54 protein-coding genes are annotated in these 56626 nt (G+C 62.0%); 22 read left to right on the forward strand and 32 right to left on the reverse strand.

Translation table 11 applies throughout. The annotated features are described in order from the left end of the window. Positions 1-833: MFS transporter (locus QN222_RS13360; RefSeq protein WP_283961446.1), on the reverse strand; the 833-nt coding region annotated here is incomplete at its 3' end. Positions 834-956: 123 nt separating this feature from the next. Further along, complete coding sequence (locus tag QN222_RS13365) at positions 957-1400, reverse strand: MarR family transcriptional regulator (protein WP_283961434.1); 444 nt, start codon at positions 1398-1400, stop codon at positions 957-959. Between the two features lie 332 nt (positions 1401-1732). On the opposite strand from QN222_RS13365, the gene QN222_RS13370 reads away from it, so the two are divergent. Continuing rightward, positions 1733-3232: a replicative DNA helicase gene (locus QN222_RS13370; RefSeq protein WP_180940607.1), complete on the forward strand. Its 1500-nt coding sequence runs from the start codon at positions 1733-1735 to the stop codon at positions 3230-3232. A 9-nt stretch (positions 3233-3241) separates the two neighbouring features. On the opposite strand, the gene QN222_RS13375 is transcribed toward QN222_RS13370, so the two are convergent. The 3 genes from QN222_RS13375 to QN222_RS13385 all read right to left on the reverse strand — a co-directional run bounded on the left by QN222_RS13375 (position 3242) and on the right by QN222_RS13385 (position 5176). Next, positions 3242-3547, reverse strand: coding sequence for an AzlD family protein (locus QN222_RS13375; RefSeq protein ID WP_283961435.1), 306 nt, complete (start codon positions 3545-3547; stop codon positions 3242-3244). After that, complete coding sequence (locus tag QN222_RS13380; RefSeq protein WP_283961447.1) at positions 3544-4197, reverse strand: AzlC family ABC transporter permease; 654 nt, start codon at positions 4195-4197, stop codon at positions 3544-3546. The genes QN222_RS13375 and QN222_RS13380 overlap by 4 nt, the downstream gene beginning before the upstream one ends. Positions 4198-4318: 121 nt before the next feature. After that, on the reverse strand, positions 4319-5176 hold the full coding sequence (locus QN222_RS13385) for an AraC family transcriptional regulator (RefSeq protein WP_283961448.1): 858 nt from the start codon (positions 5174-5176) through the stop codon (positions 4319-4321). Positions 5177-5323: 147 nt separating this feature from the next. Between QN222_RS13385 and alr the strand changes: the two genes are divergently transcribed. The 5 genes from alr (at position 5324) to QN222_RS13410 (ending at position 11247) form a co-directional block, all read left to right on the forward strand. Then, positions 5324-6463, forward strand: a complete 1140-nt coding sequence (gene alr, locus QN222_RS13390) for an alanine racemase (protein WP_283961436.1) — start codon at positions 5324-5326, stop codon at positions 6461-6463. A gap of 246 nt (positions 6464-6709) precedes the next feature. Further along, positions 6710-8116: a DNA repair protein RadA gene (gene radA, locus QN222_RS13395; protein ID WP_284005468.1), complete on the forward strand. Its 1407-nt coding sequence runs from the start codon at positions 6710-6712 to the stop codon at positions 8114-8116. A gap of 144 nt (positions 8117-8260) precedes the next feature. Next, positions 8261-8857, forward strand: a complete 597-nt coding sequence (locus QN222_RS13400; RefSeq protein WP_283961438.1) for a CvpA family protein — start codon at positions 8261-8263, stop codon at positions 8855-8857. A gap of 147 nt (positions 8858-9004) precedes the next feature. Beyond that, positions 9005-10495: an amidophosphoribosyltransferase gene (purF, locus tag QN222_RS13405; RefSeq protein WP_283961439.1), complete on the forward strand. Its 1491-nt coding sequence runs from the start codon at positions 9005-9007 to the stop codon at positions 10493-10495. An 11-nt stretch (positions 10496-10506) separates the two neighbouring features. Beyond that, complete coding sequence (locus tag QN222_RS13410) at positions 10507-11247, forward strand: SDR family NAD(P)-dependent oxidoreductase (RefSeq protein ID WP_283961440.1); 741 nt, start codon at positions 10507-10509, stop codon at positions 11245-11247. A gap of 79 nt (positions 11248-11326) precedes the next feature. Here QN222_RS13410 and pssA read toward each other — a convergent pair whose 3' ends face one another. The 4 genes from pssA to QN222_RS13430 form a co-directional block, all read right to left on the reverse strand. After that, complete coding sequence (pssA, locus tag QN222_RS13415; protein WP_283961441.1) at positions 11327-12196, reverse strand: CDP-diacylglycerol--serine O-phosphatidyltransferase; 870 nt, start codon at positions 12194-12196, stop codon at positions 11327-11329. A gap of 9 nt (positions 12197-12205) precedes the next feature. Further along, positions 12206-12904 (reverse strand): phosphatidylserine decarboxylase, encoded by a 699-nt coding sequence (locus QN222_RS13420; RefSeq protein WP_283961442.1) that lies wholly within the window; start codon positions 12902-12904, stop codon positions 12206-12208. Positions 12905-13115: 211 nt separating this feature from the next. Further along, on the reverse strand, positions 13116-15008 hold the full coding sequence (locus QN222_RS13425; RefSeq protein ID WP_283961443.1) for an ABC transporter ATP-binding protein/permease: 1893 nt from the start codon (positions 15006-15008) through the stop codon (positions 13116-13118). 224 nt (positions 15009-15232) lie between these two features. Then, positions 15233-16966, reverse strand: coding sequence for a LysM peptidoglycan-binding domain-containing protein (locus QN222_RS13430; RefSeq protein ID WP_284005469.1), 1734 nt, complete (start codon positions 16964-16966; stop codon positions 15233-15235). A 252-nt stretch (positions 16967-17218) separates the two neighbouring features. Here QN222_RS13430 and QN222_RS13435 point away from each other — a divergent pair, with 252 nt between their 5' ends. Then, on the forward strand, positions 17219-17836 hold the full coding sequence (locus tag QN222_RS13435) for a TIGR00730 family Rossman fold protein (RefSeq protein ID WP_283961749.1): 618 nt from the start codon (positions 17219-17221) through the stop codon (positions 17834-17836). A 134-nt stretch (positions 17837-17970) separates the two neighbouring features. Here QN222_RS13435 and rarD read toward each other — a convergent pair whose 3' ends face one another. The 7 genes from rarD to cysS form a co-directional block, all read right to left on the reverse strand. Next, positions 17971-18909, reverse strand: coding sequence for an EamA family transporter RarD (rarD, locus tag QN222_RS13440; RefSeq protein ID WP_283961748.1), 939 nt, complete (start codon positions 18907-18909; stop codon positions 17971-17973). A 194-nt stretch (positions 18910-19103) separates the two neighbouring features. Next, entirely contained in the window at positions 19104-20720 is a 1617-nt protein-coding gene (gene cimA, locus QN222_RS13445) for a citramalate synthase (RefSeq protein WP_283961747.1), read from the reverse strand. A gap of 61 nt (positions 20721-20781) precedes the next feature. Then, a complete protein-coding gene (gene pip / locus QN222_RS13450) occupies positions 20782-21744 on the reverse strand; it encodes a prolyl aminopeptidase (RefSeq protein ID WP_283961746.1) in 963 nt (320 codons plus the stop codon). After that, on the reverse strand, positions 21741-22241 hold the full coding sequence (locus QN222_RS13455) for a GFA family protein (RefSeq protein ID WP_283961745.1): 501 nt from the start codon (positions 22239-22241) through the stop codon (positions 21741-21743). The genes pip and QN222_RS13455 overlap by 4 nt, the downstream gene beginning before the upstream one ends. Continuing rightward, a complete protein-coding gene (locus QN222_RS13460; protein ID WP_283961744.1) occupies positions 22241-22717 on the reverse strand; it encodes a GFA family protein in 477 nt (158 codons plus the stop codon). Before QN222_RS13460 ends, QN222_RS13455 begins: the two co-directional genes overlap by 1 nt. Further along, positions 22714-23196 (reverse strand): GFA family protein, encoded by a 483-nt coding sequence (locus QN222_RS13465; RefSeq protein ID WP_283961743.1) that lies wholly within the window; start codon positions 23194-23196, stop codon positions 22714-22716. Before QN222_RS13465 ends, QN222_RS13460 begins: the two co-directional genes overlap by 4 nt. A 50-nt stretch (positions 23197-23246) precedes the next feature. Then, positions 23247-24647 (reverse strand): cysteine--tRNA ligase, encoded by a 1401-nt coding sequence (cysS, locus tag QN222_RS13470; protein ID WP_283961742.1) that lies wholly within the window; start codon positions 24645-24647, stop codon positions 23247-23249. Between the two features lie 419 nt (positions 24648-25066). Here cysS and QN222_RS13475 point away from each other — a divergent pair, with 419 nt between their 5' ends. Then, complete coding sequence (locus QN222_RS13475; protein WP_283961741.1) at positions 25067-25213, forward strand: hypothetical protein; 147 nt, start codon at positions 25067-25069, stop codon at positions 25211-25213. 17 nt (positions 25214-25230) lie between these two features. Here QN222_RS13475 and QN222_RS13480 read toward each other — a convergent pair whose 3' ends face one another. Beyond that, positions 25231-26004: an SOS response-associated peptidase gene (locus QN222_RS13480; protein WP_284005470.1), complete on the reverse strand. Its 774-nt coding sequence runs from the start codon at positions 26002-26004 to the stop codon at positions 25231-25233. A 61-nt stretch (positions 26005-26065) separates the two neighbouring features. Between QN222_RS13480 and QN222_RS13485 the strand changes: the two genes are divergently transcribed. The 8 genes from QN222_RS13485 (at position 26066) to QN222_RS13520 (ending at position 31245) form a co-directional block, all read left to right on the forward strand. Then, the gene (locus QN222_RS13485; RefSeq protein ID WP_283961739.1) at positions 26066-26536 is read left to right on the forward strand and encodes an NUDIX hydrolase; all 471 of its coding nucleotides are present in this window, start codon (positions 26066-26068) and stop codon (positions 26534-26536) included. Next, positions 26533-26970: a TIGR02301 family protein gene (locus QN222_RS13490; RefSeq protein WP_283961738.1), complete on the forward strand. Its 438-nt coding sequence runs from the start codon at positions 26533-26535 to the stop codon at positions 26968-26970. The genes QN222_RS13485 and QN222_RS13490 overlap by 4 nt, the downstream gene beginning before the upstream one ends. A gap of 160 nt (positions 26971-27130) precedes the next feature. After that, positions 27131-27400: a hypothetical protein gene (locus QN222_RS13495; RefSeq protein WP_085939040.1), complete on the forward strand. Its 270-nt coding sequence runs from the start codon at positions 27131-27133 to the stop codon at positions 27398-27400. 16 nt (positions 27401-27416) lie between these two features. Next, positions 27417-28169 carry a hypothetical protein gene (locus QN222_RS13500; protein ID WP_283961737.1) on the forward strand — a complete coding sequence of 251 codons (753 nt, stop codon included), beginning with the start codon at positions 27417-27419 and terminating at the stop codon, positions 28167-28169. 109 nt (positions 28170-28278) lie between these two features. Next, positions 28279-29130, forward strand: a complete 852-nt coding sequence (locus QN222_RS13505) for a folate-binding protein YgfZ (protein ID WP_283961736.1) — start codon at positions 28279-28281, stop codon at positions 29128-29130. Further along, positions 29127-29735: an HD family hydrolase gene (locus QN222_RS13510; protein ID WP_283961735.1), complete on the forward strand. Its 609-nt coding sequence runs from the start codon at positions 29127-29129 to the stop codon at positions 29733-29735. Before QN222_RS13505 ends, QN222_RS13510 begins: the two co-directional genes overlap by 4 nt. Next, complete coding sequence (locus QN222_RS13515; RefSeq protein ID WP_284005472.1) at positions 29736-30275, forward strand: tyrosine phosphatase family protein; 540 nt, start codon at positions 29736-29738, stop codon at positions 30273-30275. After that, on the forward strand, positions 30265-31245 hold the full coding sequence (locus QN222_RS13520) for an NAD regulator (RefSeq protein WP_283961733.1): 981 nt from the start codon (positions 30265-30267) through the stop codon (positions 31243-31245). The genes QN222_RS13515 and QN222_RS13520 overlap by 11 nt, the downstream gene beginning before the upstream one ends. A 1-nt stretch (position 31246) precedes the next feature. Here the strand turns inward: QN222_RS13520 and QN222_RS13525 are convergent, their stop codons facing one another. The 8 genes from QN222_RS13525 to QN222_RS13560 all read right to left on the reverse strand — a co-directional run bounded on the left by QN222_RS13525 (position 31247) and on the right by QN222_RS13560 (position 41552). Then, positions 31247-31765 (reverse strand): superoxide dismutase family protein, encoded by a 519-nt coding sequence (locus tag QN222_RS13525; protein ID WP_283961752.1) that lies wholly within the window; start codon positions 31763-31765, stop codon positions 31247-31249. A 117-nt stretch (positions 31766-31882) separates the two neighbouring features. After that, a complete protein-coding gene (gene nadC, locus QN222_RS13530; protein ID WP_283961732.1) occupies positions 31883-32785 on the reverse strand; it encodes a carboxylating nicotinate-nucleotide diphosphorylase in 903 nt (300 codons plus the stop codon). Positions 32786-32839: 54 nt separating this feature from the next. Further along, a complete protein-coding gene (locus QN222_RS13535; protein ID WP_283961731.1) occupies positions 32840-34438 on the reverse strand; it encodes an L-aspartate oxidase in 1599 nt (532 codons plus the stop codon). Between the two features lie 57 nt (positions 34439-34495). After that, positions 34496-35575, reverse strand: a complete 1080-nt coding sequence (gene nadA / locus QN222_RS13540) for a quinolinate synthase NadA (protein ID WP_283961730.1) — start codon at positions 35573-35575, stop codon at positions 34496-34498. A 166-nt stretch (positions 35576-35741) separates the two neighbouring features. Beyond that, positions 35742-36980 (reverse strand): MFS transporter, encoded by a 1239-nt coding sequence (locus QN222_RS13545; RefSeq protein ID WP_283961729.1) that lies wholly within the window; start codon positions 36978-36980, stop codon positions 35742-35744. A 165-nt stretch (positions 36981-37145) separates the two neighbouring features. Continuing rightward, positions 37146-37997, reverse strand: coding sequence for an MOSC domain-containing protein (locus QN222_RS13550; RefSeq protein ID WP_283961728.1), 852 nt, complete (start codon positions 37995-37997; stop codon positions 37146-37148). 79 nt (positions 37998-38076) lie between these two features. After that, complete coding sequence (locus tag QN222_RS13555) at positions 38077-38733, reverse strand: HD domain-containing protein (RefSeq protein ID WP_283961727.1); 657 nt, start codon at positions 38731-38733, stop codon at positions 38077-38079. Next, a complete protein-coding gene (locus QN222_RS13560; protein WP_283961726.1) occupies positions 38730-41552 on the reverse strand; it encodes a DUF2339 domain-containing protein in 2823 nt (940 codons plus the stop codon). The genes QN222_RS13555 and QN222_RS13560 overlap by 4 nt, the downstream gene beginning before the upstream one ends. Positions 41553-41750: 198 nt before the next feature. Here QN222_RS13560 and QN222_RS13565 point away from each other — a divergent pair, with 198 nt between their 5' ends. Further along, positions 41751-43763: a PhoX family phosphatase gene (locus QN222_RS13565; protein ID WP_283961725.1), complete on the forward strand. Its 2013-nt coding sequence runs from the start codon at positions 41751-41753 to the stop codon at positions 43761-43763. A gap of 60 nt (positions 43764-43823) precedes the next feature. On the opposite strand, the gene recO is transcribed toward QN222_RS13565, so the two are convergent. Further along, on the reverse strand, positions 43824-44573 hold the full coding sequence (gene recO, locus QN222_RS13570) for a DNA repair protein RecO (protein WP_283961751.1): 750 nt from the start codon (positions 44571-44573) through the stop codon (positions 43824-43826). 227 nt (positions 44574-44800) lie between these two features. Here recO and QN222_RS13575 point away from each other — a divergent pair, with 227 nt between their 5' ends. Further along, positions 44801-45541 (forward strand): L,D-transpeptidase, encoded by a 741-nt coding sequence (locus QN222_RS13575; protein ID WP_283961724.1) that lies wholly within the window; start codon positions 44801-44803, stop codon positions 45539-45541. A gap of 46 nt (positions 45542-45587) precedes the next feature. On the opposite strand, the gene QN222_RS13580 is transcribed toward QN222_RS13575, so the two are convergent. Together QN222_RS13580 and QN222_RS13585 are read right to left on the reverse strand one after the other, a co-directional pair. Then, entirely contained in the window at positions 45588-45950 is a 363-nt protein-coding gene (locus tag QN222_RS13580; RefSeq protein ID WP_283961723.1) for a hypothetical protein, read from the reverse strand. Between the two features lie 11 nt (positions 45951-45961). Next, positions 45962-46444, reverse strand: a complete 483-nt coding sequence (locus tag QN222_RS13585) for an SRPBCC domain-containing protein (protein WP_283961722.1) — start codon at positions 46442-46444, stop codon at positions 45962-45964. Between the two features lie 51 nt (positions 46445-46495). Here QN222_RS13585 and QN222_RS13590 point away from each other — a divergent pair, with 51 nt between their 5' ends. From QN222_RS13590 to rkpK, 3 genes are all read left to right on the forward strand, one after another. Beyond that, a complete protein-coding gene (locus QN222_RS13590) occupies positions 46496-46828 on the forward strand; it encodes a helix-turn-helix transcriptional regulator (RefSeq protein ID WP_283961721.1) in 333 nt (110 codons plus the stop codon). Between the two features lie 70 nt (positions 46829-46898). Next, positions 46899-47924, forward strand: coding sequence for an NAD-dependent epimerase (locus QN222_RS13595; protein WP_283961720.1), 1026 nt, complete (start codon positions 46899-46901; stop codon positions 47922-47924). Positions 47925-48060: 136 nt separating this feature from the next. Further along, a complete protein-coding gene (gene rkpK, locus QN222_RS13600) occupies positions 48061-49374 on the forward strand; it encodes a UDP-glucose 6-dehydrogenase (protein ID WP_283961719.1) in 1314 nt (437 codons plus the stop codon). A gap of 196 nt (positions 49375-49570) precedes the next feature. Here the strand turns inward: rkpK and QN222_RS13605 are convergent, their stop codons facing one another. The 4 genes from QN222_RS13605 to QN222_RS13620 form a co-directional block, all read right to left on the reverse strand. Further along, complete coding sequence (locus tag QN222_RS13605) at positions 49571-49885, reverse strand: hypothetical protein (RefSeq protein ID WP_283961718.1); 315 nt, start codon at positions 49883-49885, stop codon at positions 49571-49573. A 245-nt stretch (positions 49886-50130) separates the two neighbouring features. Continuing rightward, positions 50131-52434, reverse strand: coding sequence for a Tex family protein (locus QN222_RS13610; RefSeq protein ID WP_283961717.1), 2304 nt, complete (start codon positions 52432-52434; stop codon positions 50131-50133). Positions 52435-52635: 201 nt separating this feature from the next. Next, complete coding sequence (locus QN222_RS13615; protein ID WP_283961716.1) at positions 52636-53892, reverse strand: cyclopropane-fatty-acyl-phospholipid synthase family protein; 1257 nt, start codon at positions 53890-53892, stop codon at positions 52636-52638. A 405-nt stretch (positions 53893-54297) separates the two neighbouring features. Then, the gene (locus QN222_RS13620; RefSeq protein WP_283961715.1) at positions 54298-55296 is read right to left on the reverse strand and encodes a glutathione S-transferase family protein; all 999 of its coding nucleotides are present in this window, start codon (positions 55294-55296) and stop codon (positions 54298-54300) included. A gap of 277 nt (positions 55297-55573) precedes the next feature. Here QN222_RS13620 and QN222_RS13625 point away from each other — a divergent pair, with 277 nt between their 5' ends. Continuing rightward, positions 55574-56572 (forward strand): glycerophosphodiester phosphodiesterase family protein, encoded by a 999-nt coding sequence (locus QN222_RS13625; RefSeq protein WP_283961714.1) that lies wholly within the window; start codon positions 55574-55576, stop codon positions 56570-56572. The last annotated feature ends 54 nt before the right edge of the window (positions 56573-56626 follow it).

Raw genomic sequence — 56626 nt, forward strand, 5'->3', positions numbered from 1 at the left:
AGACGGAAGATCAGCAGCACGATGGCAAAATGCACGATCTCGCGCGATACGAGCCAGCGCACGTCTATCAACGGCAACTCCCTGTTGAGTTCTATCAGCACAAAAGCGGTCAAGACCACGATCGAAACCGCCAGCAAGACCCCAAGCCAGGGAGCTTCGAGCCACCAGTAAAGCCTTCCCATTGTGAGGACGACAGCGATGCAACCGAATCCGGTGGCCAGCAGCAGATAGCTCACGATATCGGTGCGCTGGATGACCTTGGCATGAGGAACCGGTGTCAGCGGCAAAAGATAGATGATCGGCAGCGCAATCAGGGCCAGCGCCATTTCCAGGGTATAGAGAGCATGCCACTGGCCGTATTCGATGAGTTCCGGCGAGATCAGCCGGGTAATCGGCGCGGCGAGTGTCGTGCATGTGAGCGCCAGCGCTAGCCCGACGGTGAGCTTGCGAGCCGGAGGAAAGGCTTCCAGCATGTAGAGGAAGCCGAGCGTCGACAACGGCGCGGCGGCAATGCCGCTGATAAAGCGGACGACAATCGCCGAATGCAGGTCGGAAACGAAGACGTTCAGCAGCGAGACCAAGACGAAACCGACGATGCCGATCTCCGCAAAGCGGCGCAGCCCGTATTGAGCGCGGATCTTCACGAGGGCGGCCGAAAGGCTGACATTGGGCGCCATGTAGGCGGCGGACAGCCACGCGGCCTCTACCGATGTTGCGGATAGCGAACCTTGCAGTTGCGTGAGATTGGCGAGCGCCAGGTTCATGCCGAGCCCCTGCGTCAGGAACAGGAGTACGGAGCAAGTAATATAGACGGGCGATTTGCCCAGCCCCATCGACGGAGGCGCGGATGGAGACGCAGCCGGCTGAGGCGGTGCCTCGGCCGGTGTGCCTCTCGTCTCCGGTGCGGCGCCATGATTCTCATTTGTAGCGGGATTGGCGAGCGCCTGCATCGATCATCATTCCCTTGCGATCGACTGCACGTTTCTTGCGATCGTCGAGACGACCTTCAGCGCAACGGCGATCTCCTGCGGCTTAAGACCGTCGAGGACGTCTTCTCGTATTTCGCTCGCGAGATTCTGGATATCGCGGGCCACGGAGCGACCGAAATCCGTCATGTGGATCTGCTTGGCGCGACGATCGGAAGGCTCCACCCGGCGCTCGATGAAGCCTTGTTTTTCCATGCCGTCCAGCAGACGCACGATGGTCGGCGTCTCGATCTCGAGTTCCTCCGCCAATTCGCGCTGGTTGATCCCGTCCTTCTTCGCGAGCATGAACAGCGCACGCGCACGCGGCAGCGTCAGTCCCCGCTCCTTCACCCGCGCGTCAAAGACCGCCCGCAGCTTGCGATTGACCATCGCCAGCGCGTCAAACAATTCGCGGTTTGCGTCTGGATCGGGCATTGGTCCCTGCTCCATATTACTAGTATGCTAATTATTTTATCCCTACTTAATCTAACTGCGGACGGGTTTCAAGCCGGCAATTAATGGTGGCGAGCGACGAGAGGGTGCGAATCAGGTACCTTCGCCTTCGCTCGCGGCGTCAAACAAAAAATGGCAGGGATGGGGGCGCTTTTTGACGCTTCGCTCCCGCCCCTGTGGATCAGTCGAACAACGGGCAAAGGCGATCGGCGCATTCGGATGCCGCGGCAGTGTTGCATGCCTACACTAGACTTGCCGCGTGACAGACAGCAAACCCGGTAACTCACGGGATCACAGGCGGAAACGGAAAGACCATGAACGACGCAGCGCGCAAGCTCGCCCCCTTGGCCAAGGAACAGGCGGACCAGCACTATCGCGAAGCGCCGAACAATCTTGAAGCCGAGCAGGCGCTGCTCGGCGCAATCCTGGTCAATAATGATGCGTTCTACCGGGTGTCCGATTTCCTGAAGCCGGTACATCTGTTCGAGCCATTGCACCGCCGCATCTTCGAGGTCGCCGGCGAGATCATCCGCATGGGCAAGACCGCCAACCCGGTCACGATCAAGACCTTCCTCAAGGCGGATGAAAAAGTCGGCGACCTGACCGTTGCGCAGTATCTCGCACGCCTCGCCGCCGAGGCGGTCTCGATCATCAACGCGGAAGATTACGGCCGCGCCATCTATGACCTGGCGTTGCGCCGCTCGCTGATCACGATCGGCGAGGACATGGTCAACATCGCCTACGACGCGCCGCTTGACATGCCGCCGCAGGGCCAGATCGAGGATGCGGAACGGCGCCTTTTCGAACTTGCCGAAACCGGACGCTACGACGGCGGCTTCCAGTCGTTCAACGACGCCGTGGCGCTGGCGATCGACATGGCCGGGGCGGCGTTCGAGCGAGACGGCAGTCTCTCCGGCATCTCCACCGGCATTCACTCGCTCGATGCCCGCATGGGCGGTCTGCAGCGTTCGGACTTGATCGTTCTGGCTGGGCGTCCCGGCATGGGCAAGACGTCGCTTGCCACCAACATCGCCTATAACATTGCCGCAGCTTACGAAGGCGAGGTGCAGCCCGACGGATCGATGAAGGCGAAGAACGGCGGCGTCGTCGGTTTCTACTCGCTCGAAATGTCGTCCGAACAGCTCGCTACCCGTATCATCTCCGAGCAAACGGAAGTCTCCTCCTCGAAGATCCGGCGCGGCGACATTTCCGAAGCCGACTTCGAAAAGCTCGTCGCCTGCTCGCAGATGATGCAGAAAGTACCCCTCTACATTGACCAAACGGGTGGTATCTCCATCGCCCAGCTCTCCGCCCGAGCACGGCGTCTAAAGCGGCAGCGGGGCCTCGACTGCCTGGTGGTGGACTATATCCAGCTCATGACCGGTTCGGGCAAATCGAGCGACAACCGCGTGCAGGAAATCACGCAGATCACCACCGGGCTGAAGGCACTCGGCAAGGAGTTGAACGTGCCGATCATCGCGCTCTCACAGCTCTCGCGCCAGGTGGAAAGCCGTGAAGACAAGCGACCGCAACTCTCCGACCTTCGTGAATCGGGTTCAATTGAGCAGGACGCCGACGTGGTGCTTTTCGTGTTCCGCGAGGAATACTATGTGAAAAACCTGGAGCCGCGTGACGAGTTCGACCCGAAATACGAAGAGTGGAAGATGAAGATGGAACAGGTGAAGGGCACGGCTGACGTGATCATCGCCAAGCAGCGTCACGGACCAACTGGTACGGTAAAACTGGCATTCCAGTCGGAATATACCCGCTTCACCGACCTTGCAGACCCCTCGTTCACGCAATACGAACACTGAAAACGGGGCTCACGCCCCGATCAGTGCTCTCGCGATGGCCACGACAATAACACCGGTTGCCACCGCCGCCAGAAGCGGCAGCCTCGTCGCTGCGAGCGCGGTTGCGAGCACCGCAAGCGTTTCCGCCGGTCCAGTGACGAGTGCCGTCGGGGAGATGACGGCCATCAGGACCGCGGGCGGTATGGCCTCAAGCGCCCGCTTCTGTTGCGGTCCGATCGTCACGAAGCGGATGAGCAGCAAGCCACTGATGCGTGTCAGCACCGTCGCCGCGGCCATCGCCACGATCGCGAGGAAAACATTCGGATCGACTGTCATGCACAAGCCTCCCGGCGCTGATCGATGACAAGCGTCGCAATGACGCCGGCGGCAGCACCCGCGGCGATATACCAGACGCCGGGCAGCAACTGGTGGGTCAGCACCGCCGCCGCGGCACTTGCCGCAAGCACGGCGCCGGTCTCGCGCCCTTTCCAAAATCCCATCAGCAGAACGACAAAGACCGCGGGAAAGGCAAAGTCGAGACCGATTACCTTCGGGTCGCCGAGGAAAGCGCCGGCGAGCGAGCCGGCAAGGCTTGTCAAAACCCAGACGAAGTAGAAAGGCACCGCAAGACCGGCATACCAGGCGGCGGACAGGCGCGCCTGTGTCGCCCGGGTCTCGGCCATTGCCCAGATTTCATCTGCAAGCAGCAGCATCGCGGCGTATTTCGCCGGACCGGAGAAGGCGGGCATCTTGGTGCCGATCGAGGCGCTCATCAGCACGTGCCGGATGTTGACGAGCAGCGCCGAAAAGCCGAGCGCTCCCCAGGACGCCGGATGGCTCCAGATGTCCATCGCGACGAACTGCGAGCCACCGGCAAAGACGAAGGCACTCATCAGCGTCACTTCGAGGCTGGACAGGCCCTTGCTTGCCGCAACCGCACCAAAGACAAGGCCGATCGGCATAACAGCGACTATAAGCGGCGCCATCGTCCTGAGCCCGCCGGAAAATTCTCGAATAACATCGTTCTTGTTCACGCCCGTCACTCCGCATTTCAATCGCACCAATGCAATAGATGCGGAGAAGGTGGCGCGTCTTGAACGAAATTGATCAGCCGGCCCGGAAGGCGCCAGGGGTGACGCCGGTTCTTGCCTTGAAATGCCGGCTGAAGTGCGCCTGATCGGCAAAGCCGCAATGATAGGCAGTATCGACCGCAGACCGGCCCTGCCGCAGTAACGCCTTTGCCTCGCGCACCCGCTTGTCGGTCAAAAAGGCGTGCGGCGTGATATGGAATTCCCTACGGAATGCGCGGATCAGGTGCGCACGGCTGAGCCCCGCCACCTGGGCAAGCTCGTCGAGCCCAAGGTCGCGGGAATAATTGGCGATCAGATAGTCTCTGGCGCGATGTACGGCCGAAGGCTCACGCGTCTCCACGGGAAGAATGATGGCGCTGCCGTGACGCTGGAACAGCTTGGCCAGGAAGCTGAACATTCCCTCATCCGCCTCCAGGGCGCCCGCCTTTCCCTCGAGAGCCCCGTGGGCTCGATGAAAGGCAACGGCAAGCTCGGGATCACGAAGCAGCAGTCGTGAGAAGCAGGGTGTTCCTCTGAAGGCGCGACCGGTGACGTCCTCGAGGACGTCGACGAGCAGATCCACGGACGGATAAATCATCCGGTAGCGGTAGCCGTCGAGTCCCGGATGCCCGTCGTGAATCTCGTCGGGATTGATGAGATAGAGATCACCCGGCCCCGTCTGCGATCGTTCGCCCTTGATCGTGCTGATCTGCGAACCCGCCTCGATGGCACCGATGCTGAACGTGTCGTGGGCATGGGGCGCAAACTCGTGGGTGATGAAGGTGGCGCTCAGGCATTCCATGCCCTTGAACCGCGCATCACGCCAGAAGCGTGTCTGCTCGGCGCCCTTGAGTGGCATTGCCTCGATGGCCTTTTCCTGCGAAATCGTCTGCATCGCGCCAAGATTACCGGCATCGTCATTGCGCGTCTTGCACAAAAGTGCTCGTTATGTTCACCGACCGCCGGTGAGCGACGGCGGACCGTTTGCGGCCTTCGCCGCCAGGATGTATTGCTGCAATATCGTCCACTCAGAGCTTCCGGTATGCACGAACCAGAATTCCTCTCCGCCTCCAACAGGCTCACCATCGACCTCGCGGCGCTGGCCGACAATTGGCGCGCCATGAACGAACGCTCCGGCAGGGCACGCGCGGCCGCCGTTCTCAAGGCGGATGCCTATGGGCTCGGCATCGCCCAGGCGGCCCCTGCCCTTTACGCAGCCGGTGCACGCGACTTCTTCGTCGCCAACGCGGAAGAAGGCGCGGAACTCCGCCCGTTGGTTCCGGATGGGCGCATCTACATTCTGGCCGGCATGTGGCCGGGCAATGAGGAACTTTTCTTCGACAACGATCTCGTGCCGATCATCAACTCAGAGGAGCAACTCGCCGTTTTCATGGCGGCGCTTTCAGAACGCGGCGACCATCCTTGCGTGCTTCACGTCGACACCGGCATGAACCGGCTCGGACTGTCGGTTGAGGAAGCCGTCGCGCTCGCCAACGACCCCGCGCGTCCGGCAAGCTTCTCGCCTGTGCTGGTCATGAGTCATCTCGCCTGCGGCGACGAGCCGAAGCACCCGATGAACGTCTATCAGCTCGAGCGCTTCCGCGCGGCGGCCGCCGCCTTCGAGGGCGTCCCGGCGAGCCTTGCGAATTCCGGCGGCGTCTTCCTCGGCAAGGACTACCATTTCGACCTCACACGTCCCGGAATCGCGGTTTATGGCGGCGAGGCGGTGAACGGTGCAGTCAATCCGATGAAGCCAGTGGTGACCGCTGAAGCACGCATCATTCAGGTCCGCACGGTCCCCTCCGGCGCCACGGCGAGCTACGGCGCTTCGGCACGCTTCAGCCGCGACACCCGCATCGCGACCGTCGCGATCGGCTACGCCGACGGATATCACCGTTCGGTTTCCGGCGGCGGGGTGACGCTCCGACAGGCGATGCCCTCGGGCGCTTATGGTTTCCTGCATGGCCGGAAGGTGCCGCATGTCGGCCGGGTCACCATGGACCTCAGCCTGTTCGACGTCACCGACCTGCCGGAAAAGGCCGTCCGCGCCGGCGATTATATCGAGCTCTTCGGCCGCAATGTCGCGATAGACGACGTCGCGCGCGCCGGTGGAACGATCGGTTACGAGTTGCTGACGAGCCTCGGGCATCGCTACTATCGCAGCTATATCGCAGGCGCTTGAACCTACAGCGCCGCGCGTCTTATCAGGCGCGCTAAGGACGCTGTAGCACTTTGAATTGCTGCATGTTTTTGTCCTTAAATCGGCTACGATTTAGGGACACATGCAGTAGGCCTCGCTAGTTCAGCGGACGCTGCCGAAAAACACCCTTTCGGGCCGCATTTCGCGGCATTATGTGAACAGCGGCGGTGATTCTCGGAATCACGGCCGTATTCACGAAGCCTCCCGCATATCCGAAAGCTAGTCTCGATGGCGAAAGCCCGCACCCAGTTCATCTGCCAAAATTGCGGCACCGTGCATTCCCGCTGGGCGGGCAAATGCGATGGCTGCGGCGAATGGAACACAATCATCGAGGAGGATCCGACCGCGGGCATCGGCGGTGGTCCGACGCGCGCGCCGAAGAAGGGACGGCCGGTCGCACTCACCACGCTTTCCGGCGAGATCGAGGACGCCCCGCGTATCCAGACGGGGATATCCGAACTCGACCGCGTCACCGGCGGCGGCTTCGTGCGCGGCTCGGCTTTGCTCGTCGGTGGCGATCCCGGCATCGGCAAGTCGACCGTGCTGATGCAGGCGGCGGCGGCGCTTTCCCGCCGCAAGCATCGCGTCATCTACGTCTCGGGCGAGGAGGCCGTCGCCCAGGTACGTTTGCGCGCCCAGCGGCTCGGGGCCGCCGACAGCGACGTCCTTCTTGCCGCCGAAACCAATGTCGAAGACATCCTGGCGACGCTTGCAGACGGCAAGCGCCCCGACCTCGTCATTATCGATTCGATCCAGACGCTGTGGAGCGACATCGTCGATTCTGCCCCCGGGACCGTGACCCAGGTACGAACCGGCGTCCAGGCGATGATCCGCTTCGCCAAGCAGACCGGCACGGCCGTCGTGCTCGTCGGCCATGTGACGAAGGAGGGCCAGATCGCTGGCCCGCGTGTCGTCGAGCACATGGTCGATGCCGTCCTCTATTTCGAGGGCGATCGCGGGCATCACTACCGCATCCTCAGGACCGTCAAGAACCGCTTCGGTCCGACCGACGAGATCGGCGTATTCGAGATGTCGGACAGGGGCCTGCGCGAAGTCGCCAATCCATCGGAGCTATTTCTCGGGGAACGCAACGAGAAGTCACCGGGAGCCGCCGTCTTCGCCGGCATGGAGGGAACCCGGCCGGTGCTGGTGGAAGTGCAGGCGCTCGTCGCGCCGACCTCGCTCGGAACACCGCGCCGTGCAGTCGTCGGCTGGGATTCCGCGCGGCTTTCGATGATCCTTGCCGTGCTTGAAGCCCATTGCGGCGTTCGCCTCGGCCAGCACGACGTTTATCTCAATATTGCCGGTGGTTATCGCATATCCGAGCCCGCCGCCGACCTTGCGGTCGCTTCCGCGCTGGTTTCATCGCTTGCCGGGCTTGCCCTTCCGGCCGATTGCGTCTATTTCGGCGAAGTCAGCTTGTCGGGGGCTATCCGGCCGGTTGCGCATACCGCCCAACGTCTCAAGGAAGCCGAGAAGCTCGGTTTCTCCCAGGCCGTATTACCGTCTGCGTCGACCGAGCTGCCGAAGAACGGCAACGGCCGATGGAGCGAAATGGAAAGCCTGCCGGATCTCGTGGCGCGTATCGCCGGATCGCGAAGCGCCCTGCGGCAGACGGAAGGCGAAGACGAATGACCTCGGCCGGGATCGGCAAAAGCATCCGCAGACGTGCGCCTTGACAATTGGTCGTGGAAAGACGTTCTGAATGCGTGCAGACAGAACCGACGGCGGATAAGCTTGGTGTGGCCCGGATCAAGACGGGGTCGGAGTAAGGACAACATGCCCATTACAATTCTCGATGCTATCGTTCTCGGCGTCGCGCTGTTTTCGGCCATCCTCGCCATGGTCCGCGGGTTCTCGCGCGAGGTCCTGTCGGTCGCGAGCTGGGTCGGCGCGGCGGCGGCCGCCTATTTCCTCTATCGCTACCTGGTGCCCTACGCCTCGCAATACACCAGCAGCGACACGGTCGCGATGATCGGCTCGGCCGCCGTGGTCTTCCTGGTGGCGTTGATCGTCATTTCCATCATCACGATGCGGATCGCCGATTTCATCATCGACAGCCGCATCGGCGCGCTCGACCGGACCCTTGGCTTCCTGTTCGGCGCCGCCCGCGGCATCCTGCTTGTCGTCGTCGCCATGCTGTTCTTCAACTGGCTGGTCGCGCCGCAACAGCAGCCGATCTGGGTTACCCAGGCGAAATCGAAACCGCTGCTCGACAATCTCGGCAACAAGCTGATTGCACTTTTGCCGGAAGAGGCCGACGCCACCATCCTCGACCGCCTGCGCGGCAAGGACAACACCGGCGAAGGCGAACCTGAAACCCCTCCCGGTGGGAACGAACAGGCCCCCGTGCAGGACGCGCCGACGAACGGCTGAGACAGAACATCACTTTGCGACAAGGCCCGCTGCGCGGGCTTTGTCCATTTGGAATAACGCTTGCTGCTGTTTTCGGCTAAGATCGCTTGAAGACGGGCAGCCTGATCACGATATGCGCACCGGCATGGAGCAAAAGGCGAACTTGTGATGACCGATCTCAGATCCAGTGAAATCCACGACGAACTCGATGGCGACACCCTGCACGAGGAATGCGGAGTCTTCGGCATTCTGGGACATCCGGATGCAGCCACCCTGACGGCACTTGGATTGCACGCGCTCCAGCATCGCGGCCAGGAAGCGGCCGGTATCGTCACCTTCGACGGCAAGCAGTTCTATACCGAAAAGCGCATGGGTCTCGTCGGAGACCACTATACCGACCCCGCAACGCTGGCCAAGCTGCCGGGCTATATCTCGATCGGGCATACGCGCTACTCGACGACCGGCGAAGTAGCGCTGCGCAACGTCCAGCCACTCTTTGCCGAGCTCGAAGTCGGCGGCATCGCCATCGCCCATAACGGCAACTTCACCAACGGACTGACGCTGCGCCGCCAGTTGATTGCCGACGGCGCGATATGTCAGTCGACCTCAGACACCGAAGTCGTCCTTCATCTCATCGCCCGCTCCAAGCAGACCTCCTCCTCCGACCGCTTCATCGACGCCATCCGCCAGATGGAAGGCGGCTATTCGATGCTGGCGATGACGCGCACCAAGCTGATTGCCGCACGCGACCCGATCGGTATCCGCCCCCTCGTCATGGGCGAGCTCGACGGCAAGCCGATCTTCTGCTCGGAAACCTGCGCGCTCGACATCATTGGCGCCAAGTACATCCGCGATGTCGAGAACGGCGAAGTGGTCATTTGCGAAATCCAGCCCGACGGCTCGATCTCGATCGACGCGCGCAAGCCGGAAGCACCGCAGCCGGAACGGCTCTGCCTCTTCGAATATGTCTATTTCGCTCGCCCGGATTCGGTCGTCGGCGGTCGCAGCGTCTATGTGGCCCGCAAGAATATGGGCGTCAATCTAGCCAAGGAATCGCCCGTCGAGGCGGATGTGGTCGTTCCTGTCCCCGACGGCGGCACTCCGGCCGCGCTCGGCTATGCACAGCAGAGCGGCATTCCCTTCGAATACGGCATCATCCGCAACCACTATGTCGGACGGACCTTCATCGAGCCGACGCAGCAGATCCGTGCGTTCGGCGTCAAGCTGAAGCATTCGGCCAACCGCGCGATGATCAAGGACAAGCGCGTGGTACTCGTCGACGATTCCATCGTTCGCGGGACGACGTCGGTCAAGATCGTGCAGATGATCCGCGATGCCGGTGCACGCGAAGTGCATATCCGCGTGGCAAGCCCGATGATCTTCCATCCGGACTTCTACGGGATCGATACGCCGGACCGCGACAAGCTGCTCGCCAACCAGCATCCAGATCTCGAGTCCATGTGCCGCTTCATCGGTGCCGACTCGCTCCAGTTCCTGTCGATCGACGGCCTCTACCAGGCTGTCGGGGGTACATCGCGCGACCCGCAAGCTCCGCAATTCACTGATCACTATTTCACCGGTGACTACCCGACGCGCTTGCTCGACCAGGAAGGCGCAAGCAACGTCCGCAAACTCTCGGTTCTCGCCAGCAACGGATAAAAGACAATCAAATGACGCCCAATCTGAAAGACCGGGTCGCCGTCGTCACCGGCGCATCGCGCGGTATCGGCTATTTCACTGCCCTCGAACTTGCCAAGGCTGGCGCGCATGTCATCGCCTGCGCGCGCACGGTCGGCGGTCTCGAAGAGCTGGACGATGCCATCAAGGCGGTCGGCGGATCCGCCACGCTCGTCCCCTTCGACCTCGCGGACATGGCTGCGATCGACAAGCTCGGAGGAGCAATCCACGAGCGTTGGGGCAAGCTCGATATTCTCGTTGCCAATGCCGGCGTGCTCGGCACGATTTCGCCGATCGGCCATGTCGAGGCGAAGGTTTTCGAGAAGGTGATGACCATCAACGTCACCGCGACCTGGCGGCTGATCCGATCCGTCGAGCCGCTGCTCGTCAAATCCGACGCGGGCCGCGCGCTTATCCTCTCATCGGGCGCTGCGCACAAGTGCAAACCCTTCTGGGGCCCCTACTCCGCGTCCAAGGCGGCTGTCGAGGCACTGGCACGCACCTGGGCGAACGAAACCCAGCGGCTGCCGCTCCGCATCCTCAGCGTCGATCCGGGGCCGACCCGCACAGCAATGCGGGCCCAGGCGATGCCCGGCGAAGATCCGGCGACCGTGCCGCATCCATCCGTGGTCGCAGCGGCGCTGATGCCACTCCTCGGGTCTGAGCAGACCGAGACCGGCAAGCTGTTCGTTGTTCGCGAAAACAAGATCGTCGACTATCGGATGCCCGAATAATTCGGCAACCGAACTCAAAAAAGAAAGCCACCGCGGTTAACCCGTGGTGGCTTTTTTATTTCGTCACGAGACTTGCCCGTTAATCGTTGTCGCCGGGCAGCCCATCGCCTCCTTGCGCCGGGTGTGCCGGCCAGTCGCCATATTTGCGCTGCCAGGAACGGGCGCCGAACGGCAGGCTGATCAGATAGGCGAGCGCCGTCACCACCATCGTTTCCCATGTATAGGTCATCAACGTCGCGACATAGAAGACCACGACGAGAATGGCCGGCAGAACGAGATCGCGACGCACGCGGTTCTCCGACTTGCCGGACCAGACCGGCAGGCGGCTGACCAGAAGGAAGGCAATCAGCACCGTATAAGCCGAAGCAATGAGCGCAAACCACCGCTCCGGTGCAAGGCCGAGCAGACCGAGATAGACCGGCAGCAGCACCAGCATGGCGCCGGCAGGTGCCGGAACGCCGACGAAATATTCCGACTGCCAGGATGCCTTGACCTGGCGCTCGGCCATGACGTTGAAACGCGCCAGCCGCAATCCGGTGGCAATCGCGTAGATCAGTGCTGCGATCCAGCCGATCGACCGCGCCTGGTCAAGCACGAAAACATAAAGAACCAGTGCGGGAGCGACGCCGAAATTGATGATGTCAGCGAGTGAATCCATCTGGCCGCCGAAGCTCGACGTCGCCTTGAGCAGGCGGGCGACCCGTCCGTCGATACCGTCGAGGAACGCCGCGAAAAGCACCATGGCGACGGCGAGCTCGACGCGGTTCTCGAAGGCGAGCCGGATGCCGGACAGGCCGGCGCAGATCGCCAGCACGGTGATCATGTTGGGGATCATCAAGCGCAGCGGAATTTCGCGCAGGCGAGGCCCCCTCGCCTTGTCGTTCGATCCGTCCACCGCCGCGGACGGTTGCACAGCTTCCGTCGGCTTTTCCTGTTGGGGCTCTTCCATGACGGCTCCTTATGCGCGGCGGCTGATCACCGGCCCCTTCGCGGAGCCGAATTCAGCAAGCACCGTTTCGCCGGCGACGGCGGTCTGGCCGACGCTGACGCGCGGCTCGGCACCTTCCGGCAGAAACACATCAAGCCGGGAGCCGAACCGGATGAGGCCGAAGCGTTCGCCCGCTTCGAGCGACGCGTTTTGCGCGGTCCAGCAGAGGATACGCCGCGCGACCAGGCCGGCAATCTGGACCACGCCGATTTCGCCGTGCTTCGTCTCGATGACCAGGCCATTGCGTTCGTTCTCGTGGCTGGCCTTGTCGAGCTCGGCATTTACGAACCGACCGGCCCGATAGGCGATGCGGCGCACGGTCCCGCTCATCGGCGCGCGGTTCACATGGCAATTGAAGACATTCATGAAAACCGAGATGCGCAGCATGGGCGTCGACCCCAGGCCCAATTCGTCCGGCGGGGTCACCACCGCAATCGAGGAGACGCGGCCGTCGGCCGGGCTGATCACGAGGTCGTCGTCGATCGGCGTCATGCGCTCCGGGTCGCGGAAAAAGTAGGCGCACCAGGCGGTCAACAGGAAGCCGATCCACATCAGCGGTTCCCACAGTAAGCCAAGCACCAGCGACACAACGAAGAAAATCGCGATGAATCGATAGCCTTCCTTGTGCACCGGAACGAGCGTGTTTCGCACCGTGTTAACCAAGCTCATGAACTCTACTCCAGATTTGACGTGGAAGGTGACTACAGCACCGCGCGTCTTTTCAGACGCGTAAAGGTCGCTGTAGCACTTTGAATTGCTGCACGTTTTATCCTTAAATCGGCCCCGGTTTAAGGAAACATGCAGTAGCGCGAAATCCAGACTCCGGCAACGTCGAAGCGGCAACAATCGGTGCCAAGCGCCAAGCATTCGCCGGTCATGGTCAGGCGGCTGGCTGGCCGCGGTCGACGATGCCCAGATCGTCGCTCTCGCGCACCCGCTTCAACTGCTCTTCCGCCTGTGTTGCCTCGCGCTGGCGGCTCCACATGGAAGCGTAAAGGCCATCGCGATCGATCAGTTCCCCGTGCGTACCGCGCTCGGCGATTACGCCGTCCTTGAGGACGATAATCTCGTCCGCGTGGATGACCGTCGACAGGCGGTGGGCGATGACGAGCGTCGTGCGGTTGCGAGACACGACATCTAGTGCCGCCTGAATTTCCTGTTCCGTCCTGGTGTCGAGCGCGGATGTCGCCTCATCGAGGATCAGGATCGGTGGCGCCTTCAGGATCGTGCGCGCGATCGCCACACGCTGCTTCTCGCCTCCCGAAAGTTTCAGCCCGCGTTCGCCGACCATGGCCCGAAAACCTTCCGGAAGGCCGCGGATGAAACCGGCGATCTGTGCCGCCTCGGCAGCTGCCTCGACTTCGGAGTCGGATGCCTCGATACGACCGTAGCGGATGTTGTAGGCGATCGTATCATTGAAGAGCACCGTATCCTGCGGAACCATGCCGATGACCGCGCGGAGGCTTTTCTGCGTCACGTCGCGAACATCCTGTCCGTCGACAGTGATCGATCCTCCCTGGACATCGTAGAACCGGTAAAGCAGCCGCGACAATGTCGACTTGCCCGCTCCGGACGGTCCCACCACAGCCACCGTCTTGCCGGCGGGAACGTCAAAGGAAATCCCTTTGAGGATCGGGCGGGCGGCATCGTAGGCGAAATGCACGTCCCTGAAGGAGATCGCGCCCTTATCGATTACCAGCTCTCTCGCGTCGGACTGATCAACCACCTCCGCCTGAACATCGAGCAGATCGAACATGTGCTCGATGTCGGTCAGGCCCTGGCGGATTTCGCGGTAGACAAAGCCGATGAAATTCAGCGGGATGGCAAGCTGGATCAGCATGGCGTTGACGAAGACGAAATCACCGATCGTCTGGTCGCCGCGCTGCACGGCGAGCGCCGAGATCGTCATCATCACCGCGGTGCCCGCGCCGAAGATCAGCGCCTGGCCGAAGTTCAGCCAGCCGAGCGAGGTCCAGACTTGAGTCGCGGCGCGCTCATAGCGCTCCATCGACTTGTCGAAGCGCTTCGCCTCCATCTCTTCGTTGCCGAAATATTTGACCGTCTCGAAGTTAAGGAGCGAGTCGATCGCCTTGGTGTTCGCATCGGTGTCGCTGTCATTCATCGAGCGGCGGATGGCGATGCGCCAGTCGCTGGCGCGCACCGTGAACCAGATGTAAAGCCAAACCGTCACGGCGGTCACGAAGAGGTAGCTGAAGCCGTAGCCCCACCAGAAGATTACCGCCGTCAACAGAAACTCGATGAGCGTCGGCACACTGTTCAGGATGGTAAACCGGACGATGGTCTCGATGCCCTTGGTTCCGCGCTCGATAATGCGCGAGAGCCCGCCCGTGCGCCGCTCGAGATGAAAGCGGAGCGAAAGCTGATGCATGTGGACGAACGTCCTGTAGGCAAGCTGCCGAACGGCATGCTGGCCTACGCTCGCAAAGAGCGCGTCACGCAGCTGGTTCAGGCCCGCCTGCAGCAGACGTGCCAGGTTGTAAGCGAGCACCAGCATGACCGCGCCGGTCAGGAATTGCGGCAGCGAGGCCAGCGCGTCCGACCCGCTGTTGAGGGCGTCGGTGGCCCACTTGAAGAAATAGGGGACGAGAATAAGGACGACCTTCGCGACCACGAGGATCACCGTCGCCCAGACGACCCGCATTTTCAGATCCGCGCGATCTGCCGGCCACATATAGGGCCAGAGGTTTGCGATCGTCTCCAACGGATTGCTCGTGTTGGCGGAAACCGTCTTTTTCTGGTTTGGGGATGCCACGTCTCAGTCCGCTTCCAGTTCTGCTGCATTTATCCTTAAATCGGACCCGATTTAAGGATAAAACGTGCAGCAATCCAAAGTGCTACAGCGTCCTTTGTGCGTCGGATAAGACGCAGGGAGCTGTGGATCGTCAATGAAAAGCGGCGCCCTTTGGAGACGCCGCGTTTTCTGACAGATAGGTCCGCATGCTTCCTGCCGCAATGGAATTGCCGGCAAAAGGCGGACTATTCTTCGTGCTTCACGTGCTTGCGATGCATTTCCCGTGATTCGTCGTCGGACATCGCCTCGTCCGGCACTCCGAAAACCTGGCCCGGACGGATCAGGTCGGGATTTTCGATCTGCTGCCGGTTGGCAAGGTAAATCGTCGTGTAGCGAACCCCTGCCCCGTAGACCCGACGCGAAATCTGCCAGAGCGTGTCGCCGCGGCGGATGATGACCGAAGTCTTGCTCTGCTTGAGCGGAGCCTGCTCGATCGTCGCGGGCTGCCCGGGTGTCCCGACCGGTGCCGCTGCCGCTGCCTGCTCGGAAGCGGGCGCTGCGGCAGCGCTGCCAGTGCCTTCGACCACCGGCGCCGCCTTAGGGGCGTCCACGGCCGTCGCGGATCCAGGCTCAACAACAGCCTCGGCGACAGCACTCGGTCTTGTCAGCGCAGAGCCGACCGTTGCCTCGACCTTTGCGAGCGCTGCGGCGACGCTTGCCGAGTCCTGCTGTGACGATTTGAGCACCGCCAGAGCATCGGCCGCGGCTCTTGATGCTGCGGCCGCGGCGGTCGCCAGCGCCTGGTCTGCATTGTCCGCCGGCTTGAAGTCGGCGAGCGACTGCAGCGCGATTTCCGTAGCCGAACGGGCTGCAGCAAGCTGTTCGGCGGAGGGCCGCTTGCCATCGGTGAAAAGTCCCTTCAGCAAGGCGATTGCCTTGCTCGCCTCGCCCCGCAAGCGGTCAAGCCCGTTGCTCGCCGCCTCCGACTGCGAGCCAGCGACGGCTGCCACCTGATTGCCTGCCGGTCGGTCGAAGGGCACCGATGCGCGCATCGCCACCTTGCCGCCGTCCCCGTTCAGCATGTCGGCCCGGATGATGTGGCTGCCGACCGCCAGATCGATCGAGCCGTCAACGACGAATTTGCCCTTGTCGTCGGCCTTCATCTCGCCGACGAACTTATCGTCGGCATAGATACGTACCAACGCGCCGGGCTTGGCGTTACCGGCAACGTACATCGTCCCGCCCTCGATCTCGACGGCGGTAACCTGAAGGCCCGGAACGCCAGCGGGTTTGGCCGGCGTATCGAGCGGGCCCGCGGGCTCACCGCCTTGCGGATCTGGCTGAACAGCAACGTCCGCCGGCTTTGCATCGACCTGAGGCGTGGTGATCAGGCGGCTCGCTTCGCCGGGCTTGGACACCATCGCCAGCAACTGCCCCGTCGAGTCCTGCGGCACGGAGATTGTCGCCACTTCTTCGGAAGTTTTCGTTGCGCCGCCTGCACCGACACTGCGCAGGGTCAGCTGGTGGTCCCCGGCGACAAGCGGCTTGTCAAAGACGGCGGCGAAATCGCCGGCTGCGCCGACGTCAGCGGTGCCGATAACGGTATTGCCACTAAGGATTTCGAGTTTGGTACCGGGCTGGGCACGTCCCGCAACGACGGTCGATCCATCGGGCTCGACGCGAAGGATGTCGAAGCCCGGAACCGTCCAGGTCGCAGGATCGGACGCGTTGGGGGCGGCCTTGCTCGCGGCATCTGTCGCCGGCGCCTGATCCGGTTTGGCCGCCTGTTCCGGCGAGGCGGGGGCGGTTTCGACCTTGGCTGCCGACTTCGTCTCGGCCGGCTGGCCGCCACTCGCGGTCGTCTGTGCGGCCTGTTCCTTTTCGTCGTCACGCAGATTTGGCTGGACCACGAAAATCATCAAGGCGGTCGCGGCTGCCAAGACGCTCAGCGCCACCCAACCGGCTTTGTTTTTCATCATGCTACTCTCCACACGGGGCGGAGCAATACAACGCTCCGCGCATGTCCCCTTTTTTCGGCCCCGCGGCGCCGACCTTTTTTGCCATTATAGCGCAATAGCGGCCGACCCGTCCGAATTCTTCAACGTATTACTAAAATTGCTAACGTTTCCTATAGTTTCATACAAGCTCCCACGCGTCATACGGGGCTCATTACCGCTGCTTTTTCCCTCATTTTTCTTGACCGATGCTGCGCTGCAATGTCTTTTGACCCCATGACCAAGCAAAACACCCCGATTCGATCGATCTGCGTCTATTGCGGCTCTCAGCCCGGACGAGATGCGGCCCACATACAGGCAGGTCGCACGCTGGGAAAATCTATCGCCGATCATGGCCTGCGCCTCGTCTATGGCGGCGGCACGCGCGGCATCATGGGTGCGGTGGCAAGCGGCGTGCTTTCGGCGGGCGGCGAGGTTACCGGCATCATTCCGGAATTCCTCATGGATAAGGAAGCAACCCGCCACTCACTGGGACAGCTCAACGAACTCGTTGTCACCGCCGACATGCATGAGCGCAAGCACAAGATGTTCGAGCGTAGCGATGCATTCGTGGCGCTCCCGGGCGGCATCGGCACGCTTGAGGAAATCGTGGAAATCATGACCTGGGCACAGCTCGGTCGCCACCGGAAGCCGATGGTCTTCGGCAACATCAACGGCTTCTGGAACCCGATGCTGGAATTGTTGGAGCATATGCGCGATCAGGGATTCGTGCACACGGCCCATCTCGTGCAGCCATTGGTGATCGACAGGGCAGAGGACATCGTCCCTCAAATTCTCGCCTCGGCAGCCGCCAAGGGCCGCGAGGGCGAGACAGAGATCATTTCCAAGCTCTAAGCGCGTCGCGTTTAAACAGCCTCATGCGACGCGCCTGAGGCCTTTGCTTCATGCACGTCGCTGTCCCAAAACCGCTGCATACCTTTGGGCGACATGTATCGTCGCGGGTAGCGCGTTTGACGCGCGGCGCTCTTCTACTCTGCCGGAGCCGGCTGCGTCGCGCGACGAGCTCTGCTTTCGGCGAGCATCGCGCCCGAATAGACAAAAAGCGCGGCCCAGATCAGCGCGAAGGCGATAAGTTTCGCCGTCCCGAAAGGTTCGTGAAAGACGAAGACGGCGATGACGAAGATCATCGTTGGGGCGATATACTGCATGATGCCAATGGTAGAGAGCCGCAAGAGCTTCGCGCCATTGGCATAGATCATCAGCGGTACGGCCGTGACGATGCCGCAGGAAAGCAGCCACAGGACATCGGCAACCCCGGTATCGCCAAAGTGGCCCTGTCCGGTGGCTTCCAGCCAGATGATGTAGCCGACAGCCGGAATGCTGAGCAGCAGCACCTCGAGGAAGAAACCCTGATTCGGTCCGATCGGCAGCGTTTTGCGGAAGAACGCATAGAAGCCCCAGGAAATGCAAAGTCCGATCGAGACCCATGGCAGGCCGCCGGCATCGAAGGCGAGTACGGCGACGGCGATAGCGGCCAGCGCGATCGCCACCATTTGTGCCGCGTTCGGCCTCTCCTTCAAGAGAACGGCGCCGAGGAAGATCGAAAACAGCGGATTGATATAATAGCCGAGCGCCGTCTCGATGGCGCGGCCGGCACCGATCGCCCAAACATAAATGCCCCAGTTGATCGTGACGAGCACAGCGGTAAGTGCCGCCATTCTCAGCATCCTCGGGGACTTGAGCGCCAGCTTCACCTCATGCGTGCGACCGAGCCACAGCAGCACGAGCCCCGCAAGCGGCACTGACCAGACGATACGATGGGCGACGACTTCCGGCGCCGGAATATGTGCCACCGCCTTCATGAAGAATGGCAGGAATCCCCACAGCAGGTAGGCGGCAAGCGCAAAGGCGAAACCCTTGGCGGAATCGGTGTTCTCGGCGGGGGACTTCGCGTTGGGCTCGGTCATGCTTTGGTTCCTGATACCTCGGACACGGTCAGCTTGGCACAGCGGCCGCTCCGGTCCTTTTCGACGGCATTGTCAGCGGACCAATGCCTCCTCGTCGGGTCGTACCCCAACGAACGGTAATGCACCAATTCATTTCCGTGAACGAAGAGTGAAACTCTCTGATCGAACCGTGCAAAGCCAGCACGCCTCGAACGTCATTCGGCCGCGATCAATCCGATCTGATCGCGATTCTTGAGCAGCTTGTAGACGATACTGTCCATCAGCGCCTGGAAGGACGCGTCGATGATGTTGTCGGAAACGCCAACCGTCCACCAGCGCGCGCCGGTGCGGTCGGTCGATTCGATCAGGACGCGCGTGATCGCCTCAGTGCCGCCGTTGAGGATGCGCACTTTGTAGTCCGCAAGCTCGAGATCGGCAATCTCCGACTGGTACTTGCCGAGGTCCTTGCGCAACGCGAGGTCCAGCGCATTGACCGGACCGTGGCCTTCGGCAACGGACATCATGACTTCCCCGTCGACGATCACCTTGACCACCGCTTCCGAGACGGTCTTCAAGTTGCCGTTCGCGTCGAAACGCCGTTCGACCATCACACGGAAGCTCTCGACGTGGAAGAAATCGGGAACGGTGCCGAGGATGCGGCTTGCGAGCAGCGCAAAACTCGCATCCGCGCCCTCATAGGCATAGCCTGTAGCCTCGCGCTCCTTGACGATGGCGATCAGCTTGTCGAGCCTCGGATCATCCTTGGCGACACTGATGCCGCGCCGCTTGAGCGCGTTGATGAAATTGGCCTTGCCGCCCTGGTCCGAGACCATGACCTTGCGCAGATTGCCGACGCTTTCGGGTGCGACGTGCTCGTAGGTTCTGGGGTCCTTCAACAGGGCTGACGCGTGGATCCCCGCCTTGGTCGCAAAGGCGGATGCGCCGACATAGGGGGCCTGCGGATCCGGCGAGCGGTTCAAAAGCTCGTCGAACGCATGGGCGAGCGTCGTCAATTCCTGCAGTTTTTCCGAATCGACTCCGGTTTCGAAGCGGCTCGAATAGGTTTCCTTCAGCGCCAGCGTCGCGATCAGTGTCACCAGATTGGCATTGCCGCAGCGTTCGCCGATGCCGTTCAGCGTTCCCTGGATCTGGCGGGCACCTGCCTCCACGGCGGCAAGCGAATTCGCCACCGCCTGGCCGGTGTCGTTATGGGCATGGATACCGAGATTGGCGCCGGGCACGCCGCCGGCGATCACGGCGCCAACGATTTCGCGCACCTCCGGCGGCTGCGTGCCGCCATTGGTGTCGCACAGCACAACCCAACGTGCTCCCGCCTCAAGCGCCGTCCTGGCGCAGGCAAGTGCATAGGCCGGGTTTGCCTTGTAGCCGTCAAAGAAGTGCTCGCAATCGACCATGGCCTCGCGCCCGGAGCCCACGACGGCCTCGACCGAGGCGCGGATATTGTCGAGGTTCTCCTCGTTCGAGCAGCCGAGCGCCACCTCGACATGATAGTCCCAGCTCTTGGCAACGAGACAGATCGCATCGCTTTTGGCATCTAGCAATGCGCGCAGCCCCGGGTCGTTGGAGGCGGACACGCCGGCGCGCTTGGTCATGCCAAACGCCACGAATGAAGCCTTCTGCGTGCGCGTCCGCTTGAAGAATTCCGTGTCCGTCGGGTTGGCACCCGGATAGCCGCCTTCGACGTAGTCCATGCCGAATTCGTCGAGCAGGGCCGCAATCGCAATCTTGTCCTCGACGGAAAAATCGATGCCGGGCGTTTGCTGCCCGTCCCGAAGCGTGGTGTCGAAAAGATAGATGCGTTCCCTGGTCATGGCTCAATTCCAACGTGCTCTTGTGTCAAATGCCTGCGAAAAGCCGCAGACACTTTCCGTGTTATTCCGTCTTGCCTGCAAATTTGTCCGTCGCTCGGATCAGGCGGTCGAGAATTCCCGGCTCCGAATAGGCATGTCCCGCGCCCTCGATCAGATGGAATTCCGCCTGCGGCCATGCCTTGTGCAGCTGCCAGGCATATTTGGCCGGGCACGGCATGTCGTACCGGCCATGCACGATCAAGCCCGGAATGCCGTGGAGCTTGTGCGCGTCGCGCAGCAACTGTCCCTCCTCCAGCCAACCGGCATTGACGAAGAAATGGTTCTCGATCCGGGCAAAGGCGTGCGCATAGTCCTCCTCCTCGAAGGGTGTGCTCGTCGCCGGTTCCGGCATGAGAGTAATCGTCTCGCCTTCCCAGATGCTCCAGGCCTTTGCGGCGGCAAGCCGCGTCGCGCGGTCCTCGCTCGTGAGCCGCCGATGATAGGCCAGCATCATCTCATGGCGTTCTTCCGGCGGGATCGGAGCGATGAAGCGTTCCCATTTGTCGGGAAACATTTCCGAGACGCCGAACTGATAGTACCAGTCGAGTTCGGCCCTAGTCAGCGTATAGATGCCCCGGACGACAAGTTCGGAAACACGTTGCGGATGGGTCTCGGCATAGGCAAGCGCCAGCGTCGAGCCCCAGGAGCCGCCAAAGACCAGCCATTTTTCAACGCCGGCCAATTCGCGCAAGCGTTCGATATCGGCGACGAGATGCCACGTGGTATTCGCCTCGATCTCCGCATGCGGCGTGGATTTGCCGCAGCCGCGCTGATCGAACAGCGTCACATCGTAAAGTGCCGGGTCGAAGAGCCGACGGTGCTTCGCCGAGATCGTGCCGCCAGGTCCGCCATGCAGGAAAACCGCCGGCTTTGCCCCCGGCGTGCCCACGCGTTCCCAATAGATCACATGGCCGTCGCCCACATCGAGGCGGCCGGAGGCATAGGGTTCGATTTCCGGATAAAGGGTACGCAATGTAACGCTCACAATAGGTCTTCCTTGGGTGGCCAATGCACGGTGTCGTAGTCGGGATGCTGGCGGTTCGATGCCAGCACAAGCAAATGACGCGCGGCCGATTCTTCGGTCCGGTTGTCCGTTTCCTTTTCCGGAAGGCGCGGCAGATGGGAAAACCACAGCATGCGCGACTCGATTCCGGACTGGTAGATCGGCTGCACGTCGTCCGGATCGTCGAGTGAGCCGAGTGTGATGTTCAGGAAATCCTCGCCCGGCATGTCGTAGAAGAGCGGCGTGCCGCAATCGCGACAGAAGCCGCGCCTGACGAGATGCGACGACTCGAACCAGGACGGCTCTCCGCGGGTAATCAGAAAATCGTCCCGCTTGACGTTGGCAAGCGGCAGGAAGTAGTTGCCCGCTGCCTTCTGGCACATGCGGCAATGGCAAAGATGCGGATCGTCGAGCGTGCCCTCGGCGCGGTAGCGCACCGCGCCGCACTGGCAGCCGCCGGTAAAGATTCGCCGGATCATCACTTCCAGTCCCCCGCCACCGGCCACTGATCCGTTTCGTGGTCGGGGTGCTGGAAGGAAATGATCTGTTCCTGCCGGGCATAATAGTCCGCGTCGTCATGAACCGGCTGCTCGAAAATCGTTTCGACCCAAGGCAGGCGCGAGGCGTAATTGACCTGGATTTTCGGCGCGAGGTCGGAGCGGTCATCGAAGCTGCCGATTGCGATTTCGAGGCCGCCCGGATGCCGATAGGTCAGCGGCGTTCCGCATTTCGGGCAGAAACCGCGATCGATATTGACGGAGGACTGGAAGTAGCTCGGTTCGTGGCGGGTCCACTCCACCCCATCCTTCGGGGCCGTGACCAGCGCCGAAAAGAACGACCCGAACTGTTTTTGGCACATGCGGCAGTGGCAGATGGACGGGCGGCCGAGCTTTCCATGGATGCGGAAGCGCACGGCTCCACATTGGCATCCTCCTGTTCGTACAGCATCGGTCATCGTTTTGCCTCCGGTGGCCAGGTTTCGGTATCGTGATCGGGGTGCTGATAGGAAACGAGGTCGGCGAGGAAGGAGCCCGCCGCCACATCCTGCATGGTGTCTTCGCCCGGGAGTTCGTGCACCCGGTCGACATAGGGAAGCTTCGCCTCGATCCCCCACTGGATCGTCGGCGCGATGCCCTGGGGCCTATCGAAGGCAGCGATCGCCAGTGCCATGCCGTCCGGCGCTTCATAGGTCAGCGGCGTGCCGCAATCACCGCAGAAGCCGCGCCAGACGGCGTTCGATGACTGAAAGCGCCTGCGCTCGCCGCGCGTCCAGGTGACCTTCGCTCCGCGCACGGAGACCAGCGGCAGATAGAAGTTTCCGCTCGCCTTCTGGCACATGCGGCAATGGCAAACCGAGGCGTCGCCGAGCTCTCCCTCGACGCGAAAGCGGATCGCGCCACATTGGCACCCGCCAGTATGGATCTCGTCCGTCATGTCACGCTCCTCTTCGGTTCGCCGGGATCGTCGCCCTACTGCCGCCCACGTCACGCCTGCGACCGCTTGACCTCCCAGGTCGTCACCCGCTCGCCGGTTTCCGGGTCCTTGCCGTCCTTGAGTTGAATGCCTCGTGCCTGAAGATCGTCGCGAATACTGTCCGCTTCAGCGAAGTTCTTCGCCTTGATCAGTTCGAGACGGGCACGGACGCGCTCGTCGATCTCATGCACGACCGCCTCGTCGAGCTCGATTTCCTTTGGCATAACGCCAAGCAGAGCTGCACTTGCGGCGAAAACGCCCGCCTGACGCGAATCGACGGATGCCTTCTGGGCAAGCGCATGCAATGCCTGGACCGCGGCGACGGTGTTGAGGTCATCCGCAAGCGCCGCGACGATCGCAGGATCCGGTTCGCCGACTGCCTCTGCGGGGACGGGCCATTTGGACAACAGGTGTTCGGCCTCCTCCAGGCGCTTGATCGAGAAGTCGATCGGCTCGCGATAGTGCGTCATCAGCATCGCGAGCCGCAGCACCTCGCCCGGCCATTTGCGGCCACCGAACTTCTCGGTATGGAGGAGTTCGTAGATCGTGACGAAATTGCCCTCGGACTTCGACATCTTGCGGCCCTCGACCTGCAGGAAGCCATTGTGCATCCACACGTTCGCCATCACCTCGGTACCATGGGCGCAACGCGACTGGGCGATTTCGTTTTCATGATGCGGGAAGATCAAATCAAGCCCGCCTCCGTGAATGTCGAACACCTCGCCGAGATAACGTCCGCTCATCGCCGAGCATTCGATGTGCCAGCCGGGGCGACCGCGTCCCCAGGGGCTGTCCCAGCCAGGCTCGTCGTCCTCGGAAAGTTTCCAGAGCACGAAATCGCCGGGATTTTTCTTGTGAGCATCGACCGCGATGCGGGCCCCGGCCTGCTGCTCGTCGAGGTTGCGCTTTGAAAGCTGGCCGTAGTCGGCCATCGATTTCGTATCGAACAGCACCTCCCCGGCGGCTTGATAGGCGTGTCCCTTCGCGATCAGTTTCTCGATGATCGAGACCATCTGGGGGATATTTTCCGTGGCGCGCGGCTGGACGTCCGGATCAAGGCAGCCAAGCGTCGCGACATCCAGCAGAAACTGCGTCTCGGTTTTCTCGGTCACACGCCGGATCGCCTCGTTCAGCGGCAGCCCTGGAAAATCGCGCAGCGCCCGCGCGTTGATCTTGTCGTCGACGTCGGTGATGTTGCGAGCATAGGTGACATGATTGGCGCCGTAGACGTGGCGCAGCAGCCGAAAAAGAACGTCGAAGACGATGTTCGGACGCGCGTTGCCGATATGGGCATAGTCGTAAACCGTGGGGCCGCAGACATACAAACGGACGTTCTCCGGATCGATGGGCCGGAAATCGGCCTTCTCCCGCGTCAGTGTGTTGTACAGCTTCAAAGTCGGCATTGCGCCCATCCCAAATCTCCAAGCCTGCATGCAACCGTCGGAACATATAGCGTCCGGGCGGCCCGCACGTTTGTCATCTTGGATTTCGGGAGACGAAAACGGCCAGGCCAGCGGATCGCTAGCGAATAATCTTCCGGCAAATAATGCAGATAACCGTTTTCATGGCGACACTTATCGCGCTTCGCATCACGCCGGTCAAGAGGTCAACCACAGGCATGCGACGGCCGGCATCATCCAATGATGGCGGCCATGGTTTTGTCATCATTTGGCTTATCTGGATCACCGCAACGGGAAGGAGATTCGCGATTGCAGATTGGCCCCTGCATCCGACGCCTGTTTCCGGAGGAACAAGGGGTAGCTTCGTTTACGCGCATAACGGGAAAACGAAGTATTTCCGGTAAGGGAATGCATTAAGGAGAGAATGCAAAGTGAAGGCCGCCAAGACAACCGAAACGAAACCGCCCGTCGCCGATCTGGTAACGCTGTATCGGCCGCTTGGCCTGAAGGCCGTGCTTGCCGCCGCGCTACAGATCAAGGTCAAGCCGGCAGGCAAGCTCGTCAAGCGCACCGCCTAGATCCTGCCGACGCGGGGCTAAAACAGGGACATCTGCCCGTCGTCTTCGTTCCGGTGGCGGTTCGGGCTTGCCGGTTGCGGCGACTTGACAGGAACGGCTTCGTCCTGGAGCTCGGGCCCGGTATTGGCGACCTTGTTGACCTTGTCCGATACGGCGATCGCCTCGAAATAGTCGTCAGGAGCCGGCGTCAGGAGATCGGCGACTTCGCGCGGTTCCTGGGTCCGACAATCCAGCCAGCGGGCAAATTCTTCCGGTTGGATCACGACCGGCATGCGATCATGGATATGCCGAATCACCTTGTTTGAACCGGTGGTGAGGATCGCAGCCGTATCGACCTCCGAGCCGTCTGCCGAAGACCACGTCTCCATGAGGCCGGCAAAGGCGACGATGCCGCCCCCCTTCGGGCGGACCCAGTAGGCCTGGGAGGATTCGCCGCCGCCTTTTGCCGGGCGGCGCCACTCGTAGAAGCCGGAAGCCGGCACCAGAATGCGGCGATGCCGCATCGCCGCGCGGAAGGCGGCTTTTCCCACCGCCGATTCCGAACGGGCGTTGATGAGCAGCGGGAACTTGCGTGGATCCTTCACCCAGCCGGGCATGAAGCCCCAGCGGACAAGCAGGGCCTTGCGCTCCGGCAGGTTGCTGCCCGGCTTCGCCCGATCCGAGGCGACGACCACGATGATCGGCTGCGTTGGCGCGATGTTGTAGCGCGCCGGGAAATCTTCCGCCTCCAGCAGCCCAAACAGTTCCATCAGTTCTTCCGGCGTCGCCGTCAGCGCAAAACGTCCGCACATGACATCGATGTGGCACTTCACGTAGGATGGGTCAACGATCCAACGCCATTTTGATTCTGCGATGCAAAAGCGGCCCGAACTCGCCTCCTCCGCCATCCTCGAACGGGATGGGCGCTATCTCCTCGTCCGGCGCGCCAACGCACCGTCGGCCGACATGTACGCCTTCCCCGGCGGCCGGGCTGAGCCGGGCGAAACGCCGGCAGAGACTGCGCTGCGCGAACTTGCCGAGGAAACCGGCATCAGCGGCCGCGACCCGGTACTCTTCGAAACCTACGATCTGCCGGGAAGGGAATCGGAGGGGCGGCATTTCCTGCTTTCCGTTTTCACCGTTCAGGCGGACGACGACGCCGTTGCGATCGCCAATGATGACGCCGCAGGGGTTGGCTGGTTTACGCCTGAGGAAATCTTCGAATTACCGATTCCCGAGAGCGTTCGCCAATGCGTGGAAAGGCTGTCCGGACTCCGGCCAAGGCTCCCTGCAAGCAAAGTCTGCCATAAAACCGACGCCGATTCGGATTTGATGGGATCATGACCAGCGCCCCGCTCATTCTTCGACTTGCCCTGACCGGCGCCCTTCTCGTTTTCGCCATGGGCGCCGCCGCTCAGCAGGAAGAAACACCCCAGCCGGACAAGGCGACGCCCCCGGTGACCGGGGAAAACGCGACGCCCTATGACCAGCGACTGGTTCGCCTGGCCGAAATTCTCGGATCGGTCCACTATCTGCGCAATCTCTGCCTCAAGGCCGAGGAAGACACGTGGCGGCGTTCGACACAGGAATTGATCGACAAGGAGGCGGCCGACGAACCGAAGCGGCGCGAGCGTCTGACCGCCGCCTTCAACCGTGGGTACCGAACCTTCGCGTCCGTCTATACGACTTGCACGGAGCCCGCCACGCTCGCCGAGCAGCGGTACCGTGCCGAAGGTGCAACACTTGCGTCAGAAATCGTCGCCCGCTTTGGAAATTAGCAAGAAATTAACCTCTTTTTTCGGGACCCCGTGTCGTTTCGGGAAAAGGCTGCTAAGTTTGTTAAGAGAGTGGTAAGAAGTCACCGGCCTATCCGCCCCGTTCAGTTGCGGTTCAGCGGAAGGTCGTTAGATTGAGCCAAGTGCACGTATTGGAAGTCGCATGGAACGAATGATGGAACCAAGCCTGACCGACATCGACGACATGATCGTCCACGAGAAAATGCAGGCGGCCCTCGAACATCAGAACGAAGCCTGGGCGGACGGCATGGCGGACGGGATCGAGCCGGAGATCATCGCCGATGCCGCGATCGCACTGGCCATGCGGGAAACCATCCGTCTCCATGGCGAAGAAGGTGCCGAAGCGATGCTGAATTCGCTTCGCGAGCGGATGCTGGCCGGAGAATTCTCGCCGCAGCGGACAATCCAATAATATCGGGACTGCCTCAATGAGACGGAACCTTGCAAACCGGGTTGCCTCGGTTCGCCTTGTTACGCTGCTGTTGGCCGGCGTAGCCGCGTGCACGCCGATCATGGCTGCTCCCACGTTTGCGCTCAGCGAACTTCAAGGCGTTCCTGGCCCCATTGCCGGTGATCAGAACAGGGCGCCCTCCGACCAGCCTGAACAGGTCGAGCCAGAGGAGCAGGCGCCCCTCGAAATTCCGATGCCTGACCCGTTGGTCGACAATGCCGCGGCCAAGGATGACGAAATCGAGACCCCGCAAGTCGTCGAACCGGTCGATGTGCTGACGGATGTCTCCAAGATTCCGGCTCCCGTTGCGCGCATGCGTGAACTGATCGTCGAAGCCGCCGCCTCGGGCGATATCGAAAGATTGCGACCGCTGCTCGGCAAGGGACCGACCCAAACACAGGTGACAGGGGTCAACAGCGACGAGGACCCCGTCACAACGCTCAAGGGCCTTTCCGGTGACCAGGACGGCGTCGAAATCCTGGCGATCCTTCTCGACGTTCTGTCGACCGGCTTCGTTCTCGCTGACAAGGGCACGCCTGAGGAGGCCTATGTCTGGCCCTACTTTGCCGAGAAACCATTGTCTTCGCTGACGGCGCCCGAAAAGGTGGATCTATTCCGGCTCGTCACCGCCGGCGACTTCGCCGAAATGGAAGAGTTCGGCAGCTATAACTTCTACCGCGTCGGCATCACACCCGACGGCCGGTGGAAGTTTTTCATCGCCGGCGATTGAGTGGACCCAACCCGGACCGAAGCACTTTTCCTCGCTCCGCTCCGACGGCACGCTTGCCGATGGCAGGCGAACATCCTACCTCTTCGACAAAGAGAACGGGATTCGAACGATGCCAAAGGTTTGCCTCGATGATCGCGCGATCGTCAGCGTTTCCGGCAAGGACGCCGAGGATCTTCTGCAAAGCCTGATTACCACGGACATTGGTGTGCTGGGCTCCGATGAAGTTCGGCCCGGTGCCTTGCTGACGCCTCAGGGCAAGATCCTGTTCGATTTCCTGATCTCCCGCGACGGCGAGGCGCTGAGGCTGGAGACGACGAGCGACCAAGCCGAGCCGCTGCTGAAACGCCTGACCATGTATAAATTGCGCTCTGCGGTCGATCTCTCGCTGCGGTCGCCCGCGCCGGTTACGGTCGTGTTCGGAGAAGAAGAGCCGCCGGCGGGGAGTTACCGCGACCATAGATTTGAAAAGGCCGGTCTTTCCGTTTTCCGTCTCTATCGCGAAGTGGAACGCGCGGACGCGACCGCCGGGGACCTCGAGGGGCTGAGAATCGCCGGCGGCATCGCCGTTTCGGGCATCGACTTCGCCCTGCAGGATGCCTTTCCGCACGATGTTCTGATGGACCTCAACGGCGGCCTCTCCTTCCGGAAGGGCTGCTATGTCGGTCAGGAGGTCGTTTCCCGCATGCAGCATCGCGCGGCGGCACGCCGCCGTGTCGTGATCGTGGCCGGCGAAGCACCGCTGCCGCCGACGGGTGCCAGCATTACCGTCGACGGCCGATCGATCGGCTCCCTCGGCACCGTACAGCACAAGACCGGCCTTGCCATCGTTCGCATCGACAAGGCCGGCGAAGCGATTACGAATGGAGATGCCATTCTTGCAGGCGACGTGCCCGTGACATTGACCTTGCCCGGCTGGACCGGCCTTTCGTTCCCGACCGAGGCCGATGAGGCAAGCGCATGATCAATGCGCGAGCCTGGCAGCGTATGCTTTCCGGCCGGCGGCTCGATCTGCTCGACCCCTCGCCGCTCGACGTCGAGCTTTCCGACATCGCCCACGGTCTTGCCCGCGTGGCGCGCTGGAACGGCCAGACTTCGGGAGATCATGCTTTTTCCGTCGCCCAGCATAGCCTGATCGTCGAGGATATCTTCCGTCGGACCAACCGCTGCAATGCGGAAGAATGCCTGATGGCGCTCCTTCACGATGCCCCCGAGTATGTCATCGGCGACATGATCTCGCCGTTCAAGGCCGTCGTCGGCGGTGGTTACAAGACTGTGGAAAAGCGGCTCGAAGGCGCCGTGCACCTGCGCTTCGGCTTGCCACCTCATACGCCCAAGGAACTCAAGGAGCGGATCAAGAAGGCTGATCGCATCGCTGCCTATTTCGAGGCGACCGAGCTTGCCGGTTTTTCGGCGGAAGAGGCTCGCAGGTTTTTCGGCCAACCGCGCGGCATTACGCGGAAGACCCTGCTCATTGATCCGCTGCCGGCGGTCGAGGCGCAGCGGCTGTTCGCCGAACGGTTCAATACGCTCGAAGGGGAGCGGACCATGGCAAAGGCGGAAGCCTGAATGACCGGCATCGTCGTCTCGCCGCTTGCGCGCATCGCGGAAATGGCCGTTCGCCACGGTTGCCGCGAAATGGTGAGCCTGCTTGCCAAGGGACAGGATTTTCACCGACCCGCTGTCATCGACCGAGCGAAACACCTGACGATCGGTGTCAACGACATCAACTTCGCGGGAACGGGCGACCTGATCGCGCCGCAAGAGGAACATGTCCGGCAAATTATTGATTTTGCCTGCAACTGGGACCGTACCCGCCCGCTCCTCATCCATTGCTGGATGGGCGTTTCCCGTTCGCCGGCAGCGGCGTTGATTGCGGCGCTGGCGGTGGAGCCCGACCAGGACGACGCCGCGCTCGTCGCACGCCTGCGCCGCGTCTCGCCATACGCTACGCCAAACCCACGACTGGTGGAGATCGGCGACGAGACGCTGTCGCGAAAGGGCAGGCTCGTTGATGCCGTGCGGTCCATCGGCCGCGGCGCCGACGCCGACGGCAATGCGCCCTTTATGCTCACCACCCGAGCGGAGAGCGCGTGGCATGCCGACTGACATGCCTGCAGTCACGGTCGAGATCGGCCTCAATGCGGCAATCGTCGCTGTCGTCAACCGCAGCCCGCATATTCTCGCTGTCAGCGAAGCGGATGGCGACGCGCGCGACAGCCTGCCCTTCGGTCCATTTGATCCGGCGCGTCACCGCACTTTCGAGACGGGGCTGCGCGACCGCGTCGAAAAGCGCATCGCTCTCAGGCTTGGATATATCGAACAGCTCTACACCTTCGGCGACCGTGGCCGCCAGCGGCTGCCCGGAGAGGAAGGCAAGCACATGGTCTCCGTCGGTTATCTAGCGCTGACGCGGACAGACGCGGAGAACAATGAGCGGCTGGCCGGGGCCGGCGCCCATTGGCGAGACTGGTACGCTTATCTGCCGTGGGAGGATTGGCGGCGTGGGCGTCCCGCCCTCCTCGATCATGTCATCCTGCCGGCGCTCACCCGCTGGGAAAACAGTCCGCCATATGACGAACGATCGGCTTCCGCCGCGCAACGTCGCTCCCGCATTCGGCTCGCCTTCGGCCTTGACGATTTTCCCTGGGACGAGGAGCGCGTGCTCGAACGCTACGAGTTGCTTTACGAAGCCGGCCTTGTGCGCGAGGCGGTGATCGACGGGCACTGCCGCAATCTCGACAATCCGGCGATCGGCTTGGCGATGCGCCATGACCACCGTCGTATCGTCGCAACGGCCGTCGCCAGGTTGCGCGGCAAGATCAAATACCGGCCGGTGGTGTTCGAACTGATGCCGCCCGAGTTCACGCTAACCGATCTGCAGGCAACCGTCGAAGCGATCTCCGGCCGTCACTTGCACAAGCAGAACTTCCGGCGTCTGGTCGAGGGGGCAGCACTGGTAGAGCCGACCGGCGGAACGCTTGCCTCCACCGGCGGGCGGCCGGCCGCGCTTTTTCGCTTCCGCCGCCAGATTCTCGACGAGCGGCCTGCCCCGGGCCTGAAGGTCGGCGGACGATAGGTTACTTAATGATGGCGCAGGCCAGTCGGTCACCCGCGTCACCCGCCGGCTGGCTGCGGTTGTCATCGGAACGCGCATGGATCATCAAGGCGCGACCACGAATGGCGGTGCCCTTGTCGTCGAGAGTGACGAAGCTGTTGAACACCTGCGCGCGGAGCGTCCCGTCGGCGCCGACATATTGGTTCGGCATATCGCCCGCATGCGGACCCTTTTGCGCCAGGAATCCGTGTTCGGCATTCGCATCTTCGCCCGCAAAATGCTTGCCCGCCGACTCGTAGCCGCCCGCCGGATCGCAGCTTCCGACTTCGTGAACGTGGAAAGCAACCCAGGTGTTCTTTGGCAGGTCGGTGATTTCCATCTCGATCAGCACTCCCTTGCCGGCCGCCGTCAACGTGGCCCGCCCCGTCTCCTTGCCGTCCTTGCCGACGAAGTTTGCGACGGCGGTCTGCGATGACTCTTGCGCAGACGCGGTGGCTGCCGCGCTAATAGCCAGCGCAACTACGGCTAATATTCTGATCATCGCCAAATCCTTCCTCGCTCGCGGGAAAGAAGAACCAACGCGCAAATGGTGATGTCGTTCCACGCGAGCGCGGAAGAGTTGTGTTCGGCGATTTCGAGAACACTGCTCGCAGCGAACCTAGATCGTCACATCAAGCCCGATATCGAGCGTCGGCGCCGCCATGGTGATCTTCGATGTAGAGACGTAGTCGACGCCCGTCTCGGCGATCGCCCGGATGGTGTCGATCTTGACGTTGCCCGACGCTTCGAGCCGCGTGCGGCGCGGATCGGCGGCATAGTCAGCCGGGCTCAGGCGCCAATGTTCGGCATTGACCGTAACGGCCTCGCGCAGCAACTCCGGTCCCATATTGTCGAGCAGGATCACGTCCGGAGCAGCAGTCAGCGCCTCGCGCATCTGCGCAAGCCCGTCGACCTCGACCTCCACCTTGACGAGATGGCCGCAATAGGCGCGTGCGGCAAGAATGGCGTCGGCAACACCGCCGGATACGGCGATATGGTTGTCCTTGATCAACACCGCGTCATCAAGGCCATAGCGATGGTTCGAGCCCCCGCCGAGACGGACGGCGTATTTCTCCAGCGCGCGCAGGCCGGGGATGGTCTTGCGCGTGCAGCAGACCTTGGCGGTCGTGGGGGCGATCTCATCGGCGAATTTCGCCGTGTAGGTGGCGATCCCGGAGAGATGCATGAGGAAATTGAGAGCGACGCGCTCGGCGGACAGCAGACCCCTTGCGCGGCCCGAAATCCTGGCAATGTCGCTACCGGGCGCGACGCGATCACCGTCTGCCGCGAGCGCGTCGAAGCGGATCGACGGATCGACCAGCCGAAACGCCGTTCTTGCCAATTCAAGCCCGGCGATGACGCCCGCATCGCGGACACGCATGGTCGCCGATGCCGTCATATCCGGACCGATCGTCGACAGTGTCGTGATATCGCCGGCACGACCAAGATCCTCCAGGATGGCGGCCCTCACCTGGTCTTCGACCATGAGGGCGGGCAGTTCCGGGCGTAGCGCGGCGGTCATGGGCTTGGCTCCTGCAGGGATATCATCATAACGATCGCAGACACCGGGCCGGCATCACGCCGGCTCGGTTTCGGCCACTTCTGCGGCCAGGCGTTCGGCCTGCGCCAGCGTCAGGTACGTGCGCCGCTGCCATTCGGGGCGCTCGGACGGGCAGTCGGCGCGGAAATGACCACCGCGGCTTTCCGTTCGCTGAAGGGCCGCGACGGCGATGAGCTTGGCGGTGGTGATGATGTTGGCGAAGCGCAGGCGGTTGTTGGCGCGCTCCAGCGCCGCAATCTCGCGGATCGCCCGCGTCAGGCTCTCGTGCGTGCGAATTACGCCGACGCACTCGCTCATCAGGCTGCGCAGGATCTTGAACGGCGGGCTGTCCTCGACCGTCACCGGATCGTCGTTTTCGCCGGCGTTGTCGCCCCACTCGGTGAGCTTCGGCGTCGGCAAGGTTCCCTTGATGCTTTCCGCGATACGCGCGGCAAAGACAACGGCCTCCAGCAGCGAGTTCGAAGCAAGACGATTGGCGCCGTGAACACCGGTCGATGTCACTTCGCCCGCTGCCCAGAGACCATCGATCGAGGTGCGGCCCTGCCCATCGGTCAGCACGCCCCCCATGTGATAGTGAACGGCTGGGACGACCGGGATCGGTTGCGTCACCGGATCGATGCCAGCCGCAAGACAGGAGACATAAACGGTCGGGAACATCTCCGGGAAATGTTTGCCGACGGCCCTGGTGCAATCGAGGAAGGCGCCACGCCCGGCCTGCACTTCGGCAAAAACACCGCGCGAGACGATATCCCGCGGCGCGAGTTCGCCGTCGGGATGAATATCGAGCATGAAACGATGACCTGCGGAATTGACAAGCACGGCGCCGTCACCGCGCAGCGCCTCGGTGGCCAAAGGCGCTGGGTCCTTGCCGATATTGATCGCGGTTGGATGGAATTGGACGAATTCCGGATCGGCGATGATGGCGCCTGCCCGTGCAGCCATGCCGACACCCTGGCCGCAGGCCTCCCAAGGATTGGTGGTGACGGCGTAGAGATGCCCGATGCCGCCGGAGCAGAGAACGACGGCGCGCGCCGGGAACGAAACGCGGACCTTCGATTGACCGGCGTCCGGCCTTGCGATGACGCCGGAGATGAAGCGCCCTTCGCGCACCAGTTCCTCGACCACGTAGCCTTCGATGACGCGGATAGACGGAGTCCTGCGCACGGCGGCGATCAGCGCTTCCATGATCGCCTTGCCGGCCATGTCGCCCCTGACGCGCACGATGCGCCGTTCGGAATGCGCCGCCTCGCGCGAAAGCAGGAGCTTGCCTTCAAGATCGCGGTCGAAGGGCACGCCGTAGTCGAGCAGGTCGTGAATGCGCGCCGGTCCCTCGGCGACCATCATCCGTGTCATTTTCTCGTCGACTATGCCGGCGCCGGCGGTGACGGTATCGGCGACATGCTTTTCGAACGTGTCGCCCGGGCTCATCGCGGCCGCGATCCCGCCCTGCGCCCAGGCAGACGAGGCGCCGTGCCCGATCGGGGCGGCGGCAAGGATGGTCACAGGACGCGGCGCCAGCTTCAGCGCGCAGAAGAGCCCGGCAAGGCCGCCGCCGACGATGACGATGTCATCGATCCCGTTGAAGGATTGCGGACGAAAATGGTCTTTCAGCATGGCTCGGTACTCCTCCAGCCGCATGCATGGGTGCCGGGCCACAGGCCCGGACATCGACTATTGCTTGAGGTTCACCATGCGCTCGACCGCAAGGCGGGCGCGGCCGGCGATCGCCGGGTCGACAAGAACCTCCTCCGTCATGTTGAGCAGGCTGTCGAGGATCTTCGGCAGCGTTATGCGCTTCATGTGCGGACAGAGATTGCACGGTTTGACGAAATCGACGCCCTCGACTTCCGCCTGGATATTGGAAGCCATGGAGCATTCGGTGACAAGAAGCACCTTTTGCGGCCGCTTGTCCTTGACGTAGTTGATCATGCCCGACGTGGAGCCGGCGAAATCGCAGACGGCGATGACATCGGGGTGGCATTCCGGGTGGCCGATGATCTCGATACCCGGATTGGCCTCCTTGTAGGCGAGGAGCTCCGCCGCGGTGAAGCGCTCATGGACCTCGCAATGTCCCTTCCAGGTGAGGATCTTCTTGTTCGTCTGGCGCGCGACGTTCATCGCGAGATATTCGTCGGGAATGCAGAGCACGGTGTCGGATTCCAGGCTCTCAACGACCGCCAGCACGTTGGACGAAGTGCAGCAGATGTCGGTCTCCGCCTTCACATCGGCCGAGGTGTTGACGTAGGTAACGACCGGCACGCCGGGATAACGCTCCTTGAGCAGGCGCACATCCGCGCCGGTGATCGATTCGGACAACGAGCAGCCCGCCTTCGCATCGGGGATCAGCACCGTCTTTTCCGGATTGAGGAGCTTCGAGGTCTCGGCCATGAAGTGTACGCCGCACTGGACGATGATTTCGGCATCGACCTTGGTGGCGTCGCGGGCGAGTTGCAGCGAATCCCCGACGATGTCGGCGACGCAATGGAAAATATCGGGCGTCTGGTAATTGTGCGCCAGAATGACGGCGTTGCGCTCTTTCTTCAGCCGATTGATCGCGTGAACATAGGGCGCGTAGGCGGCCCACTCGATGGCCGGGATGAAATCCTTGACCTTCTCGTAGAGATGCGCGGTTTCGCGGGCGATCGCCGGCGTGTAGGCGAGGTCCGGCTTCTCGATGACGCCGAAGCGCGCGGCCGCGCTGACGAATGCCGGGGCTGGCGCCGCATCCGCGCGAAGGTCAAGTCTGGTCATCGGGCTCTCCTCTCCCGCCGTCCCTGGCGGTTTCCATTTATGCTCACACTGAGCATAATTGGGTCAAAACAAAAGCGGCGAAGCCGCGGCGACTGATTTAGAAAGTTTTGTGACAGATTTCAAGAAGGATGCGCCCATTTCGGGGGCGCATCGGTATTGCCGCCGGTCAGGCCATCGCCGGTCTTGCGACGCCCCTCTCCTCGATCGGCCAGTGGACGATGGCCGCAAAGACGCCGAGCGCCACACCCAGCCACCAGACCGGATCATAGGAACCGAAGCGGTCGTAGAGATAGCCGCCCATCCAGACGCCGAGGAAGGAACCGATCTGGTGGGAAAGGAAGACGATGCCGCCGAGCAGGCCGAGATGTCTCGTTCCGAACATGATCGCGACCAAGCCGTTGGTCGGCGGCACGGTCGACAGCCACAAGAGGCCCATGACGACGGCGAAGATGATGACCGAGGTCGGCGACTGCGGCAGCAGCAGGAAGGCCGCGACAGCGACCGAGCGGGCAACGTAGATCAGTGCCAGGAAATAGGGCTTCGAATAGCGCTGCCCGATGATGCCCGCCGAGAACGACCCGATGATGTTGAAGAAGCCGATCAGCGCAAGCGCAATCACCGCGTAACGGGCATCGATGCCGATGTCGCCGATATAGGCGGGGAAATGGGCGGTGATGAAGGCCACCTGATAGCCGCAGACGAAGAAACCTGAAACCAGCAGCAGATAGCTTCTGTGCCCCATTGCTTCCCTCAGAGCCTCGCCGACCGTCTGCTTGTACAGCGTTTCCGACTGGCGGCCCGAGGAAGCATTGCCGCGCAGGGGGATTGCGACGAGCGGGACAAGCAGCATCAGCACGCCGAGATAGACAAGGCTGTCGGACCAGCCAAAGGCGGAAATCAGTCCTTGGCTCAGCGGCGCGAACAGGAACATGCCGGCGGAGCCGGCAGCCGTGCCGATGCCGAAAGCGAGAGAGCGCTGCTCCGGTGCGACATGGCGGGCAAAAGCGGAAAGCACGATGCCGAAGGAGCCGGACGCGACGCCGAGACCGACAAGCACGCCGCCCCCGACATGCAACCAGATCGGAGCATTGGCAAAGGCCATGATGACGAGACCCGCCGCGTAGAGAAGACCGGACAGCGCCAGCACGCGCCAGGTGCCGAATTTATCGGCTATGGCGCCGAAGAACGGCTGCCCAAGACCCCAGCAGAGGTTCTGGAGCGCCATCGCGAGGCCAAACGTCGTTCGATCCCACCCCATGTCGGCAAGCATCGGCAACTGGAAGAAACCCATGGCAGAGCGCGGACCAAAGGTGAGCATTGCGATCACCGAACCGGCTGCGATGATCAGCCACGGTAGGCTGCTGCGCTCGGAAACGCGGGTTGCGGTGGCAGAAACAGCGGACATCGTGGGAGCTCCGATCGATGAGGGGCCATGGCTATGGCAGCCCAAATTGATGAGGGCGCATGCTATGGCGATGCTCAAATTGAGGAAAGCCAATTAATTTGACGATGTGATCACAGGAATTGATGGCGCATCTTGGCAAAGTCGCCATTCGGGGCATGACGCCGTTCAATTGGCATTGCGCACCTTCATCGGCCAGCGCTCGGCGCGCCGGCGAATGACCCTGGCCTCGTCGCCGAGCTTAACGATGCCCTCGCCCCGCGGCACCGCATTCCAACCGAAGAGAACACCCGCCACGCGCCGCTCGGCGGACATGCGCTTGTCCGCAAGACCCTGAATCGGATTGCCGCCGATTCGCTCGCCCGTCTGCTGGTCCTGGGTGGTCATGATGCAGCGGGCGCAGGGTTTGACGAGATCAAAGGGGATGCCCCCGATCTCCAGGCTTTCCCACCAATCCTCCGCCCAGGGTTCATCGCAATCGATCAGGATGTTGGTGCGGAAACGCTCCATGCCGACCGGCTCCTGCCCCTTTTCGATCAGCGTGCGGTTTAGGTCGGCCAGCGACCCGGTCGTCGTGATGAGGATCGGAAAGCCATCGGCAAATCCGACCGGCGCTGCCGCGCCCGCCCATTCGGTGCCGACGAAGCGCTCCGCCTGTTCGTCCATGTGGACGAGCTTCACCGGCCGCCCAAACCAGCCGGAAAGCACGTCATTGGCAGCATCGTCGGCCACCGCGGCATCGACATCGCTCGACCAGACGCGGACATCGAGGCGGCGGTCCGGATCGAAGCGCACGGACAATTCATCGCCGTTCATTTTCAGGTGTACGCCGCCGTCGATGTGCGCCGCTTCGACCTGTGCCAGCGCCTGCAACTCACGTTGGGTGATGAAGTGGCCATCCGGTTCGACCACCATGAAACGCCTGTCGCCGGCAAGCCCATCGACATTGACGGTCACCTCGCTTTGCGGAATTGCGCGGCCGCTCTTCAGGGGATGGGTATTAAGGCCGGTCACTTTCATATCGATCTTCCCGAGCTCAGAAATTGATTCAGGCCGCTCGCAATCTGATTCACGGAGCGGCGCCAATCCGTTGAAAGATTTAGATTTCATCAAGCAGCATGGCAAGCACGCCACGCAACCTTGCTTGCCGCTCCGTCGCCAGCCGACGCCCTGTCGCCGTCTGGAAACCGTCGGCGAGACGAAAGAGCTTCGTTTCGAAGTGATCAATCGCGAAGGCCTTGTCGTCGAGCGGCCGGGCCTCGGCCAGCGGGTCGAGCGGATCATAGAGCCCGCTGCCCATGCGTCCGGCGATATAAAAGCAGCGCGCCGCCCCGACCATGCCGATTGCGTCCAGCCGGTCCGCATCCTGCAGGATTTTCGCCTCCAGCGTTTCGGGCGGCAAGTTGGCGGAAAAGCTGTGCGTCAGGATTGCATGGGCGACGGGCGAAATGTCCGCCGTGCGCCAGCCGAACCCGTCGAGGATTTGCCAGGCTTTCTCGGCGGCAAGCCGGGAAGCTTCAGCGCGCTGCGGCGAATTCTTCTCGACCGAAACGCAATCATGGAGAAGGACGGCGGCTGCTAGAATGCGTATGTCGCCGCCCTCCTCGGCCTGTATGCGCGCGGCGTTTTTCCAGACGCGAATGAGGTGCGAGGCATCGTGCGAACCGTCGCCATCGGCAAAGGCATGCGGCAATAGCTTCGCCGCAAGCTCGTCATGAGGTGCAAAGGCCGCGGCCAGCTCCGGAAGGCGTGTCATGCGCGGCTTGTCCTTTCGCCTGCCTCGGTCGTGGTTCCAGCACCGCCAGCGCGGCCGCCATTCCCCGTGTTGGAGAGGATCTTCTGGTAGAAGAGTCCGATACCGATCAGTACGCCACCAAGGCCGATGAAGGATAGGGCGCGCAGGAAGCCTTCCAAATTCGACATGTCGATAAGGAAGACCTTGAGCACTGCGATGAAAACGAGCACGGCCGAGGCAATGCGAATGCTCTTCGCATTGAAGCGTGAGCCAAGGACCAGGAGCAGCACGCCGAGTACCAGCCAGACGACCGAATACGTGTAGGTTTCCCCCTGGAGGAAGCCCTTCCAGTTCGCGATATTCTCCCCTTGCCAGAAGCGGCGAACGCTGAGGCTCGCCCAGGCAAAGGCGAGGACGGCACCGCTGACCGCAAGCGCAGCCACATAGGGCCAGGGGCGCTTGTCGCGCGCATACCAGGAGAGCCCGGCATAAGCGATGCCGGGCAGCAGATAACCGATGAGGAGCAGATCGAAGAACGGGACCCTGCCGAGCAGTTCGCCGCTGAAATAGGGATTGAGACCGAGAAGATGCGCCGAAAGAACCGACAGCATCGAAAGCACGCCCACCACCATGCCACCGTAACGGAACACCGGACTCGGCGACCTCGTGTCGAGGGTCATGAAGATGCCGGACGCGCCGATTGCGAGCAGCGTATAAATGGACTGCTCCGCAAGCGTCGGAACAGAGCTGTCCAGAACGCCGCCATTCATTGCGTGACGAACAAGGATGGCCAGTGTCAGCAGGACGAAAAGGCTCGCGAGCGCCTGTAAGAGATTGCGCACACGCGTCGCCGGCGAGGCGCGAAGCAGATAGGCGGACGTCACCAGCAGCAACGCCGGAATGCCATAGCCCGGCAGGAGGGCATTGAACACCGGCGTCGTTGAGAGATTGCCGGCACCGACGATCGTCGGCTCCCAGGCGATCCGCGCCAGAACCACAAGGGCAGATCCGACGGTTATCCAAGGCAGAACCGGCCAGGAGCGAGCGCGCGTGGCGAAGGTGTACCCGGCGCCGAGCAGAGCGATCGCAAGAGTCGTGACGAGCCCGTCCGTCCAGGCATGCAGGCCGAGGACAAGGAGGCCGAAGGAGCCTGCGACCAACAGCCCGCCAGCGATATGCAAATCCCTCGTTTCGGCGCTTCGGCGGTATAACCACTCCACGAGACCAAGAAGAAACAAACTGCTGATGACGGCTGCGAGCCCGTGTGGCAGATCGAATGCGAATTTGCCCGTCATGAGGAAGGACATGGCCAAAAGGGCGTTTGGCACGATGGCGGCAATGCCCGCCCACAGGATGGAAAACTGCGCTTGTGTCGCGAGCCGCCTGGCGAGCACGAAGCAAGCGAGCAGGACGAAGACAGCCGACAGCACCATCGCAGTCAGCATCGCCGTGCTGCCTGGAACGACGATCTCCGGCTGCGCGCGCGAAGGGTCGAGATAGGCAAGAACGTTGCTGAGTGCAGTCAGGCTCCACGTTCCGGCCATCGCCCCGAAGGCGGCGAAGAGAGCCGGATAGATTGCGTTTGCCCTCAGCGCGCCGACCAAGGCTAACGCCGCGACCACCACGACAAACTCCTGGACCGGAAAACGCTCGGCGGTGACGGCCGGGCTGATGAAGAGCAGCGCGAGAACCGTTGCCGCAATCGCGGCTGAAACCGTGACAGCCGCATGGGGCGGCGCGAACAGTCTCTCCCATGGGCTGGGCACGGTCGCCGCAGCACCCCCCGCCTCCGGCGCGCCCTCCGCTCCGGCGGCTCGCTCAGCGGTGCCGGGCCAAATCAATCCGACGCCCGCGATCATCACCAGGAGTGCAAAAGCAACCGGCGGCGCCTCGAAAGGTGTCACGCCCACAACATAGGCGAGCCCCCAGAGGCCAAGCCCGACATTGGCGAGTGTCGGGACAACCGTCCAGCGGCGCAGGCGCGAGGCGCAGAGCGTCGCAAGCCAGGCAATCGCGAGGAAGCCGAACAGCACCCAGGGTCGAGGCTCCGTGCTCGATACAAACAAGGGTGTGAGCAGCGAGGCGAGAAGCCCGAGCCCGGCAAGGGCCTGGCCATGCAGCAGCGACAGAGCGACCGTCACCAGCGAAACCAGCGCCAGCAGCACGAACGCGGTCGCGGTGCCGATGAATCCGTAAATACCATGGGCGGCATAGACGACACCGAACAGCGTGACGGCGCCGGCCGCCGTCAGCACGCCCGGGATCATCGCATGGCGGAACCTGTCGGCAATCGTCGGCACCGCACGACGGCGGATCACCTCGCCGGCGATCCCAAGCACCAGACCGAAAGCCGCCGCCAGCGTCAGTCGAACGGCCGGGCTCAGCAGCCCTGCATCGATAGAATATTGCACCAGGAAGTAGCCGCCGAGCGCCAGCGCCAGGCCGCCGACCCAAACGGGCCATTGGCCGCCGATTCGGCTTTCAAGGCTTCCTGCTGCAGGTGCTGGAGCTTCCGCGACAGCAGCCGCGGCGGCAACGTCCTCGGCTTGGCCGGGCTCGACCTCGTTTGGCACCTCCCCGCCGATGCGCGCACCCTCGCGCCCTGCCCGCGACCAGGGCCCATCCTTCCCCTCGTCTTCAATGGCAGTCGTTTCCGGAGCCTGCGCTTCGTCGGTCGCCTGCGGGGAAGCAGGTTCGGCTGCGGTCCGTCGCTCGCTCAATCGAGCGATCTCGACCTTCAGCGAATTGATCTCGTTCTCCAGCCGCTCCGCGGTCCGTCGGCCACCGAGAAAAGCGGCAAGCGCCATGGCAAAAGCAACAAAGGCAATGACTTCCAGCATCTTTCCCCCTGGCTGTAGCCTTCGCGGGCTGCCCGAGACCATACAGGTTTTCGCGCAAGCGCCAAATGCATTGACGGGAGGGCGCAGCAATCTCTTCACTGAACTGTCGCGGAACTGTCATGAACTTGCTGCTACAGCGGCAGGCGGACGTCGCAGAATGCGCGGCGGCCTCTATCGTTCAAAGAGGAGAACCGGGCAATGGACAAGTATCTCGCGTCAACGGAAGAAACCGAATTCAAGACGCTGACGGAACGCAGGGAGGAACTGGAGGATATCGGCCAGAACTGTTCCACCAATCCGACCATGGGCGATATCATCAATCGCCGTTTCTCGCGCCGCTCCTTCATCGGCGGCTCCTTGGCCGTTGCCGCCATTTCGACGACGGTGAGCCCCCTCGCGCTTTTGACGGCCGATGAAGCGCGCGCCGAGGACGCCTCGCGTTTCGACTTCACCGAAGTCGAGGCGGGCGTCGACCAAAACCATCACGTCGCCGACGGCTATGATGCCGATATCCTGCTGCGCTGGGGTGACAACGTCTTTGCCGACAGCCCGGACTTCGACCCGAAGAGCCAGACCGCTGCGGCCCAAGAGAAACTCTTCGGCTACAACAACGACTATGTCGGCTTCATCCCGCTCGAGGGCAGCCCGGATCATGGTCTGCTGGTCGTCAACCACGAATACACCAACGCGGAGCTGATGTTCCCGGCCTTTGCTTCGATCGTGAAGGAGAAGGTGACGAAGGACGGCAAGGAAGTCGAAGAGGAAAAAGTCACCCTTGGCGAATACACCAAAGACCTCGTCGACATCGAAATGGCCGCCCACGGCGGCACGATCATCGAGATCCGCAAGGTGGACGGCAAGTGGCAGCCGGTACTCGACGGCAAATACAATCGCCGCATCACGCTCAACACCGAAATGCAGCTTTCCGGACCAGCCGCGGGTCATGACCGCGTGAAGACGCCTTCCGACCCGAGCGGTAAAAAAGTCTATGGCACAGTCAACAATTGCGCCGGCGGCGTCACCGCCTGGGGCACCTACATGATGGCCGAGGAAAACTTCAACGGCTATTTCGGCGGCGAACTCGCCGATGACCATCCGGAGTTCAAACAGCTGAAGCGTCTTGGAGCACCGGGTGGACAGTACGAGTGGTCGAAATTCTACGATCGCTTCGACGTGTCGAAGGAACCGACCGAGGCCAATCGCTTCGGCTGGATCGTCGAAGTGGATGCCCTCGACCCCACCTCCGTCCCGAAGAAGCGCACGGCGCTTGGCCGGTTCAAGCACGAAGGCTGCGAATCCATCGTCAACAAGGACGGCCGCGTCGTGCTCTATACCGGCGACGACGAGCGCTACGATTACGTCTACAAATTCGTAACCAAGGGCACCTACAACCCGAACGACCGGGCTGCCAACATGGACCTCTTCGACGAAGGCACGCTCTATGTGGCGAAGTTCGACGAAGACGGCACCGTCACCTGGATGCCGCTCGTCCATGGCGAAGCACCGTTGACCGCCGAGAACGGGTTCGCGTCGCAGGCCGACGTGCTGATCGACACGCGGCTTGCTGCCGATGCGCTCGGCGCTACCAAGATGGACCGCCCGGAGGACATTCAGCCGAACCCGAAGACCGGCAAGGTCTACGTGATGCTGACCAACAACACCAAGCGCAAGGCGGAAGAAGTCAACGCCGCCAATCCGCGTGCCAAGAACGCCTTCGGTCACATCATCGAAATCACCGAAACGGATGGCGACTTCGCTTCGCTCACCAGCCGTTGGGACGTGCTTTTGAAATGCGGCGATCCGAGCGTTGCCGAAGTCGGTGCGTCGTTCTCGACGGCGACGACCAAGAACGGCTGGTTCGGCATGCCGGACAACTGCACGATCGACGCGGACGGCAGGCTCTGGGTTTCGACGGACGGCAACAACGAAAAGGAAACCGGCCGCACCGATGGTGTCTGGGCGATCGACACCGAGGGCGGAGCACGCGGAACCTCCAAGCTGTTCTTCCGCGTTCCCGTCGGCGCCGAGATGTGCGGACCCTGCTTCAACCCGACATCCGACACGTTCTTCCTCGCCGTGCAGCACCCGGGCGACGCCGGTCTGGCCACCTACGAAACGCCGGCGACACGCTGGCCCGATTTCAAGGACGACATGCCGGTGCGTCCGGCCGTGGTGGCCGTCACCAAGCGCGGCGGCGGCCGGATCGGCTGATCCCCAAAGGCAACGGACGCTGCGCCGCGCGCGGCGTCCGGTTTCATCGCTAGGCGTCGATCAGGCCGCAGACGGTGGAGAAGATTTCAATGCCTTCAGCGCCGCATGAACGAAGGCGTCACGCACGGAAGCGGCGTCGAGGCCGCGCGGCTCATAGACATGGCGGTTGAGAAAATAGGCGGTCAGCCGGAACGCGGCGGCGAGGCTGTCGTGGTCGGCCGCCTGGTGCCCGCCGGGAGACAGGAAATCCGGAAGGGCGAGCATGCGTTCGGCATACCGCGCACCCGCCTCCCGGCTGACGGCGCGGCCGGATTTGGGCGAGACATAGACGAGCTCCTGGCGCGCGCCGGTCGCGGCACATTCCGACAGATCCAGGCCGAAGCCGAGGTCGTTCAAGACGGCGAGTTCGAAGCGCACGAACAGTTCCCCGGCATCCGCCGGGTCCTGGAGATGGTCGACGATGACGGCAAGCGCCTCATAGAGATGCGGATGGGGATCGCGCTCCGGCAGCAGCCGCAACAGCGCGCCGAGGGCCTGGATGCCATAGACGGACGTCGCCGCTTCCATCAGCCTTGCGGCGCGTAGTTGAAGCGGCTCCACGCGAAACTCGCCGAGATGCTCGTCCAGCCGCGCCCGCCAGGTCACTTCGACGGAGTTGCCGGGCTGCAGCACCGGCTGCATCGTGCGCGACCGCCCGGAGCGCACGAGCCCGAGATGCCGTCCATGCGCGGCGGTCATGACTTCCGCGATGACAGAGCTTTCGCCATGCCGCCGGATGCCGAGTATGATGGCTTGATCGCTCCATTGCATGGAACAGGCATACACCCGGCTCTGAAAGCGGATCAAGCACAGATGCTTGGCCTCGGACGAGCCTACGAGAACGGGTCTCTCCGCCACTGTCACTTTTTCGCGACACCGGTCGGCGGCCACATTTCCGCCCTTCTCTTGCCTCTTCTCGGACACTTTTGACGCTCAAGCCGGGGCTGGTCGTTGGAATGCCTCCCGAGTCCAAGAATTTGCAGTCAGCAGGATCGACTATGTGTGTGTCCCGGAACAGCGCCGGTAGCTCGGCGCGGCTCTTCGCCTTTCTCCTCGTTTCGTCCGTTCTCGCGGGTTGCGCGACAAGCGGCCAAAATGCCAAGCCGAAAGGACCGGATCCCTATTACGTCGCAATGTATGGGCCAAAACCGGAGGAAAGGTTCCCGCTGGCCGCCATCGACATCAGCAAGGTCGAGCCTCGCTTTCTGCGCCAGCAGGTGGCCTATCCCACCTCGGAGCCGCCGGGCACGATCATCGTCGACACCCAGAATCGCTTCCTTTATCTCGTGCAGGACGGCGGCATGGCGTTGCGCTATGGAATAGGTGTCGGCAAGGCGGGGCTGGAATTCCAGGGCGAGGCGCGTGTCGGACGCAAGGCCGTGTGGCCGCGTTGGACGCCGACGTCGGACATGGTCGCACGTGAACCGGAACGCTATGGGCCGCTCGCCGGCGGCATGGAGCCGGGCATCCGCAACCCGCTCGGCCCCCGTGCGCTCTATCTTTTCCAGGGCAACCGCGACACGCTGTTTCGGATCCACGGCACCACCGAGGCCTGGTCAATCGGCAAGGCCGTTTCGAGCGGCTGCATCCGGCTTTTCAATCCGGACATCATCGATCTTTACAGCCGCGTGCCGACGGACACGCGCGTCGTTGTGCTGCAGTCCGAGCCGCCTATGGACAGGCCGCTCGGGGCGCCAATGTCGGCTATCACCAATGCGGGGCAGCCGCTTTCCATGTGATGCCCGCGCGTCTCAAGACGCGCTACTGCATGCAGTAGCCAGACGTCTACCAGGCGTCGAGCTCGCGTACCATGTGCACGATGTTCGCAGGGTTCATGATCCAACCGCCACGAAAGCCTTCGCCGAGATCCTCGACCGCATCGCAGCGCACGGCTCCGTTCGCCGCAAGGTGGTCGAGCGCCTTCTCATGGTCATTGGTGAACAGCTCCAGCCAGATTTCCGCCTGGCTGTAATTTGGCGCCTCATCTATCCAGAGGCGGCTTGGTCCGAGAACGAATCCCTTGGCAGGAGTCTTTTCGTCGAAAGGCGGAAGCCCGACGACGTCGCGGTAGAAGGCAATCACAGCCTCGTATTGATGGCTCGGAACCTTCATGGCGATATTGAGCCCGCCCTTGATCTTTGTCGACATCGCACGGTCTCCTAGGCTTCCGGCTCGAGTGCCGGGTTGCCCGAGAGTTCGCTGACGTAGTAACCCTCGCGCAGGTTGATGCCGTATTCGAGCCAGGCCTTCATGCAGGCGAGCATCTGCGACCAGCCTTCGCAGTTCATATAGGAGCTCTTCTGCCCCTGCTCGTTTTCCCGCCAACCAGTTTCGGCAATGGTGACCATTGTTCCGCCGTCATCGAGAGACTTGAAGCGCATCTCCACCATTGTCCGATAGGGAGCCTCGCCCTCGGCCACCTTGGCGTCCCAACGGAATACGATTCTCTCATTCGGTTCGACGGTTTCCACCAGCACCGGCACCTCGCCCCACCAGGTCACGGTCGTACCGGCGACCAGTGGTGCGCTGACACCGCCGAGCGTCACGAAATAGCGGCTGAGCTGATCCGGATTGACGACAGCGTCGAACACCTGATCGACAGGACGGGCGATCCGACCATTCACGCGAAATTCCAAGGTCATGTCTTCCTCCTTGCCATTGTGTCACACGATAATATGTTATAAAAATATAACATGTCAATCGATTCGAACGACGACGCCGTTTTCAAGGCTCTGGCCAATGGCCTGCGCCGGCAGATGCTGGACGCCCTGAAGGCTGCGCCCCAGACGACCGGCATGCTTTGCGAACAATTCTCACAGCTCGACCGCTGCACCGTGATGCAGCACCTGAAGGTCCTGGAGGATGCAAACCTGATCCTCGTCCACCGCGAGGGACGAGAGCGGTGGAACCATTTGAATGCGCTGCCAATTCAAGCCATTCACGATCGATGGATCAGCCGGTATGCGGATCACGCCATGTCTGTCCTGACGGCCTTGCATCGCGGGCTCGAAAGCCCGTCCAAGTGACGGATTCGGCTTTCCATCGCTCCGCTTTCTTCGTATGAACTGTCCGACTATGCAAATTGGGGATACCGTCGTGCGCTACCTCATTACCGGCACAGCAGGCTTCATCGGTTTTCACGTCGCCAAACGGCTGATCGACGAGGGTCACTTCGTGGTCGGCTTCGATGGCATGACGCCCTATTATGATGTGACGCTCAAGGAGCGGCGCCACGCGATCCTGAAGCGCTCCAATGGCTTCAAGGCGATAACGGCGATGCTCGAGGACCAGCGAGCGCTCAACCAGGCTGCTGAGCTTGCCGAGCCCGAGGTGATCATTCATCTCGCAGCGCAGGCGGGCGTTCGCTACAGCCTCGAAAATCCCAAGGCCTATGTCGACTCGAACCTCGTCGGCACCTGGAACGTACTGGAACTCTCGCGCGCGCTTGGCCCCAAACACCTGATGCTCGCTTCGACGTCCTCAATCTATGGCGCCAACGAGAAAATCCCCTTTTCCGAGATGGACCGCGCGGACGAACCGCTGACGCTCTACGCGGCAACGAAGAAATCGATGGAGTTGATGGCGCATAGCTACGCCCATCTCTACAAGGTGCCGACGACAGCGTTCCGCTTCTTCACGGTCTACGGTCCGTGGGGACGTCCCGACATGGCATTGTTCAAGTTCGTGGATGCGATTCACAACGATCGGCCGATCGACGTCTATGGCGAGGGCCGGATGAGCCGGGACTTCACCTATATCGATGATCTCGTCGAAGGCATCCTCAGGCTTTCGCACGTTGCGCCGGCGGAAGAAAATCGCGTCCCAGCGGCAAAGGCGAAGGACACGCTCTCCCATCAGGCGCCATTTCGCGTCGTCAATATCGGCGGCGGCCAGCCCGTCGAATTGATGACCTTCGTCGAAACGATCGAAAAGGCAGTCGGCCGGCCCGCCATCCGCAACATGCTTCCGATGCAACAGGGAGACGTTCCGCGCACCTACGCTTCGCCGGATCTGCTCGAAGCGCTGACGGATTTCAAGCCGTCGATTTCGGTCGAGGAGGGTGTGGCGCGCTTTGCGGAATGGTACGAGCAATATTATCGTAAGACCGGCCAGATCGCGTGACCCGTATGCCAAGGAGGCTGCCGCAAAACCTCAGATCGGGCTTAAAATGGTCGCAAATAGGTCTATTTCGCCTTTGATACACGCACTTCTCTAACCGACATCCCCAAGAAAAACCCACCAAACAAAGGAAGAACCGATGAAAATCACGATGATCGGCGCCGGCTATGTCGGCCTTGTTTCGGGCGTCTGTTTTGCGGATTTTGGCCACGACGTGATCTGCCTCGACAAGGATGAGGGCAAGATCGAGGCGCTCAAGCAGGGGCAAATCCCGATCTTCGAACCGGGCCTCGACCATCTTGTCGCCAGCAATGTCGCGTCGGGACGCCTGAGCTTTACGACCGACCTCAAGTCCTCCGTCGCAGAAAGCGATGTGATCTTCATCGCCGTCGGCACGCCGTCGCGGCGCGGCGACGGGCATGCCGACCTTTCCTACGTCTATGCCGCCGCCCGGGAGATCGCGACCAACCTCACCGGCTTCACGGTTGTCGTGACGAAGTCGACGGTTCCTGTCGGAACGGGTGACGAGGTCGAGCGCATCATCCGCGAAACCAATCCCGAAGCCGATGTCGCCGTGGTCTCCAATCCGGAGTTTCTGCGCGAGGGTGCAGCGATCGAGGATTTCAAGCGGCCGGACCGCATTGTCCTCGGCCTCAACGGCAATGACCAGCGGGCACGCGACGTGATGACCGAGGTCTATCGCCCGCTCTACCTCAACCAAGCGCCGCTCGTCTTTACGACGCGCCGCACCTCCGAACTGATCAAGTATGCCGGCAACGCCTTCCTGGCGATGAAGATCACCTTCATCAACGAAATGGCCGATCTCTGCGAAAAGGTCGGCGCCGACGTCCAGGATGTCGCCCGCGGCATTGGCCTCGACGGCCGCATCGGCTCGAAGTTCCTGCATGCCGGGCCGGGTTATGGCGGCTCCTGCTTCCCCAAGGATACGCTGGCACTCGTCAAGACCGCGCAGGACCACGACAGTCCGGTTCGTCTGGTTGAGACGACCGTGGCGATCAACGACAACCGCAAGCGTGCGATGGGCCGCAAGGTGATCGCTGCCGCAGGTGGTGATTTGCGCGGGCGCAAGGTCGCCGTCCTCGGCCTCACTTTCAAGCCCAATACGGACGACATGCGCGACAGCCCGGCGATCGCGATCGTGCAGACCCTGCAGGATGTCGGCGCCACGGTCGTCGGCTACGATCCCGAGGGGGTCGAGAATGCCCGCAAGGTCATCGACGGCATAGATTATGCAACCGATCCCTATGATGCGGCAGCGGATGCCGACGCACTGGTCATCGTTACCGAGTGGAATGAATTCCGCGCGCTCGATTTCGCACGGCTCAAGACCGTGATGAAGACGCCGCTGCTCGTCGACCTGCGCAATATCTATCGCAAGGACGAAGTGGCACGGCACGGTTTTGGCTATGCCAGCATTGGCAGGCCGGATTGATCGCGGGGGCAACTTCCCTTATGGCGTAGCCGATTTAAGGAAAAAACCTGCAACAATTCAAAGCGTTACAGCGCCGCGCGTCTGAGCCGCGCGTCTGATAAGACGGGCGGCGCTGTATGCGCTTTTCATGGGACGGCGTACAACATACCGTCGCGTGATGCCGCTGCGTGGGCCCGTCGGGCGCAGCTTTCCGGGTTTACGCCTTCGGACCTACCTGCGGCATCGGGTCCCAGCTCTTTCCGGCGAGAATGACGCAGCTTCGGCCCGAAACGTCCGTGACGATCAGGGTCCAGCTGCCGTTGTCGGCCGCAAAGACCTCCATGACAGCCTGCGGGTTGATCAACCCGATCGCCGCAGGCTTCTCGTCATATTTCTGCGCAAGGAATTCGATCACCTGGGACCGCTCGGCGCAATTCGCGATTGCCTGCGAGTCCGCCGGATGAGGGTGTGCCATCACTGCTACAGCCAATATGGTGGCTCTCGTGAGGCCGCGGATCACATTGCCTGCCATCAGGCACCTCCTTTCGCCGGGAGCTCCCGGCGGAAGAGGATTTCCGCTGACCTGTTCCGCCGTGGCCGGCATTCTATGGTCGACACCTGCTCGCGACCCGAGACCGGTGTCGCCACGAGAGGAGTATGGCGGAAAGCAGATTATATTTCAATTAGCTAATATATAGATCGTTCACCTGAAAGCCGCCATGCCAACAGTCGATGGTGGAGAAACGATCGTTGGCATTGGCCGTTCCACTTTGCCGATCACTTTTGTTTCATCGCCGCCATCAATGCGGCCCCAAGCGCGCCTTGAGCAGGCGCTTCCGATCGCGGCTGACGCTCGGCTGCGTTGCGGGTGCCGCCACTATTCGATGCAGATCCCCTCGCCTCACGGCCCCTTTCCGCGCCGCCGTCCTTGCGCATCGTAAGTCCGATACGCTTGCGCGCAACGTCGACTTCGGTGACACGCACCTGCACGACATCGCCCGCCTTCACAACCTCATGCGGGTCCTTGACGAAGCGATCGGCCAGTTGCGACACATGGACGAGGCCATCCTGATGTACGCCGATGTCGACGAATGCTCCGAAGGCAGCGACATTCGTTACGGTACCCTCGAGTTGCATCCCGACTTTCAGATCCTTGATGTCATCGACGCCCTCGGTAAAGGTCGCCGTCTTGAAGCTCGGGCGCGGATCGCGGCCCGGCTTTTCCAGCTCGGCGAGAATATCCTTGACCGTCGGCAGGCCGAAACGCTCGTCGACAAAGGCACGTGGATCGAGTTTCTTCAAAGCGGCACTGTCGCCCATTAGTGATCGGACGTCGCGACCGCAAGCGGCGACAATCTTTTTCGCGATCCCGTAGGCCTCCGGGTGCACCGAGGACGCATCGAGGGGCTCCGCTCCGTTCGGTATCCGCAGAAAGCCGGCGCATTGCTCGAAGGTCCGGGCACCAAGACGCGATACCTTCAAAAGTTGCTGACGGCTGGAAAAGGGTCCTGTCGCATCACGATGCGCGACGATCGCTTCTGCAGAGGATTTGCCGAGCCCCGAGACGCGCGCCAGCAACGATGCCGATGCCGTGTTGAGATCGACGCCGACAGCGTTCACCGCATCTTCGACGACCGCGTCGAGCGAGCGGCTGAGCTTCGACTGGTCGACATCGTGCTGGTATTGCCCAACGCCGATCGATTTCGGCTCGATCTTGACGAGTTCGGCGAGCGGATCCTGCAATCGCCGGGCGATGGATACGGCGCCTCGAAGCGAGACGTCGAGCGTGGGAAATTCGGCCGCCGCCGTCTCAGACGCGGAATAGACCGATGCCCCTGCCTCGGAGACGATGACCTTTGTGGGTTTCGGGGCCGGGAGCTGCGCAAGCATGTCGGCCACAAGCTTCTCGGTCTCACGGCTGCCGGTGCCGTTGCCGATGGCAATCAGTTCAACCTTGTGCTTGCGGATGAGCGACGCGAGCTCCGCCTGGGTGCCGCGAATGTCGTTCTTCGGCGGAAAAGGATAGACCGTCGTCGTGTCCAGCAACTTGCCGGTGCCGTCCACGATCGCAACCTTAACCCCGGTGCGGATGCCCGGATCAAGCCCCATGGTCGCGCGCGAGCCGGCGGGTGCGGCGAGCAGCAGGTCCTTGAGATTGCGCGCGAAGACGCGGATCGCTTCCTCTTCCGCCCGCTCGCGCAACTCACGCATCAAGTCAAGCGAGAGCGACATGGAAAGCTTGACGCGCCAGGTCCAGCCGATCACGTCCGCGAGCCACTTGTCACCGGGCAGCTGCGTGCCGGCGTTGTAGGCAGCCGCAATCATGCGCTCGACCGGTTTCATCGGCGCCGTGTCATCCTGGTCGACGACGATATCGACCGAAAGGACCTCCTCGTTCCAGCCGCGCAGCATCGCAAGCGCCCGATGGCCGGGTGCCGTCGCCCAGCGCTCGGAGTGATCGAAATAGTCAGAGAACTTCGCACCGGCTTCCTGCTTGCCGTCGACCACTCGGGCGCGCAGGAAGGCCGCATCCTTCATGTAATTGCGCAGACGCCCCAGAAGGTCGGCATTTTCAGTCATGCCTTCGGCGATGATGTCGCGTGCGCCGTCGAGCGCCGCCTTGATATCCGTGACATCAGCCGTCAGGAACGCTCCGGCGCGGTCAGACGGCGCAACCGACCGATCGGCCAGGATCGCCTCCGCCAGTGGTCCAAGCCCCCGCTCCCGGGCAATCTCGGCTTTCGTTCGCCGCTTCGGTTTGTAGGGCAGATAGATGTCTTCGAGCTCTGCCTTGGTAACCGCACCGGCAATCTTGCGCGCCAGCTCGTCGGTGAGCTTGTCCTGCCCGCGGATTGACTCGATGATCGAATTCCGGCGCGCCTCCAGTTCACGCAGATAGGTAAGCCGCTCCGAGAGCACGCGCAACTGCGTGTCGTCGAGGCCGCCGGTGACCTCCTTGCGATAGCGGGCGATGAAAGGCACCGTCGCTCCCGCGTCGAGCAGGTCGACGGCAGAGGCAACCTGGGCGGTGGTTGCCTTGATCTCGCTTGCGATGATGGCGGCGATGGGCTTTGCGGTCATTCGGCGTTCCGTTCCTGTTTCCAAGCGGACCATACTGACGCAGACCATCAAGGCCAAGTGAAGGCCGAAGCTCTCCTAGCCGAACTCCACAGAAGATGGCAGAGGGGGGCCTGCCGCTTCGTTCACCGGAGGCGCGCTGCTTCCCCTTCTCCCAGCCTGGAGGAGAAGGGGCGGCAGGATGAGGAGGCGCCCATGCCGGCTCTAGACGGCAACCAGTTCCAATCGCCGACGGGTTCTCTCGAATTCGAGCAGTTCGCGTTCCTTTTGAGCGATATAGTCTCGCGAAACCGGCACCGATCCCAGCGATGGCGAAAGCTGTAGCTGGAAGACGAAGTGTTTGTCGTAGAGAAAGGCGGTTTCCGAGGCTGCGAGATAGAATTCCCACATCCGGAAGAAGCGTTCGTCGTAGAGTCGGACCGCCTCCTCCCGCCGCGCCACGAAGCGCTCACGCCAGGCTCTCAGTGTCCAGGCGTAGTGCATCGGCAGGACCTCGATATCCTTGACCAGCAGTCGGGTGCTCTCGACCGACGGCAGCACTTCGGAGAGAGCGGGGATGTAACCGCCAGGGAAGATGTATTTCTCGATCCAGGGGTTGGTGGCCCAAGGCTTGTAGATCTGGCCGATGGAGTGAAGCAGCATCACCCCTTCGGGTTTCAGCAGCTCTTTCATCTTGCGGAAAAAGTTGCCGTAGTTGCCGATGCCTACGTGCTCGAACATGCCGACGGAAACGATGCGGTCGAACTGCCGCCCCTCCATCGTACGGTAGTCCTGCAGCTCGAAGCGCACGCGGTCGGCCAGTCCGCGTCGCGTCGCGCGCTCGCGCGAAACCTTCAGTTGCTCCTCGCTCAGCGTGATGCCGGTGACTTCGACGCCGGACGATTCGGCGAGATACATCGCCATGCCGCCCCAGCCGGAACCGACTTCGAGCACCTTCTGGCCGGGCTCGAGCAAGAGCTTCGCCGCGATGTGCCGCTTCTTGGCGCGCTGGGCCTCATCGAGTGAAATTCCCGGCGGATGGAAATAGGCGCAGGAATATTGCCAATCCTCATCGAGGAACAGATTGAAGAGCTTCCCGTCGAGATCGTAGTGGTGCGCGACGTTGTGGCGATTGCGGTTAACGGGGAGCCGGCTCTTGAGCTGCTGACGCAGCACATGCAGCAGCGCCACGATCGAATTTCGGAAGTTCGCGGCGTTTTCGAGGTCGTTACACTTGGCAATGGACAGCACGTCGAAAATATCGCCTTCCTCGACGAGGACGCGACCGTCCATATACATTTCACCGAACTTGAGGCCGGGGTCCCGCGCGATGGCTTTTTCAGCCTCAGCATCGGTGATGCGTATCGTCGCGGGTTTCCCCGTGCCATCCCCGAGGACCACCTCTTCGCCCGATGAGAAAACCACCGTCAGTTTGCCCTTTTGGACAAGACGGCGGAGCATGTTGAACAATGCCGAATTCATATCCTACCTCAGCATCAGACCTACACGGACACATCGTCCTTCCGCACAGGAGACGCTCGGGCGGTTCGACCGGCTTTCGGAGGATATGCGCACAGGCACGTGCTTCAAGAAACGGCGCCGGGCGCATCCTGAAAAGCGAGAACCGACTTGGCTGCAGCCCACGGGTTCCGGCGGGCAGGGCACCGCAGGGTCGCCGCGCACCGGGGATTTCGTCAGGCTGGCCCACCGGGCTCCTATCCATCAGAACTTCCATTAACTTAGCGGCGTTCCACGGTTTATCAATGGGGTTCTTTGTGGCCCCTCAAAGATCTGCTTCCTTAGTAAATTCGAAGAAAAGCGGATTATCTGCTGCCCGTGTGTCTGGAAGAGCGTGGGTGTAGACCGCCCGCAGGGATCCCATCCGCTCTAATTTCCGAAGACCCCGAGACCGCGAAGGCGATTGCGATCGTGCGGCCGGTCGAAATCGAGCACAGGTCCCGCCGGAACTATGCCAGTCGGATTGACATGGCGGATGCCGTAGTAGCCTCGCTTGATTTGGTCTATGCGCACAGACTCGCGGATACCCGGCCACTGATAGATTTCGCGCAGATAGTTCGAAAGCGACGGGTAGTCCTCTATCCGGCGGATATTGCACTTGAAGACGCCGTGATAGGCGGCGTCGAAGCGGATCAGGGTGACGAAAAGGCGGATGTCCGCCTCCGTAAGATACGCGCCGGCAAGATATCGATTCTGAGCGAGATGCCGCTCGAGTTCGTCGAGCATGTCGAACAGACCGAAGACCGCCTCGTCATAGGCTGCCTGCGTCTTGGCGAAACCGGCGCGGTAGACGCCGTTGTTGACACGGGCATAGATCGGCTCGTTCCAACGATCGATCTCCGTACGCAGGGCGGCGGGATAGAAATCCAGGCGATTACCGGTCAGATCGTCGAATGCGGAATTGAGGATGCGAATAATATCGGCCGATTCGTTGTTGACGATGCGGCCTTCTTTCATGTCCCACAGCACCGGCACCGAGACCTTGCCTGTGTAGTGCGGATCGCTCGCCGTGTAGAGCTGATGATGATACCTAATCTCCCCGACACGAACGCCGGCATTGACAGGCTGATCATAGGTCCAACCATCTTCGCCCAGAACGGGGTCGGCGACCGTCAAACCGACAATGGTTTCAAGGCCCTTGAGGTTGCGCATGGCGATCGTGCGTGAAGCCCAGGGGCACACATAAGAGACAAAGAGCCGGTAGCGCCCTTTTTCAGCCGCCAATGCCGGTTGCCCATCGGGACCGGACCGGCCGTCCGGCGTGACCCAGCTGTGGAACCGAGTCGGCTCACGATGGAAGGCACCGTCCTTCATCTCGCTCGCGGCGACGTCACCCTTGACCCATTTTCCATCGACGAGCTGCGGCATGAGAGTCCTCCTGGTGCATGTTTCCTTAAATCGTAGCCGATCTAAGCATGAAAACATGCAGCAATTCAAAGTGCTACAGCGTCCGTTGCGCGTCTCATAAGAGGCGCGGCGCTGTAGGGGCGTTGCCTAAACCGGCACCGATGGCTTAGGTTCCATAGGGTTGATTTCCGGTCAATTGCGCGCGGAGGTGACAGATCGTTCGCAATCCGTGCGCCAGCGTTCGCATCATCCTCAGGCCACGTTGCCGGGTGAAGCGGGCGCCAGAGGAGAAGTCACGATGAAGAAGCTCATCGTTGCGGTGTTTGCCATTGCTGCCGCCCTCTGGTTCCTAAATACATCCATGCTGGCAACGCCGCCGTCTGGCACGGTAAAAATCCTTGCGCATCGCGGCGTTCATCAGGTGTTCGAACCGGACGGAATTGAAAACGATACGTGCACGGCCCAGCGGATCGAGCCGCCACGCCACGCCTATCTCGAAAACACGATCCCCTCCATGCAAGCGGCGATGGACAGCGGCGCCGAGGTCGTGGAACTCGATGTTCACCTCACGCCGGATCGCGAATTTGCAGTGTTCCACGACTGGACCCTCGACTGCCGCACGGATGGGACGGGCGTGACCGAGCAAACCCCCATGTCGAAGCTGAAGACGCTCGACATCGGCTACGGCTACACGGCCGACGGCGGCAAGACCTTTCCCTTCCGCGGCCACGCGCAAGGCCAGATGCCGACCTTGACGGAAGTATTCACCGCCCTTCCCCACGGCCGTTTCCTCATCAATTTCAAGAGCGACCGGCGGGCGGAAGGCGCGACGCTGGCGGTCCTTTTGCGCGCGCATCCCGAATGGCGGAAATCCGTATTCGGCGTCTATGGCGGCAGTGCGCCGACGCAGGAAACCCTACGGCTGGTTCCTGGGTTGCGCGGCTACGACAGGCAGTCCACGCTTGCCTGCCTCGGCCGCTATGCTGCCTACGGCTGGACCAGCATCGTACCGGAAGCCTGCCGCGATACACTCATCGTCGTGCCTGCCAACTACGCGCCGTTCCTTTGGGGCTGGCCCGACCGTTTTGCCGCGCGCATGAGAAGCGTCGGGAGCGAGGTCATTCTTCTCGGACGCTATGGCGGCGGCGATTTTACCTCTGGCATCGACAGCGCTGACGACTTGACACTCGTTCCCAAGAATTTCGCGGGCTACGTCTGGACCAACCGGGCCGAGACGATCGCCCCGCTGCTCGGGAAACGAATGGCGGCAACAAACCACCAGGCCAACCGCGAATAGGCGCAGCAATTCAAAGCGCTACAGCGTCCATTGCGCGTCAGATGCGACGCGCGG

It is taken from the genome of Sinorhizobium sp. 6-70 (assembly GCF_030124375.1).
Taxonomy (GTDB): domain Bacteria; phylum Pseudomonadota; class Alphaproteobacteria; order Rhizobiales; family Rhizobiaceae; genus Sinorhizobium.

What these genes read in the sequence shown, in the direction of transcription:
- QN222_RS13365 (WP_283961434.1), bottom strand. Translation starts at nt 1,400, where the DNA reads ATGCCCGATCCAGACGCAAACCGCGAATTGTTTGACGCGCTGGCGATG.
- QN222_RS13370 (WP_180940607.1), top strand. Translation starts at nt 1,733, where the DNA reads ATGAACGACGCAGCGCGCAAGCTCGCCCCCTTGGCCAAGGAACAGGCG.
- QN222_RS13375 (WP_283961435.1), bottom strand. Translation starts at nt 3,547, where the DNA reads ATGACAGTCGATCCGAATGTTTTCCTCGCGATCGTGGCGATGGCCGCG.
- QN222_RS13380 (WP_283961447.1), bottom strand. Translation starts at nt 4,197, where the DNA reads ATGGCGCCGCTTATAGTCGCTGTTATGCCGATCGGCCTTGTCTTTGGT.
- QN222_RS13385 (WP_283961448.1), bottom strand. Translation starts at nt 5,176, where the DNA reads ATGCAGACGATTTCGCAGGAAAAGGCCATCGAGGCAATGCCACTCAAG.
- alr (WP_283961436.1), top strand. Translation starts at nt 5,324, where the DNA reads ATGCACGAACCAGAATTCCTCTCCGCCTCCAACAGGCTCACCATCGAC.
- radA (WP_284005468.1), top strand. Translation starts at nt 6,710, where the DNA reads ATGGCGAAAGCCCGCACCCAGTTCATCTGCCAAAATTGCGGCACCGTG.
- QN222_RS13400 (WP_283961438.1), top strand. Translation starts at nt 8,261, where the DNA reads ATGCCCATTACAATTCTCGATGCTATCGTTCTCGGCGTCGCGCTGTTT.
- purF (WP_283961439.1), top strand. Translation starts at nt 9,005, where the DNA reads ATGACCGATCTCAGATCCAGTGAAATCCACGACGAACTCGATGGCGAC.
- QN222_RS13410 (WP_283961440.1), top strand. Translation starts at nt 10,507, where the DNA reads ATGACGCCCAATCTGAAAGACCGGGTCGCCGTCGTCACCGGCGCATCG.
- pssA (WP_283961441.1), bottom strand. Translation starts at nt 12,196, where the DNA reads ATGGAAGAGCCCCAACAGGAAAAGCCGACGGAAGCTGTGCAACCGTCC.
- QN222_RS13420 (WP_283961442.1), bottom strand. Translation starts at nt 12,904, where the DNA reads ATGAGCTTGGTTAACACGGTGCGAAACACGCTCGTTCCGGTGCACAAG.
- QN222_RS13430 (WP_284005469.1), bottom strand. Translation starts at nt 16,966, where the DNA reads ATGATGAAAAACAAAGCCGGTTGGGTGGCGCTGAGCGTCTTGGCAGCC.
- QN222_RS13435 (WP_283961749.1), top strand. Translation starts at nt 17,219, where the DNA reads ATGACCAAGCAAAACACCCCGATTCGATCGATCTGCGTCTATTGCGGC.
- rarD (WP_283961748.1), bottom strand. Translation starts at nt 18,909, where the DNA reads ATGACCGAGCCCAACGCGAAGTCCCCCGCCGAGAACACCGATTCCGCC.
- cimA (WP_283961747.1), bottom strand. Translation starts at nt 20,720, where the DNA reads ATGACCAGGGAACGCATCTATCTTTTCGACACCACGCTTCGGGACGGG.
- QN222_RS13455 (WP_283961745.1), bottom strand. Translation starts at nt 22,241, where the DNA reads ATGATCCGGCGAATCTTTACCGGCGGCTGCCAGTGCGGCGCGGTGCGC.
- QN222_RS13460 (WP_283961744.1), bottom strand. Translation starts at nt 22,717, where the DNA reads ATGACCGATGCTGTACGAACAGGAGGATGCCAATGTGGAGCCGTGCGC.
- QN222_RS13465 (WP_283961743.1), bottom strand. Translation starts at nt 23,196, where the DNA reads ATGACGGACGAGATCCATACTGGCGGGTGCCAATGTGGCGCGATCCGC.
- cysS (WP_283961742.1), bottom strand. Translation starts at nt 24,647, where the DNA reads ATGGGCGCAATGCCGACTTTGAAGCTGTACAACACACTGACGCGGGAG.
- QN222_RS13480 (WP_284005470.1), bottom strand. Translation starts at nt 26,004, where the DNA reads ATGTGCGGACGTTTTGCGCTGACGGCGACGCCGGAAGAACTGATGGAA.
- QN222_RS13485 (WP_283961739.1), top strand. Translation starts at nt 26,066, where the DNA reads ATGCAAAAGCGGCCCGAACTCGCCTCCTCCGCCATCCTCGAACGGGAT.
- QN222_RS13490 (WP_283961738.1), top strand. Translation starts at nt 26,533, where the DNA reads ATGACCAGCGCCCCGCTCATTCTTCGACTTGCCCTGACCGGCGCCCTT.
- QN222_RS13495 (WP_085939040.1), top strand. Translation starts at nt 27,131, where the DNA reads ATGGAACGAATGATGGAACCAAGCCTGACCGACATCGACGACATGATC.
- QN222_RS13500 (WP_283961737.1), top strand. Translation starts at nt 27,417, where the DNA reads ATGAGACGGAACCTTGCAAACCGGGTTGCCTCGGTTCGCCTTGTTACG.
- QN222_RS13505 (WP_283961736.1), top strand. Translation starts at nt 28,279, where the DNA reads ATGCCAAAGGTTTGCCTCGATGATCGCGCGATCGTCAGCGTTTCCGGC.
- QN222_RS13510 (WP_283961735.1), top strand. Translation starts at nt 29,127, where the DNA reads ATGATCAATGCGCGAGCCTGGCAGCGTATGCTTTCCGGCCGGCGGCTC.
- QN222_RS13515 (WP_284005472.1), top strand. Translation starts at nt 29,736, where the DNA reads ATGACCGGCATCGTCGTCTCGCCGCTTGCGCGCATCGCGGAAATGGCC.
- QN222_RS13520 (WP_283961733.1), top strand. Translation starts at nt 30,265, where the DNA reads ATGCCGACTGACATGCCTGCAGTCACGGTCGAGATCGGCCTCAATGCG.
- QN222_RS13525 (WP_283961752.1), bottom strand. Translation starts at nt 31,765, where the DNA reads ATGATCAGAATATTAGCCGTAGTTGCGCTGGCTATTAGCGCGGCAGCC.
- nadC (WP_283961732.1), bottom strand. Translation starts at nt 32,785, where the DNA reads ATGACCGCCGCGCTACGCCCGGAACTGCCCGCCCTCATGGTCGAAGAC.
- QN222_RS13535 (WP_283961731.1), bottom strand. Translation starts at nt 34,438, where the DNA reads ATGCTGAAAGACCATTTTCGTCCGCAATCCTTCAACGGGATCGATGAC.
- nadA (WP_283961730.1), bottom strand. Translation starts at nt 35,575, where the DNA reads ATGACCAGACTTGACCTTCGCGCGGATGCGGCGCCAGCCCCGGCATTC.
- QN222_RS13545 (WP_283961729.1), bottom strand. Translation starts at nt 36,980, where the DNA reads ATGTCCGCTGTTTCTGCCACCGCAACCCGCGTTTCCGAGCGCAGCAGC.
- QN222_RS13550 (WP_283961728.1), bottom strand. Translation starts at nt 37,997, where the DNA reads ATGAAAGTGACCGGCCTTAATACCCATCCCCTGAAGAGCGGCCGCGCA.
- QN222_RS13555 (WP_283961727.1), bottom strand. Translation starts at nt 38,733, where the DNA reads ATGACACGCCTTCCGGAGCTGGCCGCGGCCTTTGCACCTCATGACGAG.
- QN222_RS13560 (WP_283961726.1), bottom strand. Translation starts at nt 41,552, where the DNA reads ATGCTGGAAGTCATTGCCTTTGTTGCTTTTGCCATGGCGCTTGCCGCT.
- QN222_RS13565 (WP_283961725.1), top strand. Translation starts at nt 41,751, where the DNA reads ATGGACAAGTATCTCGCGTCAACGGAAGAAACCGAATTCAAGACGCTG.
- recO (WP_283961751.1), bottom strand. Translation starts at nt 44,573, where the DNA reads ATGCAATGGAGCGATCAAGCCATCATACTCGGCATCCGGCGGCATGGC.
- QN222_RS13575 (WP_283961724.1), top strand. Translation starts at nt 44,801, where the DNA reads ATGTGTGTGTCCCGGAACAGCGCCGGTAGCTCGGCGCGGCTCTTCGCC.
- QN222_RS13580 (WP_283961723.1), bottom strand. Translation starts at nt 45,950, where the DNA reads ATGTCGACAAAGATCAAGGGCGGGCTCAATATCGCCATGAAGGTTCCG.
- QN222_RS13585 (WP_283961722.1), bottom strand. Translation starts at nt 46,444, where the DNA reads ATGACCTTGGAATTTCGCGTGAATGGTCGGATCGCCCGTCCTGTCGAT.
- QN222_RS13590 (WP_283961721.1), top strand. Translation starts at nt 46,496, where the DNA reads ATGTCAATCGATTCGAACGACGACGCCGTTTTCAAGGCTCTGGCCAAT.
- rkpK (WP_283961719.1), top strand. Translation starts at nt 48,061, where the DNA reads ATGAAAATCACGATGATCGGCGCCGGCTATGTCGGCCTTGTTTCGGGC.
- QN222_RS13605 (WP_283961718.1), bottom strand. Translation starts at nt 49,885, where the DNA reads ATGGCAGGCAATGTGATCCGCGGCCTCACGAGAGCCACCATATTGGCT.
- QN222_RS13610 (WP_283961717.1), bottom strand. Translation starts at nt 52,434, where the DNA reads ATGACCGCAAAGCCCATCGCCGCCATCATCGCAAGCGAGATCAAGGCA.
- QN222_RS13615 (WP_283961716.1), bottom strand. Translation starts at nt 53,892, where the DNA reads ATGAATTCGGCATTGTTCAACATGCTCCGCCGTCTTGTCCAAAAGGGC.
- QN222_RS13620 (WP_283961715.1), bottom strand. Translation starts at nt 55,296, where the DNA reads ATGCCGCAGCTCGTCGATGGAAAATGGGTCAAGGGTGACGTCGCCGCG.
- QN222_RS13625 (WP_283961714.1), top strand. Translation starts at nt 55,574, where the DNA reads ATGAAGAAGCTCATCGTTGCGGTGTTTGCCATTGCTGCCGCCCTCTGG.